General features: G+C 57.1%; 51 protein-coding genes and 2 tRNA genes (1 of these 53 cut by a window edge). 14 read left to right on the forward strand and 39 right to left on the reverse strand.

Translation table 11 applies throughout. The annotated features are described in order from the left end of the window. The 6 genes from Mag101_RS13615 to Mag101_RS13640 form a co-directional block, all read right to left on the reverse strand. Nucleotides 1-784 carry the 5' portion of a D-hexose-6-phosphate mutarotase gene (locus tag Mag101_RS13615; protein WP_077406089.1) on the reverse strand. Its footprint begins 80 nt before the window's first position, so 784 of the gene's 864 nt are visible here — the first part of the coding sequence; the start codon lies at nt 782-784; its stop codon lies beyond the left edge, outside the window. 84 nt (nt 785-868) lie between these two features. Continuing rightward, complete coding sequence (locus Mag101_RS13620; protein WP_077406092.1) at nt 869-1,702, reverse strand: MBL fold metallo-hydrolase; 834 nt, start codon at nt 1,700-1,702, stop codon at nt 869-871. Nucleotides 1,703-1,718: 16 nt separating this feature from the next. After that, complete coding sequence (gene bamC, locus Mag101_RS13625; protein WP_077406095.1) at nt 1,719-2,882, reverse strand: outer membrane protein assembly factor BamC; 1,164 nt, start codon at nt 2,880-2,882, stop codon at nt 1,719-1,721. A gap of 101 nt (nt 2,883-2,983) precedes the next feature. Beyond that, a complete protein-coding gene (gene dapA, locus Mag101_RS13630; protein ID WP_077406098.1) occupies nt 2,984-3,859 on the reverse strand; it encodes a 4-hydroxy-tetrahydrodipicolinate synthase in 876 nt (291 codons plus the stop codon). 137 nt (nt 3,860-3,996) lie between these two features. Beyond that, complete coding sequence (gene lpxL, locus Mag101_RS13635; protein WP_077406101.1) at nt 3,997-4,953, reverse strand: LpxL/LpxP family Kdo(2)-lipid IV(A) lauroyl/palmitoleoyl acyltransferase; 957 nt, start codon at nt 4,951-4,953, stop codon at nt 3,997-3,999. Nucleotides 4,954-5,176: 223 nt separating this feature from the next. Beyond that, nucleotides 5,177-5,410 carry a DUF2789 domain-containing protein gene (locus Mag101_RS13640; RefSeq protein WP_077406104.1) on the reverse strand — a complete coding sequence of 78 codons (234 nt, stop codon included), beginning with the start codon at nt 5,408-5,410 and terminating at the stop codon, nt 5,177-5,179. Between the two features lie 278 nt (nt 5,411-5,688). Here Mag101_RS13640 and Mag101_RS13645 point away from each other — a divergent pair, with 278 nt between their 5' ends. Beyond that, a complete protein-coding gene (locus tag Mag101_RS13645) occupies nt 5,689-8,325 on the forward strand; it encodes a TonB-dependent receptor plug domain-containing protein (RefSeq protein ID WP_077406107.1) in 2,637 nt (878 codons plus the stop codon). 92 nt (nt 8,326-8,417) lie between these two features. On the opposite strand, the gene Mag101_RS13650 is transcribed toward Mag101_RS13645, so the two are convergent. Both Mag101_RS13650 and fabV read right to left on the reverse strand, forming a co-directional pair. Then, nucleotides 8,418-9,461 carry an NADP(H)-dependent aldo-keto reductase gene (locus tag Mag101_RS13650; RefSeq protein WP_077406110.1) on the reverse strand — a complete coding sequence of 348 codons (1,044 nt, stop codon included), beginning with the start codon at nt 9,459-9,461 and terminating at the stop codon, nt 8,418-8,420. A gap of 90 nt (nt 9,462-9,551) precedes the next feature. Continuing rightward, complete coding sequence (gene fabV, locus Mag101_RS13655) at nt 9,552-10,730, reverse strand: enoyl-ACP reductase FabV (protein ID WP_077406113.1); 1,179 nt, start codon at nt 10,728-10,730, stop codon at nt 9,552-9,554. A 438-nt stretch (nt 10,731-11,168) separates the two neighbouring features. Between fabV and Mag101_RS13660 the strand changes: the two genes are divergently transcribed. Then, nucleotides 11,169-11,582: an acyl-CoA thioesterase gene (locus Mag101_RS13660; RefSeq protein WP_077406116.1), complete on the forward strand. Its 414-nt coding sequence runs from the start codon at nt 11,169-11,171 to the stop codon at nt 11,580-11,582. 122 nt (nt 11,583-11,704) lie between these two features. Here Mag101_RS13660 and Mag101_RS13665 read toward each other — a convergent pair whose 3' ends face one another. Then, a complete protein-coding gene (locus tag Mag101_RS13665; RefSeq protein WP_077406119.1) occupies nt 11,705-12,562 on the reverse strand; it encodes a universal stress protein in 858 nt (285 codons plus the stop codon). A 233-nt stretch (nt 12,563-12,795) separates the two neighbouring features. Continuing rightward, nucleotides 12,796-14,304, reverse strand: a complete 1,509-nt coding sequence (locus tag Mag101_RS13670) for a SulP family inorganic anion transporter (RefSeq protein ID WP_077406122.1) — start codon at nt 14,302-14,304, stop codon at nt 12,796-12,798. Nucleotides 14,305-14,782: 478 nt separating this feature from the next. Between Mag101_RS13670 and Mag101_RS13675 the strand changes: the two genes are divergently transcribed. The 6 genes from Mag101_RS13675 to Mag101_RS13700 all read left to right on the forward strand — a co-directional run bounded on the left by Mag101_RS13675 (nt 14,783) and on the right by Mag101_RS13700 (nt 22,291). Beyond that, nucleotides 14,783-16,063 (forward strand): efflux RND transporter periplasmic adaptor subunit, encoded by a 1,281-nt coding sequence (locus Mag101_RS13675; protein ID WP_077406125.1) that lies wholly within the window; start codon nt 14,783-14,785, stop codon nt 16,061-16,063. A 70-nt stretch (nt 16,064-16,133) separates the two neighbouring features. Then, the gene (locus Mag101_RS13680) at nt 16,134-16,835 is read left to right on the forward strand and encodes an ABC transporter ATP-binding protein (protein WP_077406128.1); all 702 of its coding nucleotides are present in this window, start codon (nt 16,134-16,136) and stop codon (nt 16,833-16,835) included. Nucleotides 16,836-16,861: 26 nt separating this feature from the next. Continuing rightward, a complete protein-coding gene (locus Mag101_RS13685) occupies nt 16,862-18,193 on the forward strand; it encodes an ABC transporter permease (protein ID WP_077406131.1) in 1,332 nt (443 codons plus the stop codon). A 20-nt stretch (nt 18,194-18,213) separates the two neighbouring features. Then, nucleotides 18,214-19,422 carry an ABC transporter permease gene (locus Mag101_RS13690; protein WP_077406134.1) on the forward strand — a complete coding sequence of 403 codons (1,209 nt, stop codon included), beginning with the start codon at nt 18,214-18,216 and terminating at the stop codon, nt 19,420-19,422. Nucleotides 19,423-19,613: 191 nt separating this feature from the next. Next, nucleotides 19,614-20,960 carry a sigma-54-dependent transcriptional regulator gene (locus Mag101_RS13695; protein WP_077406137.1) on the forward strand — a complete coding sequence of 449 codons (1,347 nt, stop codon included), beginning with the start codon at nt 19,614-19,616 and terminating at the stop codon, nt 20,958-20,960. Beyond that, the gene (locus Mag101_RS13700) at nt 20,960-22,291 is read left to right on the forward strand and encodes a sensor histidine kinase (protein ID WP_077406140.1); all 1,332 of its coding nucleotides are present in this window, start codon (nt 20,960-20,962) and stop codon (nt 22,289-22,291) included. The genes Mag101_RS13695 and Mag101_RS13700 overlap by 1 nt, the downstream gene beginning before the upstream one ends. Before the next feature lie 25 nt (nt 22,292-22,316). Here the strand turns inward: Mag101_RS13700 and Mag101_RS13705 are convergent, their stop codons facing one another. The 10 genes from Mag101_RS13705 to Mag101_RS13755 all read right to left on the reverse strand — a co-directional run bounded on the left by Mag101_RS13705 (nt 22,317) and on the right by Mag101_RS13755 (nt 34,732). Then, on the reverse strand, nt 22,317-22,721 hold the full coding sequence (locus Mag101_RS13705) for a hypothetical protein (protein WP_077406145.1): 405 nt from the start codon (nt 22,719-22,721) through the stop codon (nt 22,317-22,319). Between the two features lie 75 nt (nt 22,722-22,796). Further along, a complete protein-coding gene (locus Mag101_RS13710) occupies nt 22,797-23,054 on the reverse strand; it encodes a hypothetical protein (protein WP_077406149.1) in 258 nt (85 codons plus the stop codon). 59 nt (nt 23,055-23,113) lie between these two features. Next, nucleotides 23,114-23,383 (reverse strand): hypothetical protein, encoded by a 270-nt coding sequence (locus Mag101_RS13715; protein WP_077406152.1) that lies wholly within the window; start codon nt 23,381-23,383, stop codon nt 23,114-23,116. Between the two features lie 273 nt (nt 23,384-23,656). Then, nucleotides 23,657-25,321, reverse strand: coding sequence for a dihydrolipoyllysine-residue acetyltransferase (aceF, locus tag Mag101_RS13720; RefSeq protein ID WP_077406155.1), 1,665 nt, complete (start codon nt 25,319-25,321; stop codon nt 23,657-23,659). A gap of 27 nt (nt 25,322-25,348) precedes the next feature. Next, entirely contained in the window at nt 25,349-28,018 is a 2,670-nt protein-coding gene (aceE, locus tag Mag101_RS13725) for a pyruvate dehydrogenase (acetyl-transferring), homodimeric type (protein WP_077406158.1), read from the reverse strand. Nucleotides 28,019-28,719: 701 nt separating this feature from the next. Next, nucleotides 28,720-29,358, reverse strand: a complete 639-nt coding sequence (locus tag Mag101_RS13735) for a class GN sortase (protein ID WP_077406164.1) — start codon at nt 29,356-29,358, stop codon at nt 28,720-28,722. Further along, nucleotides 29,355-31,769, reverse strand: coding sequence for a marine proteobacterial sortase target protein (locus tag Mag101_RS13740; protein WP_077406167.1), 2,415 nt, complete (start codon nt 31,767-31,769; stop codon nt 29,355-29,357). The genes Mag101_RS13735 and Mag101_RS13740 overlap by 4 nt, the downstream gene beginning before the upstream one ends. Nucleotides 31,770-31,947: 178 nt before the next feature. Further along, nucleotides 31,948-33,051, reverse strand: coding sequence for a phosphoribosylaminoimidazolesuccinocarboxamide synthase (locus tag Mag101_RS13745; RefSeq protein WP_077406170.1), 1,104 nt, complete (start codon nt 33,049-33,051; stop codon nt 31,948-31,950). Between the two features lie 165 nt (nt 33,052-33,216). Continuing rightward, entirely contained in the window at nt 33,217-34,317 is a 1,101-nt protein-coding gene (locus Mag101_RS13750; protein WP_077406173.1) for an AI-2E family transporter, read from the reverse strand. Between the two features lie 136 nt (nt 34,318-34,453). Beyond that, nucleotides 34,454-34,732: a sulfurtransferase TusA family protein gene (locus Mag101_RS13755; RefSeq protein ID WP_077406176.1), complete on the reverse strand. Its 279-nt coding sequence runs from the start codon at nt 34,730-34,732 to the stop codon at nt 34,454-34,456. Nucleotides 34,733-34,896: 164 nt separating this feature from the next. Here Mag101_RS13755 and Mag101_RS13760 point away from each other — a divergent pair, with 164 nt between their 5' ends. Further along, nucleotides 34,897-36,414 carry a M48 family metalloprotease gene (locus tag Mag101_RS13760; protein ID WP_232325030.1) on the forward strand — a complete coding sequence of 506 codons (1,518 nt, stop codon included), beginning with the start codon at nt 34,897-34,899 and terminating at the stop codon, nt 36,412-36,414. Between the two features lie 54 nt (nt 36,415-36,468). Here Mag101_RS13760 and nadA read toward each other — a convergent pair whose 3' ends face one another. From nadA to Mag101_RS13850, 18 genes are all read right to left on the reverse strand, one after another. Next, a complete protein-coding gene (gene nadA, locus Mag101_RS13765; protein WP_077406183.1) occupies nt 36,469-37,548 on the reverse strand; it encodes a quinolinate synthase NadA in 1,080 nt (359 codons plus the stop codon). Nucleotides 37,549-37,735: 187 nt separating this feature from the next. Next, nucleotides 37,736-37,811, reverse strand: a tRNA-Lys gene (locus Mag101_RS13770). Between the two features lie 122 nt (nt 37,812-37,933). After that, nucleotides 37,934-38,009: transfer RNA gene (locus Mag101_RS13775), tRNA-Lys, on the reverse strand. Between the two features lie 137 nt (nt 38,010-38,146). Beyond that, nucleotides 38,147-38,821, reverse strand: coding sequence for a 7-cyano-7-deazaguanine synthase QueC (queC, locus tag Mag101_RS13780; protein WP_077406186.1), 675 nt, complete (start codon nt 38,819-38,821; stop codon nt 38,147-38,149). A 66-nt stretch (nt 38,822-38,887) separates the two neighbouring features. Then, nucleotides 38,888-39,574, reverse strand: coding sequence for a 7-carboxy-7-deazaguanine synthase QueE (gene queE, locus Mag101_RS13785; RefSeq protein ID WP_157520383.1), 687 nt, complete (start codon nt 39,572-39,574; stop codon nt 38,888-38,890). A 156-nt stretch (nt 39,575-39,730) separates the two neighbouring features. Further along, the gene (ybgF, locus tag Mag101_RS13790) at nt 39,731-40,558 is read right to left on the reverse strand and encodes a tol-pal system protein YbgF (protein WP_232325031.1); all 828 of its coding nucleotides are present in this window, start codon (nt 40,556-40,558) and stop codon (nt 39,731-39,733) included. Between the two features lie 24 nt (nt 40,559-40,582). Further along, nucleotides 40,583-41,059 carry an OmpA family protein gene (locus tag Mag101_RS13795; protein ID WP_077406192.1) on the reverse strand — a complete coding sequence of 159 codons (477 nt, stop codon included), beginning with the start codon at nt 41,057-41,059 and terminating at the stop codon, nt 40,583-40,585. Nucleotides 41,060-41,195: 136 nt separating this feature from the next. Then, nucleotides 41,196-42,491: a Tol-Pal system beta propeller repeat protein TolB gene (gene tolB / locus Mag101_RS13800; RefSeq protein ID WP_232325214.1), complete on the reverse strand. Its 1,296-nt coding sequence runs from the start codon at nt 42,489-42,491 to the stop codon at nt 41,196-41,198. After that, complete coding sequence (gene tolA / locus Mag101_RS13805; RefSeq protein ID WP_077406198.1) at nt 42,491-43,243, reverse strand: cell envelope integrity protein TolA; 753 nt, start codon at nt 43,241-43,243, stop codon at nt 42,491-42,493. Before tolA ends, tolB begins: the two co-directional genes overlap by 1 nt. Nucleotides 43,244-43,262: 19 nt before the next feature. Then, complete coding sequence (gene tolR / locus Mag101_RS13810; RefSeq protein WP_077406201.1) at nt 43,263-43,694, reverse strand: protein TolR; 432 nt, start codon at nt 43,692-43,694, stop codon at nt 43,263-43,265. Nucleotides 43,695-43,729: 35 nt separating this feature from the next. Beyond that, complete coding sequence (tolQ, locus tag Mag101_RS13815) at nt 43,730-44,422, reverse strand: protein TolQ (RefSeq protein WP_077406204.1); 693 nt, start codon at nt 44,420-44,422, stop codon at nt 43,730-43,732. Beyond that, entirely contained in the window at nt 44,419-44,832 is a 414-nt protein-coding gene (ybgC, locus tag Mag101_RS13820; protein ID WP_198039992.1) for a tol-pal system-associated acyl-CoA thioesterase, read from the reverse strand. Before ybgC ends, tolQ begins: the two co-directional genes overlap by 4 nt. Before the next feature lie 106 nt (nt 44,833-44,938). Beyond that, nucleotides 44,939-45,958, reverse strand: a complete 1,020-nt coding sequence (gene ruvB / locus Mag101_RS13825) for a Holliday junction branch migration DNA helicase RuvB (RefSeq protein ID WP_077406210.1) — start codon at nt 45,956-45,958, stop codon at nt 44,939-44,941. Between the two features lie 42 nt (nt 45,959-46,000). Next, the gene (gene ruvA, locus Mag101_RS13830; protein ID WP_077406213.1) at nt 46,001-46,612 is read right to left on the reverse strand and encodes a Holliday junction branch migration protein RuvA; all 612 of its coding nucleotides are present in this window, start codon (nt 46,610-46,612) and stop codon (nt 46,001-46,003) included. Between the two features lie 43 nt (nt 46,613-46,655). Continuing rightward, entirely contained in the window at nt 46,656-47,186 is a 531-nt protein-coding gene (gene ruvC / locus Mag101_RS13835) for a crossover junction endodeoxyribonuclease RuvC (protein ID WP_077406216.1), read from the reverse strand. 193 nt (nt 47,187-47,379) lie between these two features. Then, entirely contained in the window at nt 47,380-48,123 is a 744-nt protein-coding gene (locus Mag101_RS13840; RefSeq protein ID WP_077406219.1) for a YebC/PmpR family DNA-binding transcriptional regulator, read from the reverse strand. An 82-nt stretch (nt 48,124-48,205) separates the two neighbouring features. After that, the gene (gene aspS, locus Mag101_RS13845) at nt 48,206-49,984 is read right to left on the reverse strand and encodes an aspartate--tRNA ligase (protein WP_077406222.1); all 1,779 of its coding nucleotides are present in this window, start codon (nt 49,982-49,984) and stop codon (nt 48,206-48,208) included. A gap of 42 nt (nt 49,985-50,026) precedes the next feature. After that, nucleotides 50,027-50,284 (reverse strand): FmdB family zinc ribbon protein, encoded by a 258-nt coding sequence (locus Mag101_RS13850; protein ID WP_077406225.1) that lies wholly within the window; start codon nt 50,282-50,284, stop codon nt 50,027-50,029. A 298-nt stretch (nt 50,285-50,582) separates the two neighbouring features. Here Mag101_RS13850 and Mag101_RS13855 point away from each other — a divergent pair, with 298 nt between their 5' ends. The 4 genes from Mag101_RS13855 to Mag101_RS13870 all read left to right on the forward strand — a co-directional run bounded on the left by Mag101_RS13855 (nt 50,583) and on the right by Mag101_RS13870 (nt 54,536). Further along, nucleotides 50,583-51,011 (forward strand): HU family DNA-binding protein, encoded by a 429-nt coding sequence (locus Mag101_RS13855; protein WP_010131025.1) that lies wholly within the window; start codon nt 50,583-50,585, stop codon nt 51,009-51,011. A 133-nt stretch (nt 51,012-51,144) separates the two neighbouring features. Beyond that, entirely contained in the window at nt 51,145-52,875 is a 1,731-nt protein-coding gene (locus tag Mag101_RS13860) for a proline--tRNA ligase (protein ID WP_077406228.1), read from the forward strand. Then, nucleotides 52,875-53,441, forward strand: a complete 567-nt coding sequence (locus tag Mag101_RS13865; RefSeq protein ID WP_077406231.1) for a lytic transglycosylase domain-containing protein — start codon at nt 52,875-52,877, stop codon at nt 53,439-53,441. The genes Mag101_RS13860 and Mag101_RS13865 overlap by 1 nt, the downstream gene beginning before the upstream one ends. A 60-nt stretch (nt 53,442-53,501) precedes the next feature. Next, a complete protein-coding gene (locus Mag101_RS13870) occupies nt 53,502-54,536 on the forward strand; it encodes a helix-turn-helix transcriptional regulator (RefSeq protein WP_077406234.1) in 1,035 nt (344 codons plus the stop codon). A gap of 245 nt (nt 54,537-54,781) precedes the next feature. Here the strand turns inward: Mag101_RS13870 and Mag101_RS13875 are convergent, their stop codons facing one another. Then, nucleotides 54,782-55,093, reverse strand: coding sequence for a c-type cytochrome (locus tag Mag101_RS13875; protein WP_077408340.1), 312 nt, complete (start codon nt 55,091-55,093; stop codon nt 54,782-54,784). Nucleotides 55,094-55,354: 261 nt separating this feature from the next. On the opposite strand from Mag101_RS13875, the gene Mag101_RS13880 reads away from it, so the two are divergent. Next, entirely contained in the window at nt 55,355-57,424 is a 2,070-nt protein-coding gene (locus Mag101_RS13880) for a S9 family peptidase (protein WP_077406237.1), read from the forward strand. The last annotated feature ends 247 nt before the right edge of the window (nt 57,425-57,671 follow it).

Genomic DNA, 57,671 nt, shown 5'->3' on the forward strand with positions numbered 1-57,671 from the left:
CCACACACACAAACCCCGCGTAATGAGGACCCACGTCAGCCATGGTGGCAGCCAGCTCAGCCCCTGGATTCCAGGTGATAACGGTGTGACAGTTTTCGCTGCGCGTATGAATAGGGCTCTGTGTAAGGATGGTCTGCTCAGCGGGCGCCTGTTCGAAAACCCGATCGACTTCGCCGGAGAAGTTCAGGTTGCCCTCCAGGCGGTCGCGTGAGAAACCCGTTGTCTTGTCCAGATATTCAACCCCAGACAACCCCTCGACCTGCACGGTATCGACGTTATCCACAGCGAAATAACTGTGCAGTGCCCAACTGTACTCCGCGGCAACGTCAGCGGTATTGGTCAGCTCAAGGTCGAACGTCAACGCCGCACCGAGCCCGATGGTGAGTGAACAGTGAAAGCTCGGCGCAAAGACTTCATCGCCAGGGTGGGAGAAAGACAGCCGTAACAGCACGCGGCCATCCTCGTGTTGCTCGTCGCTCTCCAGCGTCCAGGACTGGCCGCGCACTAGCCCGTGTTTGGGTTTGGAGGGGTCCGCGCGATTTTCGCCAAACCACGGCAGGCACACTGGCACACCACCGCGCACGGAGCTGCCGGGCGCAAACCGTGCCGCCGGGCTCAACCATAACAACGGCGCGCAATCACGGGCGGTAAACTCAAGAACCTGAGCGCCCTGCAGCGCAATCACTGCCCGGCATAACGCAGTCTCCACCAACAACAGGTCCAGGCCGGGCTTGCCGTAAAGTGCACCGCTATCGGTATAACTCAGGTAATTGGTTGCAACCACAGGGAAACTCCATCTTCAATTCGTTGCTGGCAATTTATTGCGGGACAAGCGCGGCGGGAATGCGCGGGATCTTGGCCGGGTGCCTTAGTCTATCGCTTCCGCGGGGGCGTTTGCCATTTGCAGGGAGTCCTGCGGTGCCGGTGCAACATCCGCCGAGCTGACCTGGAGCCAGTCGAACCCTTCCTGCTGACAGGCAAAAATACAGTTGGCCGCCTTGGCAGCAGCATCAGACAGCGCCTCACGCGCGAGCTCAAGGCTGTTGTTCTTTTCACTGATATGCGCCACGACGAGATGCTGCAGGTGATCGCTGCCGACCCGCTGCAGAAAACCTGCCGCCTGTTGATTACTCAGATGGCCGTAGGCACCGCCCACGCGACGCTTCAGCGAGGGAGGATAAGGCCCCTGCGCCAGCATTTGTGGGTCGTGGTTGGCTTCCAGCACCAGTGCGTCGCAGTCGCCAAAGTGGGACTCTACATGGGGGGTAATGGTGCCCAGGTCGGTGAGCAGGCCGAGACTGCTGCCACGGCTGCGAAACACAAACTGTGCGGCCTCGCGGGCATCGTGGGGGACCGCAACCGGAGTAACCTGAATATCCCCGATAACGAATGGCTGGTGCCCTTCGATCAGGTGTACCTGCGGCAAGCTGCCGATATCCCGTGCACGCAGGGTGCCCGGAGTCAGATATACCGGCAGGCGATACTTGCGTGCCAGCGGACCGACACCACCCATATGGTCGCTGTGTTCATGGGTTACGAGAATTGCGGAGAGGTCCGCGGGAGAGGCCCCGAGCCGCGCCATGCGCCGCTCGGTTTCCTTGATGGTGAAACCGCAGTCCACCAACAGGCAGTGATCACCACAGGCGACCAGAGTGCCATTGCCCTTACTACCACTACCTAGGGAGGCAAATCGGATCGCCATGTCGTTACCGTTTCCGTCAGATCAGGTTCTGGCGGATCGCCATCAGCAGCTCAGAAGCTTTAGCGCGAGACAACGGCTGGCCGCGGGTCGAACGCACGCGCACTTGCACGGATTCACCTACTTGGCGCATCACCACCAGGTACCCCGGGATATCTGACGCCGGCGCACCACCAACACCGGGGATGCCGGCAAACAATTGGGTGCTCGGGTCAACATTCGCCAATACCTGCTCCAGGCTGTAGCCATCGGCAGCCTGCGCGATCTTGTCTTCCCCTCTGCCGGAACGCCAGCTGGAGAACCAGCCTTCGTCTTCATCGGAAAGCTCACGGTCCGGGTCGAAGGTCACGTAGTAAACGCCCTGATCGGCATCTTCTTTGTGCAGGCGATAGGCACCGGTATTCAGCGCATGGGCAACGGTGGCGCGTGCACGGTTCATCGCCAGATCAAGAGCCACAAACGGCTCCTGACCAGCAGGCTCCATCACCTGAACCTTCACCTTGCCACCGCCGACGGCCTGCGCCACCAGGGAAGCGGAAGTGCCGGCAGCATCGGTGGCCAGCGCAGTGGACATCTCGTCGATCATCCAGCCCTCGCGCTCCGCGCTGCTGGACTGTGCCGGCCAAGCAACCGCCTCACTAGCGGGAGCGGACATCGGCGCGGACAGGTGACGCACGTGAATTTCTGTAGTGTCCGGTTGCACGCCAGACTCGACCTGCAAACGGTACTTGTCTTTGGTGTCCGGGCTTTCACCAAAGGTCAGCCAGGTGGTTTCCATGGTGCCGGAGCCCGCGTCGGACATCGCCAGCTGCAGGCCGGTAGTACGCAGGAAGTAATGCAGTTGCGGCCAGACTTCATCCGGCGGTTGATTCACCAGTACCCAGCGGCGGCTGCCCAGCTTCTGGATCTTCACCCGGTCCAGGCCCACATTGACGTTCAGGGCCTGAGGACGCGGGACGACAAATTCTCCGCGATCCACATCACCGGCGATGGTCGGCACTTCGTAAAGCTCTTCCTGGGGCTTCTCGGTGATGCCGGCGGGCATGCGTAGCGGGGGTAGGCTGTTGGCCATCTGGTAGTCGTCTCCGCGGTCGCGGAAATACCCATCATTGCCGAAAATACCACAGCCACTGAGAGTAGAAACCACAGCGCATAACAGCGCTCCGGTGGTCAATTTTGTCATTATTCGTACCTTGTCGAATCAGTCGCGATCGCGTTTTATCCAGTTACGCTGGCCTTGCGTAAATCCGATGCCTCGGGTCTCAGCCAACCGTTTTGTCGCTGTCAGAGTACGCCCGCACTGCGCAGTGCATCGCGCACCACTCCGTGATGCTCGGCGGACAGCTCGGTCAAAGGCAGACGGATTCCGCTATCGATACGGCCCATTTCTTTCAAAGCCCATTTAACCGGTATCGGGTTGGACTCCACAAACAGCGTTTTGTGCAATTGTTCGATACGTTGATTGATTGCGCGGGCGGTTTCGGCGTCTCCAGCCAGGGCAGCTTCGCACATTTGCGCAACAGCAGCAGGGGCGACGTTGGCGGTGACACTGATATTGCCGTGGCCACCCATCAAGATCAGTTCCGCAGCGGTGGCATCGTCACCAGAGTAGACAGCAAAGTCTTCCGGCACCAGATCAATCACCGCGCGAGCCCGCTCCAGGTCGCCTGTCGCTTCTTTGATACCCACAATATTGGCCACCGAGCTCAGACGCGCGACGGTTTCCGGCAGCATGTCCACCGCGGTGCGTCCGGGCACATTGTAGAGAATCTGGGGAATATTGACGGCCTTCGCCACTGCCTTAAAGTGCAGGTACAGGCCTTCCTGAGTGGGCTTATTGTAGTAAGGGGTCACCAGCAGACAGGCATCGGCACCACATTTTGCCGCAGTGGCCGTCAGCTCGATGGCTTCGGTGGTGGAGTTGGCGCCCGTACCGGCGATAACCGGAATACGCCCCGCAACCTGATCCACAACCCGGCGAATAACTTCCAGGTGCTCGTGTACATCGAGAGTTGCAGACTCGCCTGTGGTTCCTACGGCCACCAGGGCGCGGGTGCCCTGCTCTACGTGCCACTCCACCAAGTCATGCAGTTTGTCCCAATCCAGGCTGCCGTCTGCATACATAGGTGTGGCAAGTGCCACCATACTGCCGGAAATCATTGCAACTCCTTCTCTAACCGGCCGCCAGCCGGTTAATACCACCAAAAATAGAATGCGGTATGTTACTTAGCGTGCAGGTTCGATACCAGCGCAAAAAAGTCATCCCGCGTAACAGAGGCCGACACCGACCAAACTGGTTATTTTTTGCGCTTTTTGCGGCGTTTTTTACGCGGCGGGTAGAAGCTTTCCTCCCCTTCCGGACGCGTCTTGAAGCGACGGTGCACCCACATGTACTGCGAGGGGTTTTCGCGCATGCGGGCCTCCACGAACTGATTCACCTGCACCGCGTCCTGGTATTCATCGCCGGAAGGGATCTCGTCAATCGCCGGGAAGACCTTGACCTGATAGATGCCTTTATCCTCCAGACGGGTCACCGTATAGGGTACGACCTTGGCGCGGCCAACCCGGGCAAACCGGGAGGTACCGGTTACCGTTGCCGCCGGGACGCCGAAAAGCGGCGCAAACACGCCCTGCTTGATGCCGTAGTCCTGGTCCGGTGCATACCAGACCGCGCGACCACGCTGCAGCGCCCGCAGCATGCCACGCACATCCTTGCGCTGCAGCACATTGGATTCTTCGCTGTGGCGCTCGCGGCCTTTACGCTGCATATAGTCGTATACCGGGTTCTTGTGCGGGCGGTACATGCCATCCACCGAATGGCTCATGCTCATAAAAGCCGCACCCATCTCCAGAGTGGTGAAATGCATGGCCATCAATACCACGCCCTGCCCCTGACTCTGAGGCTCCTGCAGGTGCTCCAGGCCCTCAATGGTGAAGCGGCGACGCAGCCAGCGCGGGGAGCGGAACCAGGCCATGCCCGCCTCCATCAGCGCAATACCGTTGGAGGCAAAGTTGCGCTGCAGCAGCTGCACGCGCTCGACTGGGGAGAGCTCGGGAAAACACAGGGCCAGATTGCGCTCGGCAATCTGGCGGCGGTCATCGGCAAAGCGCAGCATCAGGCCACCAAGGGTGCGCCCCATGGCGATTTGCCAGCGATAGGGCAGCTGGGCGACCAGGTACCAGATTCCAAAGAGGGTCCAGGTGAACCAGTAACGCGGGTGCAGCAGGGCGGCGCGAAAATGGGGTTTTTCCATAAAACGGGTAATTGCGATCAGGGAATGGAGTCCCGGCCACCGCAGCGGCAGGAGGAATGCGGCGCATTATAGCTCCGCACCCCGCCAGCGGATATACCCGTTGAACGAACCCTTATGTTGAGTCACAAAGTCAAGTTCGCGGCAACCAAACCCGCCCCAAACACGCAATGCGCCCTAGGCCGAGCCGGCAGAAAGGATAAGGGAAGGCAAAGTGCCAGACCGCTTAATGGCGCAGCATCACATCAAGCTCGTCGACCACCTCGCACCAGTCACTGTCCTCATCCAGCGCGTCACTCAAGAATTTGCGCTGGCTATCACTCCAGAAGGTTGCCAGGGTGAGCTTTTCCTCTCCCGCTAGATGGTGACTGTTAAGGAAGTCCTCAATCGCGTCATTGTCGGACCCCAGTCCCAGTTGGGCAAAGAGATCGTTCAGGGTGTGGTGCCCTCTTGTATCCATCGTCTTCTCCTGCTGATTTGAGTGGCCTGTTCTGAGTATAGGCGCGGGCACACGGCACCCAATCTGTCCTCAACCGTCAGCCAGTAAAGAGCGGCACCAAAAACTAAAAAAACAGAAATTAACGCCAAAACATTTCGAATTAAGCGCCACTACAGAGATGGCCATCACACTTCTGTCATCACCAGATTCGAGCCAGTCCACTAGTTGTTACAGTGCCGGCGCGGCACCCAAAAAAATAAACGCATCGATAGAACCAAAAAACAACGAGGAAAATTTCAATGAAAAAGGGATTTTTGAAAAAAACACCTATCGCGCTTGCTATTACTGCAACACTGGCCTCCGCCCAGATTTTCGCACAGAGCGCGCAGAGTGACACCCAGGAGGGGGAAATGGAGCTGGTAGAAGTGACCGGCTCGCACATCAAGCGCGCGGCAATGGACGGCCCCTCACCAGTGGCCAGCCTGACTGCGGAAGATATCGCCAATACCGGAGTCACCGACCTGATCGGCCTGTTTGCCCGGCTGCCCATTTCTGGCCAGGGCACCTTCTCCACTCAGGCCAATAGCAGCGACGACACCGCCAATGGGGGCTCCTCGGTTTCCCTGCGCGGACTGGGGGCGGACTCGACTCTGATTCTGGTGAATGGCCGCCGCGTGTCTGTGAGCCCGTTCGCCAAGAATATCGATACCGCCTTCGTGGACATCAATAATATTCCCCTCGCCGCAATCAAGCGGGTGGACATCCTTAAAGACGGCGCCTCCGCCACTTACGGCTCCGATGCCATCGCAGGGGTCATCAACGTGATTCTGCGCGACGATTTCGACGGTCTCGAAATCTCCGGCAAAATTGGCGGTACCAGCGCCGGTGGCGGCGAGGAAAGCAATATCAGCATGGTATGGGGCAATACCACCGACAACAGCAGCCATACCTTTATCGTCGATTACTTTAATCGCGAAGAGCTGCTCTACGCGGATCGCCGCTATTCCAGAACGGCCAACCAGGCAGCGGCGCGCCCGAACGATCCCTTCGCCACCGATTTCCGCAGTTCCTCGGGTATTCCGGGAACCATTGCCCTCGCATCGGACCCCACCAACCGCCTACCGGATACCTTCGGCAATGACGTTTGTGCAGCCGAGGACATAGACACCGCCAACAACCTATGCCGCTATGACTACGCGCCACACATGACCATGGTGCCCTCCACCGAACGACTCAGCTACAACTATCTGGGCACATACACCCTGTCGGACAATCTGGAAGCCTTTGTGGAACTGAGCGGGCAGAACGCCAAGACCACAGTAAAAGGCGCCGGCAGCCCCAGCTTCAACGAACTGTTTATGGCGGGCGACAATCCCAACCACCCTTTCGCCGGCGACCCCACGCACCCCTTCTTCGGCCAGGATTTGACCATGCGCCGGCGTACCGTGGATATCGGCAATCGCCAGAAAGAAGTGGACTCGGATTACTTCCGCAGCGTACTGGGCCTGGAAGGCGAGCTGGGCGGCTGGAACTGGGAAGCCGCCTACAGCTACATCAAGAGCGACGCGGTTGAGCGCGGCGTGGACGGTTTCCCCAATTCGCGTCGAATCCAGGAGGCGATCGACAGCGGGCTTTGGAACCCCTTTGAGCCCTCCACTAATACCGCCGAGGCACTGGCCTACATCGAGACCACGACTACCCGTGTAGGCAAGTCCACCACCCGCTCTTACGATGCACAAATTTCTGGACCGGTGTTGGCCATGCCCAGTGGCGACATGATGCTGGCGCTGGGGGTTGAGCACCGCAGAGACAGCATCAGCGACAACCCGGATGACCAGTTCGTGCGTGGCGATATTTTTGGCACCGAGGCCACCCAGGCAAACGGCAGCCGCGATAACACTGCGCTATTTGCAGAGCTGGCAGCACCGCTTGGCGACAACTTTGAAATGCAGCTCGCGGTGCGCCACGAAGACTACAGCGATTTCGGCACCACCACAGACCCGAAGTTATCCTTCCTGTGGTCCCCCCTCGACAGCCTTAGCCTGCGCGGCTCCTGGGGCACAGCCTTCCGCGCGCCGTCCCTTTCCCAACTTGGTTTGGGCCGCACAGATGAATCGCCAAACCTTGTCGACACCATCCGCTGCGACGCAGTGGGCAACGTCAACAAGGCCTGTGAGCCCCAGGAATACACCGCGGTGTTCGAAGGCAACCCGGATCTGGGCCCGGAAGAATCCGAGAGCTATAACCTCGGCGTCATCGTAAACCTGAGCGATAGCTTTACCGCCTCGCTGGATTACTACCACTACGAAATCGAAAATATCATCGATTCGGATACCCAGTTTGTATTCAGCAACTTTGGTGATGATCCGAATGTCGTTGTTCGACTCCCATCGTCGGATCCCAACGACCCGGGCGAGGTGGTAACCATCAACGACTCCTTCCAGAACCTTGGCGACCTCAACACCTCCGGCCTGGACCTGGACCTGCGTTATAACCTGGACAGCAACCTCGGCAGTTTCACCCTGTCCTACGTAATGAACTACGTACTGGACTACGAGGACCTGCGCCCGGACGTAGACGGAGGCCTGCGCGTCAACCTCACAGAAGGGGATTATGAGCAGCCAGAATGGCGCTGGACCGGAGCAGTAGACTGGAGCCGCGGCGACCTGGGTGCACGGCTCGCGGTGAACTATATCGACAGCTTTGCGCAAGACGCGTCGGTGCAGCAGCCGGGCATGAGCGACATCGATTCCATGACCACTGTAGACACCACGGTAAATTACTTCGGTTTTGAAAAAATCACGGTAACCCTCGGTGTCACCAACCTGTTCGACGAGGAACCACCATTCGACTACTCCGACTTTATGGGCTTTACCCCAACAGTCCACAGTGGTCAGGGGCGTTTTGCCTACCTCTCTTCAACCTACCAGTTTTAACCGCTAATCACGGATTGCAGGTAAGCTAAACCCAAAGAGGGCTGCCAGAAATGGCAGCCCTCTTTTTATCACCCGCATCAAAAAATTAAATTCTATGGCGCTGGGTTTGGGTTCCCGTTGTGCACTTCATTAATTGCCGCTAGCAACTCGTCGCCCAACACCAGCTCCGCACTGGCAATATTGCTTTGCAACTGGGCGAGGGTAGTTACGCCGATAATATTGCTGGTAACAAATGGCTGCTGAGTAACAAACGCGAGAGCCATTTGCGCTGGGTCCAGACCAAATTCCCGCGCCAGTGCTACATAGGCCTCGGTGGCCGCGACCGCGCGCTCGCCGGTATAGCGCTGGAAGCGTTCGAACAAGGTAAGGCGCGCACCTTCGGGATGGGCGCCATTCAGGTATTTGCCGCTCAAGGTGCCGAAGCCGAGGGGGGAATAGGCGAGTAACCCACACTGCTCGCGGATGGCCATTTCCGCCAAGCCCACTTCAAAGGTGCGATTCAACAAACTGTATGGGTTCTGGATCGAGGCCACCCGGGGTTTGTTACCGTGGGCAGCGAGGCGCAGATACCGGTGCATGCCCCAGGGCGTTTCATTGGACAGGCCGATGTGGCGCACCTTGCCCGCGGCAACCAGCTCCTGCAGAGCGGACAACGTCTCCGAGATCGCCACCCCGTCATCATCGCCGTGCTGATACCCGAGCTTGCCGAAGAAGTTGGCCTGCCGCTCTGGCCAGTGCACCTGATACAGATCGATGTAATCCGTCTTCAGCCGCGCCAGCGAATCATCACACGCCTTGAGTATTTGGGTGCGGTCCAGACGTGGACCGCCGCGCACATGACCGACACCCGAGTTCGCCGCCCCGCGCCCAGTCACCTTGGTCGCCAGCACTACCTGGTCCCGATTGCCGCGCTGCTGTAGCCAGTTGCCGATAAATTCTTCGGTGCGGCCACAGGTTTCCGGGCGCGGTGGTACCGGGTACATTTCCGCACAGTCGATAAAGTTCACGCCGTGTTCTGTCGCGTAATCCAGCTGTGCAAATGCATCGTCCTGGGAGTTCTGCTCACCAAACGTCATGGTTCCGAGACAGATCTTGCTCACCTCGAGGTCGGTTTTTCCGAGCTTGCGAGTTTCCATGCAATTTCTCCTGCGCAATCAAAAGTACGCGAGTATAAAACGAAAACGCCGGGCAATTGCCCGGCGCTTTTTCAATGCGGTTGAACGTGCTTACTTGAAGTCCGCTTCCACCACCGGGCTGGTTTCGGCTGCGTAATCAACACCGTTTACACCAAACCCAAACAGCTTCAGGAAATCATCGCTATAGCCCTTGTAATCGGTCAGCTGGAACAGGTTTTCCTCGGTCACTTCCGGCCACAGTTTCTCGATTTTCGCCTGAGTTTCCGCACGCAGTTCTTTGTCATCCATGCGGAAACGATTCACGTTATCGAGACGTGGCGTATCGGTATACAGGCCCTCGGTGTAGAGGCGGTACAACTGCTCGATACAACCTTCGTGGGTACCCTCTTCCTTCATCACCTTGTAGACCAGCGAGATATATAGCGGCATAACCGGAATTGCGGAGCTGGACTGAGTAACCAGAGCCTTCAGCACGGCAACATTCGCACTGGCGTTACCACTGTCACTGATGGCCTTGGCGGCGCGATCGAGATCTTCCTTCGCCTTGCCAATGGTGGCGTGACCGTAGATCGGCCAGGTGAGTTTCTCGCCGATATAGGTGTAGGCAACGGTTTTGCAATCGTCCGTCAGAACACCGGCTTCACCCAGGGCTTGCATCCACAGTTCCCAGTCTTCACCGCCCATCACCTTAACGGTCGCGGCAATTTCTTCTTCGTTCGCCGGATCAACACTGATATCGGAAATTTCCAACTTGTCGGTGTTGAGGTTCTTAGCGGTGTAGGACTCGCCAATCGGCTTCAGTACAGAACTGTACAGCTCGCCGGTTTTCGGATCCGTGCGGCGCGGTGACGCAAGGCTGTATATAACCAGGTCAATCTTGCCCAGGTCCTGCTTGATCATGTCGATCGCCTGCGCCTTTATCTCGTCGGAGAAGGCATCGCCATTAATGCTCTTTGCGTACAAGCCGGCCTTGTGCGCTTCATCTTCAAACGCGGCAGAATTGTAGTAGCCGGCAGAGCCTGTACGCTTTTCGGTAGGTGGTTTCTCGAAGAACACCCCCAGGGTGTTGGCGCCACAACCAAAGGCTGAGGTAATGCGCGAAGCGAGACCGTAGCCAGTGGATGCACCAACCACGAGGACGTTTTTCGGGCCGCCTTCGACAGCGGGCTGGGACTTGATGTATTCGATCTGCTCGCGCACGTTGGCGGCACAGCCCTGCGGGTGGGCGTTGGTACAGATGAATCCGCGAACTTTCGGCTGGATAATCATGCCGGGCTCTCCGTTGGGTAATTCTTCGAACGTCTGTTCTTGCGTAGCTAGCCGACCGGTCGGCCATAAAGCGGGACATTCTAAAGCGTGTCGCCGGCAACGCCCATAGTGCGAAGTCACGGATCGGGAATTTCATGGCCAATATTTCGGGTATCGCGGCCAATTTAGCCAATATCGATCCGCGGCGTTCGCCCCACCCGAGTGCGGACTGCACAACTTTTGAACACAAATGACCGATTTAGACGCCCGAGTATCGCCTCATTTCACCCAAATATTTCCGCAAATCCTAGGCCCCGGTCCATTCCGAGCCACCACCGAATAAACAGAACCTTTGGCACAGTTAATGCAGATCCCCGGATGGAGCAGCCGAGTGAGGCCGCAATGGGGCGCTGCTCACTTCCCGCCCCGACCAAGTGGTAACCAAAGAGGTAACAGCACATGAAGTACTACTCACGTCATTTCGTAAAACCCGGCGACCTGAACCCCGCACAACGTCTGTTTGGCGGCCAGGCACTGGCGTGGATAGATGAGGAAGCGGCGATTTTCGCCGGGTGCCAGATGGGCACCGCCAATATTGTGACCAAGCTGATGTCGGAAATAGACTTCGTCAGCTCGGCGGTCTGTGGGGATATTGTGGAATTCGGCTTCGAGGTGACCGGCATCGGGCGCACTTCCCTGACCGTGCACTGTGAGATGCGCAACAAGCAGACCCGCGAGCTGATCGTGCGTGTCGACCGAATCGTGTTTGTGGCACTGGATGCGGACGGCAAACCGACCCCGCACAAGAAAGCTCGCCTGAGCATGCCGAACCCGGCGAGTGCTGCCGCCGCGACTACCAGGCTCGCCGGCTAACTTTTCCTGCATAAACAAAAAAAGCCTGTGGGGCTAACCCACAGGCTTTTTATTTTCTGCGACACAGCGAACTGGCGCAGCGGTATTCTTCGCGAAGTTACAGGCTTAACGAAGCAGCAACTCTAACGAAGCAACAGTAAAGGCTGATTAGTACCGAGCAACATTTTCGCGGTCACACTGCCCAACAACAGATCGCGCAGCTTGCTGTGGCTGAACGCACCCATCACCGTCAGGTCAATATCGTATTCCTGTTGATACGCAATCAGCGCATCAACCGTCTTGCCCTGCAAGTTTGCACTGGTCACGCGAATACCGGCGTGCCCCAGAGTCTCGGCACCCTGCGCCAACACCGACTCGGCGCCATCACCGACATATACCAGGTGACAGTCGACACCCTTAAACACCGGACTGGTAGCGACCATATCCAGCGCCTTGCGCGCCGACTCACTGCCGTCATACGCCAGCATGATTGAGCGGGGCTCTGAAAATTCCCGGTTCACCACAAGAATCGGCTTGTGCAGCGCACGCACCACCGTTTCCAGTTGCGCCCCCAGGCCTTTATCCGACTCGCCGTGCTCCTCACCGCGAATGCCCAGCACCAGTACCCGAATGTGGTCTTCCAACTCCACCAGAGATTCAACCAAAGACCCGTGACGCTGACAGGTCACCACCTGCTCGGCACCTGCCTGCTCCGCGCGCGTACGCGCACCGTCCAGCATTTGCCGGCCCTGCTCCAGTAACAGCTTCGAGCGCTGCTGCTCCAGAGCAGTCAGCTCTTCCAGCAGTTCTTCCTGGCTGCCCAGGCCAATACTGCCGGACAGGTCGGCAACCGCCGGGGTGGTTACCCGTTCGATGTTGTGCAGGAGTTTGACCGGCGCCTTGGCGCGGCTAGATATCCAGGCGGAGTAATCGCAGACGGCGCCACTGTAGCGAGAGCCATCAATGCAGGAAAGTACGATGGGGTCTTTGTGTTCGGTCATTTATTATTTTCCCTCTATCACTTACCACTATACGTGTTCGTGTAGGTGCCGGCTTACAAAGTGTTTCGCCGCGTATGAAGCCGAAATACTGGATGGAAGTTTTTGAAACCGTCGGCGACATGGACGTCGCCGACGGAGCATACAGGGATGTACTTGTGCGCTTTCAAAAACTTCCATTCAGTGTTTCGGCGCTACGGGGGTAATACAGAGCTCCCGAACGAAGCTCGCAGGCCTTAGTGCCCGCCCAGCACCTTCTCAATCTCTTCCGGCTTGTCGTGCACACCAAAGCGGTCAACGATAGTAGAACTCGCCTCGTTCAGGCCGATCAGCTCCACCTCAGCACCCTCACGGCGGAACTTCACCACCGACTTATCCAGAGAGTACACCGCCGACACATCCCAGAAGTGCGCACGGCTCAGATCAATCACTACTTTATCCAGCGCCTCTTTAAAATCAAACGCCGCAACAAACTTATCCGAGGAATTGAAGAACACCTGCCCCACTACCTTGTAGGTACGGCAATTCTTCTCTTCATCCAGTTCCGAGCTCACATACATAAAGTGGCTCACCTTGTTAGCGAAGAACAGCGATGCCAGCAGTACACCCACAAACACGCCGAACGCCAGATTATGAGTAAACACTACCACAATCACCGTGGACAGCATCACCAGATTGGTGGACAGCGGCAATTTGTTCAGATTGCGGATGGAGCCCCAGTCGAAGGTACCGATGGACACCATGATCATCACCGCCACCAGCGCCGCCATCGGGATCACCGCCACCCAGTCGCTCAGGAACACCACCAAAGTCAGCAGGCCAACACCGGCCACCAGGGTAGACAGACGGCCACGGCCACCGGATTTCACGTTGATCACAGACTGACCGATCATCGCACAGCCCGCCATACCGCCCAGCATGCCGGCACCGATATTGGCGATACCCTGGCCCTTACACTCGCGGTTCTTGTCACTATTGGTGTCCGTCAGATCATCAACGATGGTCGCCGTCATCAGGGATTCCAACAGGCCCACCACCGCCAGGCCGGCGGAGTACGGGAAGATGATCTTCAGAGTTTCAAAATTCAGCGGTACATCCGGCCACAGGAAAATTGGCAGGGTATCCGGCAACTCACCCATATCGCCCACGGTACGGATGTCCATTCCCATAGTCACCGCCACCGCAGTCAGCACCAGGATACACACCAGCGGCGATGGCAGGATCTTGCCCACCACCGGCACATAGGGGAACAGGTAGATAATACCGAGGCCCGCCGCCGTCATGGCATACACATGCCAGGTCACATCGGTGAGTTCCGGCAACTGCGCCATAAAGATCAGAATGGCCAGGGCGTTCACAAACCCCGTGACCACCGCCCTCGACACAAAGCTCATCAAGCTTCCCAGCTTGAGATAGCCGGCAATGATCTGCAGCACCCCCGTCAATAACGTAGCCGCAAGCAGGTACTGCAACCCGTGCTCTTTCACCAGCGTCACCATCAGCAGGGCCATGGCGCCGGTGGCGGCAGAAATCATGCCCGGGCGGCCGCCCACAAATGCGATGACCACGGCAATACAGAAGGACGCGTAGAGACCAACACGCGGGTCAACCCCAGCAATGATGGAAAAGGCAATGGCTTCCGGGATGAGGGCCAGCGCGACCACGAGGCCGGCGAGCACGTCACGGCGGATGTTGCCAAACCAGTCATTTCTGGTGGACGACAACAGGGTATTGGAGAACTGCATAATCAGAAGAGCCTGTCTGGGGAGTCTTGTTCGATGCCCTACGTCCTGCCGCCAGGAGCTTTTGTCAGCCGCCTTAGCCAGAAACGTCTTAGCTAGAAAATAGGGGCGCGGATTCTAGCATCTTGGGGTTGCTGGCTAAAGAACACTCAAATGTTTTTACGGCTTCCAACAGCCCGTCGACAGCCTTCCGGCGGACATCTGCGCTCTATCACAGCGGATGTCACCTAAATCTACGCCTGTCCGGTGCTACGGACACAGCCTGTCCGGACACATTTTCCGGACACCCCGGCAAACACTCCTCAACCGACAAAAATTTATTTTTGTATATATATCAATAAGTTAACCACGAATAAGACTTTGGCACGGCAATTGCGATAAGGGCAACGCATCCAAAAAATTTACCGTGCATCCGCGGCGCCAAAACCCCGCGTCACAGTGGCAGAACAAAACAAACCGATTCAAAGCACTTGGGAACAACATGATCAGAGATACCTCAGGGCAGGACGTCCAGCTCGCACCACAAAGTCCGTGGAAGAACCCACGCCTGCTCAAGCAAGTCGGTCTTGGCATTGTGGCATCCGCATTCGTGGTATGGGGACTGATGAGCTGGCAGAGCACCACCGCGGTGGATGCACGCCTGTCCCTGTCGCGAATCAATATCGCCGCGGTAGAGCGCGGTGATCTGGTCCGCGACCTGGTGGTTCAGGGCAAAGTGGTTGCCGCCAATAGCCCTACTCTGTTCAGCCCGGCCCAGGGCATCGTCAAGTTCGCGGTCAAGGCCGGCGACACCGTCAGCGCCGGGCAATTGCTTGCACAGGTAGACAGCCCACAGCTGCAAAACCAGCTCGCTCAGGAAAGTGCGCTGTACAGCAAGCTCAGCGTGGAACTGGCGCGACAGAAAATTCAGGCAAAGCGCCAGCGTCTCGAAAACACACAGAAGGCAGATCTCGCCAAGGTGGACCTCGCCGCAGCTCGCCGCGAACTGAAGCGCGCGAAGATCTCCCTGGAAAAACAGATCATCCCCCAGCTGGATTTCGAAAAGGCCAGCGACGATATGGCGCGCGCAGAGCTGGAACACGCGCAGGCGGTACAGAATGCGGCGCTGGAAAATGAGGCCCTGTCGTTTGAAACCCAGACCCTCGAGTTGCAGGTATCCCAACAAAAGCTGCAAATGGAAGAGTTGCAGCGCAAGGTCAATGAGCTGCATATCGTATCCCCGGTAGACGGCACCATCGGCAGTCTCGCCACCACCCAGCGCGCAGCCGTCGCCGCCAATACGCCACTACTCACCGTAGTAGATCTCACCAGCTTCGAGCTGGAAGCGGCAGTACCGGAAAACTACGCCGATGACCTGGGCCTAACCATGGCCGTGGAGGTCACTATGGGATTCGAAAAATTGCCAGGCGAGATCACTGCCATCGCTCCCGAAGTGATTAACAACCAGGTTATCGCCCGCGTACGTTTCACCGATGGACAGCCCGCGAACCTGCGCCAGAACCTGCGCCTTACCGCCCGCGTCCTTCTAGAAAGCCGCGAAAACGTCATGCTGGTTAAGCGCGGTGGCTTCCTGGATCAAACCGGCGGTCGCTTCGCCTGGAAACTGAATGACCAGCAGCAGGCTGTAAAGGTACCGATCACCATCGGCGCATGGGGACTCAACCAGGTTGAAATTGTTTCCGGCCTGGAGGTGGGCGACCAGATCATTACCTCCGCCGCAGACGAGCTGGACAAAGCGCAGCTGGTTGCGCTGAAAGATTAATGCCGAAACACAATAACAAACTCAGAACAGACTTAAAGAACTCGCAACTTCGAAGACAAGGAAATTTACCATGCTAAAAATGCAAAACATTCGTAAAAGTTATCGCACCGACACCATCGAGACCCACGCTTTGCGTGACTTCAGTCTGGAAGTGAACGAGGGAGAGTTCGTTTCCGTTACCGGACCCAGTGGCTCCGGCAAAACGACATTCCTGAATATCGCCGGCCTGCTGGAAACACCGACCGGTGGACAGTACCTGCTGGATGGCCAGGAAGTTGGCAACCTTTCCGATAGCGAGCGCTCACGTCTACGCAACGAAAAAATCGGCTTTATCTTTCAGGGCTTCAACCTGATTCCCGATCTGAACCTGTTCGACAACATCGACGTACCGCTGCGCTACCGTGGGTTCAATGCCAAAGAGCGTCGTCGCCGCATTGAAAAATCCCTGGAACAAGTCGGTCTTTCCGCCCGCGCCAAGCATCTGCCCGCACAGCTCTCCGGTGGACAGCAACAGCGTGTAGCAATCGCCCGTGCCCTCGCCGGTGAACCGCGCTTCCTACTTGCGGATGAACCAACCGGCAATCTGGACTCACTGATGGCACGCCAGGTAATGGAACTGCTGGAGTTCATTAACGAATGGGGTACCACCATTGTCATGGTGACCCATGACCCGGACCTGGCGCGCCGTGCTCAACGCAATATCCAAATCGTCGACGGCCAGGTATCCGACCTGCGCCAGACCATCGCGCAGCCTGAAGTCGCCATCGCCTAAGCTGAATCCGAGAAAAGGAAACCGAAATGATCGGCTATTACATCAGCCTCGCCATGCGTAGTTTGCGAGGCACTCCTATTCTAAGTGCGCTTATGATCGCTGCAATTGCGGTGGGCGTCGGCGCATCCATGACCGTACTCACGGTCAACTACATGACGTCAAAGAATCCGCTCGAGCACAAGGACAATGTTCTCTACTCGGTACAGCTTGATAGCTGGGATCCAAACGAGGCCTACAACCGAGGCGGACGGGGCAATCAAATGCCCTGGCAGCTGACCTATCAAGATGCAGTGGCCCTGCTGCGTTCAGATATTCCCGCGCGCCAGGTTGCCATGCACAGATTTGGTTTCACCGTCACCACTGAAGATACCCAGGTGCGCCCTTTTGTGGCTAACGCCCGGGTAACCACACGGGATTTCTTCGGCCTGTTCGACGTACCTTTCCAGTACGGCGGTACCTGGGAGAAGAGCGCGGACGAAACCCCCACGCTCAGTGTGGTTCTGTCCAGCGCAACCAACACGAAAATTTTTGGTGAGAAAAACAGCGTCGGCGAAATAATTCAACTGAATGGCGAACCCTTTACCGTCATCGGTGTACTAGAAGAGTGGAATCCATCGCCGAAGGTGCACGATCTCAACAACGGCGCATTCAATGACTCGGAAGAGATCTACATCCCATTTGGCCTGCATCGCAAATTTGAAATCCATAGCTGGGGCAATAATAACGGCTGGAACAGTGGTGGAAACGACGGCGTCACCGGCTATGAGGCGCACCTGCAGAGCGAATCTGTGTGGATCCAGTACTGGGTAGAACTGGAAAGTGCCGCGCAAAAGCGTGATTACGAAGAGTTCATTTCCAACTATATCCGCCAGCAGAAAGAGCAAGGACGTTTCCAGCGCCCATTGAAATTCGCCCTCAGCCAACCTTCCGAATGGCTGGTACTGAATGAAGTACTGGACCAGGACAGTCGAGTATTGGCCTGGTGCGCCCTGGCGTTCTTGCTGGTGTGTGTCGTCAATGCAGTAGCGTTGCTTCTTGCAAAATTCCTGCGCAAGGCACCAGAAGCCGGTGTACGTCGAGCGCTTGGTGCTGGGCGCGGTTCGATATTTACACAGCACTTGATTGAAAGCAGCTGCATTGGACTGTTGGGTGGGCTGGCCGGCATCGTACTTACCCTCGTGGGTTTAGCTGGAGTTCGCTTACTCACTGACGACGGCTTTGATCGGGTCGCACAAATGGACTGGGCCATGGTGTTTTCCGCAATCGCACTGGCGGTTTTCGCGAGCCTGCTGGCCGGCCTGTACCCCGCGTGGCGCATCAGCCGTACCAACCCCTCTGTTTACCTGAAAACGCAATAAGCCAGAAAAAGGAAACTATCGTGTTTGAAATCAAACCCATGCTATCCGCCCTCTGGCGAAACAAGATATCCGCGTTGCTTATCGCAGTGCAGATCGCACTCACACTCGCGATTGTGAGTAACTCGGTAACGATTATCCAAGAGCGGCAGCACATGATCGATCGCCCCACCGGGATCGATGTGGAAAACCTGATCGGTATTACTTTTATGCCGGTACCGACAGATTACGACATGGCCGGCGCCGTGGTCGCCGACCTTGATCTGCTGCGCTCAATGCCTGGGGTAATCGATGCCAGCGTTACCAATCAATTGCCGCTTTCCGGTTCCGGTTCTGCCAGCGGTTACTTTCTCGAACCAAATCAGGAGATCGGTGACTTCACCGCGAACTACTACCACACAGACCCGCACTTCATTAACACGCTGGGCATGAAGCTGGTTGCGGGACGTAACTTCCGCGAAGATGAAATGAAAATTGTCGGCGCGCACGATATCCACAATGCCGATGTTGCAATCGTTACGCAGGAATTTGCAGAGCGCGCCTTCCCTGAGGAGAGCGCGCTGGGCAAGTATCTCTACTCCGGTCGCGATGACCACCCGACCAAGATTATCGGCATCGTAGAGCGCCATCTCGGTGCCTGGCCAAGCTGGAACCTGGCCGGTAACGTGGTATTTAACCCGGCATTGATCACCGGCAATCACAAACGCTATCTGGTACGAACAGAACCGGGGCAGCGGGACGCCATATTCAAGCAGCTGGAAGACAAGCTGGCGGAGCGCGACCCACAGCGTGTAATCCATGTCGAAACCACGGAAGAAAACAAAAGACAGAGCTATTCCGGCGACAACCTGATGATCAAAATGCTGTCCGTGGTTGTAGGCCTGCTCACTTTTATCGTGGCACTGGGTATTGTGGGGCTTACCACCTTCTGGATTAACCAGCGCACCAAGCAAATCGGTATTCGCCGTGCTCTGGGCGCCAGCCGCAGCAATATCAGCCGTTACTTCCTGGTGGAAAACAGTATTATCGCGGTTACTGGCCTCACTCTGGGCGGCACTGCTGCACTAATTATCAATGAGGCTATCGCAAATAATTTCTCGCAACCACCGCTGTCGCTTTCTCTGCTCATCGGCTGTGCGATAGTATTGCTGGTAGTCAGCCTTACCGCGGCGCTGATGCCAGCGCTACGCGCTGCGAATATTTCGCCGGCAACGGCAACACGGAGTGTGTAAAAGCTCGGCTATCCGATACAGAGGTCCTGCGCACACTAAGAGTGGTTCGCGGGACCGTCTAAAACATGGATGTTTTAGACCAGTCCCCATGGATGGGTTAAGGTGGGCGTCTAGCTCGTGTTTCACAAGCAGCCCGCGGTTACTGGGCCGCCACCGAACAGGTTAAAGACCACCGCAACAGGAAGCGCGCGTTGGACAAAGTACTTATCATCGACGACAACACCAGTATTATTTCTGCCCTGTCACTGCTGTTGTCTCTGCACGACATTCAAACCCTTGCCGCCATTACCCCCCAGGCCGGCCTGCAACTGTTGCGGGAAAACCCCGATATCAGCCTGGTTATCCAGGACATGAACTTCACCGCCGACACCACCTCCGGAGAAGAAGGACGTGCGCTGTTTTTTGCCCTGCGTGAGATTCAGCCCGATATTCCGGTTATCCTGCTCACCGCATGGACCCAGCTGGAAATGGCGGTAGAGCTGGTAAAAGCCGGCGCGGCCGACTATGTGGGTAAACCCTGGGATGACAACAAGCTCATCGCCACCATCAAAAACCTGCTCGAACTATATGACCTGCAGCAACAACAGCGGCAATCCCAGAGTCGTGCACAGCAAGCACGAGAGCAGCTGCAACAGCAATTTGAATTACAGGGTATCGTTTACCGCAGCCAGGGTGTGCAGACCCTGTTGGAAATGGCAACGCAAGTCGCCCACTCCGATGTACCCGTGTTGATTACCGGGCCGAACGGTGCCGGCAAGGAAAAAATTGCCGATATTGTGCAGGCGAACTCCAGCGTAAAAGATGGCCCTTACATCAAGGTCAATGTGGGCGCGCTGCCCGAAGAACTGATGGAGGCGGAGCTGTTTGGTGCAGAAGCGGGCGCCTATACCGGTGCAGGTAATAAGGTGCGTCAGGGACGGTTTGAAGCCGCCGACGGCGGCACCCTGTTTCTCGACGAGATCGGCGAGCTCTCCGCCAGCGGCCAGGTAAAGCTGCTGCGGGTACTACAGACCGGCGAATTTCAACGGCTCGGTAGCAGCCAGACGCGCAAGGTACGGGTCCGGGTTATTAGTGCCACCAATAGCAACCTGCAGGAAATGATTGCCGACGGCAGCTTTCGTCAGGACTTGTTTTACCGCCTGAATGTGATTGAACTGAAGCTCCCGGCCCTGTGTGATCGGCCGGAAGATATCCTGCCGTTGGCCCGTGGTTTCCTGGCCAAAACCGGCAAGCAACTGAGTGCCCCGGCGCAACAATGTCTGATGCGCTACCGCTGGCCGGGGAATGTGCGCGAGCTACAGAACGTGATGCAGCGGGCCGCAGTGCTAACACAGGGGGAAATCGTTGAAGAGACCACCCTTGCACTTCCCGAAGACAGCCCGCTCAAGGCACCTGAACACAGCTTTGAACCCAGCCGGGATCTTTTGGAGCAGACCCTTGCCAATTGCAACGGCGTGATTGCCCAGGCCGCGCGCGAGCTTGGTCTTAGCCGTCAGGCACTGTATCGGCGTTTGGATAAGTATGGTATTCCTTACTGATGCAAACACCGTCCACGCCCAAAACTTCTATCGAAGGGAAACTCTTCGCCACCGTGCTGCTGTCGGTCGCCATCGCTACCGGCATTCCCTTTGGACTCAGTCACTTTGGTGCGCCACCAGTTCTGGCCTGGAGTGGGGGGCTGCTGCTTGGACTCACCGCCGCCTTCCTGTTAATGCGCCCGATCACTCACAAGATCAACCAGTCACTGCAAAGCCTTGAAGGCGGGCTGTTGAATTTTCGCGATGGTGATTTCTCTATTTCACTGGCACTGGATAGCCATGACCAGTTTGGTGAGCTTGCGACCCTCTACAATGAGGTAGGGGAAATTTTGCGCAGGGAACGGGCGCACATCCATCAGCGCGAATTGCTGCTGGACACGGTGATTCAGAGTTCGCCGCTGGCCTTGTTGCTGATCGATCAAAGCCAGCATGTGATTTATGCCAACACCAGCGCCCGCCACCTGCTGCACCAGGGACGGCCACTGCAGGGGCATTTACTTTCCCATATCTTGCCACACAGCCCCAGAGAACTGGCGCAGGCGATTGAACATGAACAGGATGGGTTGATTAGTTATCTCGACGGCGAAGCCACCCATACCATGCATATCAGTAACAGTACTTTTGTGCTGAATGCACAAAAGCACCGCCTGGTCCTGTTGCGCGAGATGACACGCGAGCTAACCCGCGCGGAAGTTCAGGTGTGGAAGAAAGTCATTCGCCTGATCAGCCACGAGTTGAACAACTCGCTCGCACCAATATCCTCGATGGCCCACAGCGGAAAATTACTTTCCGAGAAGATCGATTCGCAACAGCTCGCAGGGGTATTCGATGTCATCGCCGAGCGCTGCAAGCATCTCACCGAGTTTACCCAGGGCTATGCACGCTTCGCCAAGCTGCCGCCGCCGGTGTGCGAGGAGGTGCCCTGGGATACGCTAATTTCTCGCTTACAACCACTGCAGCCATTCACCCTTAGGGATACTCTGCCGAGCAGACCAGGTTACTTCGATCCCACACAGCTGGAACAGGCGCTGCTTAACCTGCTGAAAAATGCCGCGGAATCCGGCAGCACACATGAAGATATTTCAGTGCGTATTCAGACAGATAGTCACGGACAGCTGCTGACGGTAGCGGATCGTGGCACAGGGATGAGTGATCAGGTTTTGCAGCAAGCACTGCTGCCGTTCTATTCGACCAAGCCCGGTGGCGTCGGACTCGGGCTGGCGCTGTGCCGGGAGATTGCCGATGCCCATGGCGGCCAGGTGCAATTACACAATCGAGCCGAGGGCGGCCTCAGGGTAACCATATGGCTCCCCTGGGCAGAGACAAATTGAGCCACACGTATATTGCCCGGGTCGTTTAGCCCGCCTGTGTTTCCATGGAATAGCAGCGCAAACCTTCACTGTACAACCAGCAGCGACCGCCTTCCGGACACGGAGCCTCCAGCTCCATAGGCGAGGTGCCCGCAGGACACAACTGCGCCTGTCCGGCGTTACACCAGGCACCGGTGTCCAACTGATAGCAAATCGAATCATTCACCAGACAGGCGTCTGCAGTGTGCGTCTCGACATGTCCCTTAAAACAATTGCGCGGAAAGGCGGGCATCAAGTTGGCAGGTTGCGAGCGCTGATAAAAGGCCCCGGGTGTACCGCTGAGGTCACACCAAAATCCATCCAGACTGGCCGCGTTTTCCACCCCATCCCCGGTAGTGGCGCAACCAATGCTCAATAAAGTGAATAGCAGGCAAATCAGCCGCAGCTTCATGATCACATCCTCTGTGATTTTTCAGGTCGTCCTAGATGACCCTAATTCCAGTCAGCGGTACCCGCGTAGTTCGGCTTACTTTTCGTAGACGATACAGCGACGGCCGCCAGAAACTTCATAACACTGAGCCGTTGCCGGGCAAATCGAACCCGGCGCCAGCTCTTCCGCATCACCGGGACAGCCATCGTAGTTGGTCTTCTGCTCAGCAACGGGCTCCCGCGGGATTGGCGCACTGTTAGGGTAGACCACCTGATCACGCACGCTGCTCGTCCCGCAGGCCGATACCAGCGTTACCGCCGCCAACAAAGAAAATAAGGTCGTTCGCTTGTACATGAGGTCTCCTTACAAAGATGTGTGACGGCGGTACGTGTCAGTGCAAACTCAGTAACACATCAATACACGCGCATCACCGGGAAAAACCAGCAGGCGGAACCCACACGACTATCTCCCGAGTCGGTCGCACACTGTTGATTGGCCGCCTGCGGCGCTGCAGAATTCGGCAGGTAATTTCCTACCTCAACAAAATTTGCACGCTGGCTCTTACTTTCAGGGCTAAAGAAAAATGGATCGTGACTGATGTCGTCCTCGTAGGGAAGGAAGATACAACCCTGTATGCACACGGTGGCGCCTAACACCACTCCTGCAATCCCTTTGCGACTCATGGCGCTACTACCTCACAACTGAAATTATCAGAACTGTTTGCCGGGAAACCGAGGTTTCCGCTTCCAATACTTTTAGTCTAGCCGGCGGGTGGGGTTCGACGCCGCTGTATACTTTTTAACCGCAATTAAATGCGCGAATTTCAACCTCAGGATAGCCCCGCCGCCACCCAGCGGGGACTGGCGCGCGCCCCATCTAAAAAACACGAAATTTCGCACAAAAAAAAGCCGGTGGAGTTACCCACCGGCTTTCATTTCGCAAGTCTGTAATCGAAATTACAGCAGCAGTCGGCGTACGTCCGCCAATACACCGGCGAGGTACGTCAGGAAGCGACCGGCGTCGCCACCGTTGACTGCGCGGTGGTCGTAAGACAGCGCCAGCGGCAGCATCTTGCGCGGCACAAACTCCTTGCCATTCCACTCGGGACGCACGGACAACTTGGAAACACCCAGGATACCAACTTCCGGCGCATTCACGATCGGGGTAAAACCGCTACCACCGATAGCGCCCAGGCTGGAGATGGTGAAGCAGGCGCCTTGCATATCGCGCGGCTTCAGCTTGCCATCACGGGCGGCGATCGCCAGTGCGGTGGCTTCTTCCGCCAGATCGTACAGGCCCTTTTTATCCACATCGCGAATAACCGGAACCATCAGGCCTTTCGGTGTATCCACCGCCATGCCGATATGTACGTAGTCCTTCTTAACAATGTGCTCGCCATCGTTATGCAGGGATACGTTGAAGCTAGGTACTTCGCGCAGAGCAGCCGCCGCGGCTTTCAGCAGGAAAGGCACCGGAGTGAGTTTCACGCCACGCTTCTCTGCTTCCGCTTTCATCGCCTTGCGGAAATCTTCCAGCTCGGTGATGTCTGCGTCGTCAAACTGGGTAACGTGTGGAACGTTCAACCAGTTGCGCGACATATTCGCGGCAGTGATCTTGTGGATCTTGCTCATCGGCTCAGTGGTAACCGGGCCAAACTGGCTGAAGTCGATTTCCGGCATCGGTGCTATGCCAATACCGCCACCAACACCACCGGCAGCACCACTTTCCGCTTTCTTCACCTGCTCCTTGATGTAAGCGTGCAGATCATCTTTGGTCACACGGTTACGCGGGCCAGTAGGCTTCACCTTGTTCAGGGTCACACCCAGTTCACGGGCTAGCTTGCGCACAGCCGGACCAGCGTAAACTTCCGCCGAAGGGGTGTGATCGCGCTCAACATGCGGGTCGCGCTTGGGAGGCGCTGATGGCTCATGCGCTGCGGCTGGTGCCTGTGGCGCAGCAGCGGCTGCCGGCGCCGGTGCTGCGGCCCCAGAAACTGGAGCTGGAGCCGCACCACCAGCAACAGTCTTGATCAAGCCAATCACGTCACCGGTAGAAACCTTGTCGCCTTCCTTAACGGAGAGGGAAACAATGGTGCCGGAAGCGGAAGATGGCACGTCCATGGACGCCTTGTCGCCTTCCACCACGATCAGGGCATCGCCCTCTTCTACCGAATCACCCGCGGCAACGGAGATTTCAATCACGTCCACCGCATCGGCGCCACCGAGGTCGGGAACCTTGAGTTCCTCTTCCTTCTCTTCACCCGCAGCAGCGGCGGGTGCTGGAGCCGCTTCTGCGGCGGGTGCCGGGGCAGGCGGCTCTTCTGATGCTACTGCCGGTGCAGGTGAGGCTTCTTCCGCTACCTCTTCTGCAACCTCGCCACCAGCTTCGCTTTCCATTTCACCGATCACGTCGCCTTCGGAAACCTTGTCACCTTCCTTTACGGAGATGCTCAGGATCTTGCCGGCAACGGGCGCCGGAATGTCCATGGAGGCCTTGTCGCCCTCCACTACAATCAGCGCATCCTCTTCCGCCACGGTGTCACCCACCGCAACGGCAATTTCAATTACGTCTACCTGATCGGCGCCGCCGAGATCAGGCACTTTAATGACTTGTTTTGCCATGTCTTGCCTTCCTTAATTCAGCGGGCCTTAAACCAGACGCGGGTTTACTTTTTCCGGGTCGATGTTCAGCTTCTTGATGGCGTCGGCCACCACTTTCGCTTCGATCACACCCTGGTTCGCCAGGCCGGTCAGCGCAGCGATTACCACGTAGTTACGGTTCACTTCGAAGAAGCGGCGCAACTGTTCGCGGCTGTCGGAACGACCGAAACCGTCAGTACCCAGTGCAATTACATCGCCGTCGATAAACTCACGCAGCGGCTCAACGTAGGAGCGGATGTAATCGGTTGAGATGATAACCGGAGTCTCATTACCCTCGAACTGTTCGCCAATCCAGGATTTACGTGCTTCTTCGGTCGGGTGCAGCATGTTCCAGCGCGCCACGTCCTGCGCTTCGCGGGAAGCTTCGGTGGCAGAAGTCAGGTTCCACACGTCGGAGGTCACACCGAACTGGTCAGCGAGAATATCCGCAGCGGCCAATACTTCGCGCAGAATTGAACCAGCGCCCACCAGCTGAACGTGCTTCTTCGCCGCCTTGCCTTTGCCAACCTTGCGAGAGTTGTTGTCCAGCTTGTAGATACCGCGAATGATGCCTTCTTCAACGCCCTGAGGCATTTCTGGCTGCAGGTAGTTTTCGTTCTCGATGGTGATGTAGTAGAACAGGTTCTGCTGCTCTTCGTACATTTCCTTCAAGCCCTGACGCATGATGACAGCGAGGTCGTAGCCGTAAGCCGGGTCGTAGCTCTTACAGTTCGGGATGGTGGCAGACAGTACGTGGCTGTGGCCATCCTGGTGCTGCAGACCTTCACCGTTCAGCGTGGTACGACCGGCGGTAGCGCCCACGAGGAAGCCGCGCGCCTGCATGTCACCCGCCGCCCAGGCCAGGTCGCCGATACGCTGGAAGCCGAACATGGAGTAGTAGATGTAGAACGGCACCATCGGTACGCCGTGGTTGCTGTAGGCGGTGGCGAGAGCCATCCACGCAGACATAGCACCGGCTTCGTTGATGCCTTCTTCCAGCACCTGGCCTTTCTTGTCTTCCTTGTAATACATGATCTGGCCGTGGTCGACCGGAGTGTATTTCTGACCCTGGGAAGAGTAGATACCCAGCTGACGGAACAGACCTTCCATACCGAAGGTACGCGCTTCGTCGGGAACGATCGGCGCAACGTTTTGGCCCATCTTCTTGTCTTTCACCAGTACAGACAGTGCACGCACAAACGCCATAGTGGTGGAGATTTCGCGGTCGCCGGAGCCTTTGGTCAGCGCACTGAAGGCATCCAGTTCCGGAATTTCCAGTTTGGCGACTTCGGTGCTGCGGGACGGTACCGGGCCACCCAGGGCCTTGCGGCGCTCGTCCATGTACTTCATTTCCGGGCTGTCCGGAGACGGGCGGTAATAAGGTACTTCTTCGATTTCTTTATCGGTGATCGGGATCGCAAAGCGGTCACGGAAGCGCTTCAGGGCTTCGGTGTCCATTTTCTTCACGTTGTGGGTATCCATCGCCGCTTCACCGGCGGCACCCAGGCCGTAGCCTTTTACGGTTTGCGCCAGGATCACGGTGGGCTTGCCCTTGCTCGCCATGGCTTCGGCGTAAGCCGCGTACACTTTGTACGGGTCGTGGCCACCGCGGTTGAGCTTCATAATTTCCTCATCGGAGAAGTCTTTAACCATCTCCTTGAGCTCCGGGTATTTACCGAAGAAGTGCTCACGGGTGTAGGCGCCACCGTTCGCCTTGAAGTTCTGCATTTCACCATCGACGGTTTCGTCCATGACCTTCTGCAGCAGGCCTTTGTCGTCTTTCTCGAACAGCGGATCCCACAGACGGCCCCACAGAACCTTGATTACGTTCCAACCGGCACCGCGGAATACACCTTCCAATTCCTGAACGATCTTGCCGTTGCCCCGTACAGGGCCGTCGAGGCGCTGCAGGTTACAGTTGACCACGAATACCAGGTTTTCCAGCTTCTCGCGGCCCGCCAGGGCGATTGCGCCCAGGGATTCCGGCTCATCACACTCACCGTCACCCAGGAATGCCCAAACCTTGCGATCACCGCGCGGAGACAGGCCACGGGCAGACAGATAACGCATGATGTGCGCCTGATAGATCGCCTGAATCGGGCCCAGGCCCATAGATACAGTGGGGAACTGCCAGTATTCCGGCATCAGCCAGGGGTGCGGGTAAGACGAGAGGCCATTGCCGTTTACTTCACGACGGAAGTTGTCCAGCTGCTCTTCATCGAAGCGGCCTTCCAGATAAGAACGGGCATAAATACCCGGTGCACTGTGGCCCTGGAAGAAGATCAGGTCGCCACGCTCTTCACCTTCATTACCGCGGAAGAAATAGTTGAAGGCGACATCGTACAGGGTCGCTGCCGATGAGAAGCTCGCGATGTGGCCACCGAGGCTATCGCTGTTGGAGTTGGCACGCACCACCATAGCTAGTGCGTTCCAACGGATCAGGGAGCGGATTCGACGCTCCATAAACAGGTCCCCGGGCATACGCTTTTCCGCTTCCGACGGAATGGTATTGCGGTACGGGGTGGTAATGGCCGCCGGCAGCTGTACGCCGGTGTTGGTCGCGCGATCAGACAGCTGCTTAATCAGGAACGCTGCGCGCTCCTTGCCGCTGTGGCGGATGACCGCCTGCAGCGCGTCCAGCCATTCCTGCGTTTCCTGAATGTCAGTTTCTTCGTGCATCAAATGCTCCTCGGCGAATATACGACGTCGAGTCGGTGTTTTTTTATGGTCAGAATTTTTTGCCGCGCAACAGTACCGCAAATGCGGGGAATTCCCCCGAATCAGGCACCTTCCTCGCCAATTCACCACCATAAATGGCCGGAAAAGCGATTTTCACTAATCAGCAGTTCGGTGCTGACGAGCGATGGGATGCTGAAAAGGGCTGTGCGACGGAATACCGCCGGCTGGGAACCAGAAGTTCCGCTTACCGGCTCGACTTTGAATTCGGCGTTGAATTCACGACCTGCTAAATGTAGGGCCAGCGCCTTGCAGCGCACAGACATCACCACATAAAAACAGGCGGTAAGTGCTCAAGCGGGGGCGATTGTAGTATTACTACAAAAGTTTTTCCAGATAGGACAATTAGTAACAAATAAAACCAAATTGCAAAACAAATAGTTTTCACAAAGCGGTATTGGCGGATGATTTTGTCGCGAATACGAGAAATTCTATTACAAAATAGAGTCCAAAAATCACTTTTTGGTCACGCATGTACCAACTAAAGCGGGATTGGCGGGATGGTGACTTCCCACGCCAGCCTGTATTGCGCCAATCCGTCAATAACCAAAAGCGCCGATTGACCTGCAACATTTAGCGTACTTGACGGCCATATGCCCGCCCAATTTCGACGGGCCAGGGCAGAATCAGGTGGTCTTTTACGCTTACAACTGTATCACCGGAGCCTCCGGCACCGGCTCGGCGTAGACCAGATAGCGCAGCGGCCCGCCTGCCTCCAGTGCGCCAAAGGGGTAGCAGGTAACCAGTAGCAAACCGGGCCGGTCGCTGATTGGCAGTGTCTCGCGTGAACTGTCCACCACCCTGGTACCCAGCACCCGATAGCGCTGCCAGCGTCCATCTCGCGCCTGCAGCTGCACCCCCATTCCCGCTCGCAATTTTTCCAGACCGCGGAAATGGGTATCGCGGTGCGCGGCAATAACCGTGGTGCGTACGGGTATACCACTGTTTTGTACCTGCGCTTCCCCGCCAGAAACTTGTGTAAACGGCAGTGTTGAAGCCTCGTGCAGCCCGGGCCCAAAGGCGAGCGCTTCACCCGTGGTCCCCTGCAACACCACCATAGGTTTTTGCTGGTCCAGCTTGAGCCGCGCCACCGGCCAGGTGTCCGCCCAAGGCCACGGCTTGTGAATCTCCCCCGCGTGCAACTGCCGCTCCCAGGCACTGCTGATCAGGTATTGGGACAATTCCGCTTTCACCAGTATCCAGCTTGCACTCGCTAGCTGCCATACACCGGCAACAATCAGTAGCAATGGAACCAAGCGTGTAGATATCCACTTGCGGCTCATTTTTGCGCCCCTGGAATACGCGCACCAATAACGTGCGGTGGCAACTCCCCCGACTTTATTGTTGCCGGAGAAAGGCGTCGCGCCAGGAGGTGCTCCAGACACGTTTGACAGCGACGCACATCGGGCATGAAACCGCACAACAGCACACGCACACTTCGCGTGATTGTCGCGCGTGCGCGCAGCCCCCAGCCGCCGAGGAGCAGCAGTAAAGCGGCAAGAAACTGTCCGTAAACACCGGTGGCGGTGGACGGATAGGTGAAGCGCTGTAGATTCTGGCCGCTAGCAACCGCATTGGGCACGGAATTGGACTTCAACGCCTCCGCCAGAGGACGCACCGGGGTCTCTTCGACCGCAACAAAGCTGGTGTAGGGGCTGGCCAACTGGTGACGAAGCGCCAGCGTGAGGATTTGCTGTTTGAGCGGATCGGCAACCTCTTCGCCTTCACCTGTGGTTCTTGCCAGAGGGCCGCGCTGTCGTTGCATATTCCGTAGCCCGGCAATCTTTGCGCGCGCCCACACACTGCCTATTTCATCGCCCCGCTGATCCACCGCCAATTGCGCGAGGGAAATACTGCGGGAAAATCTCTTGCCTGCAAGACGGCCACTGACAACCAGCTCGCCACTCGATGGCAACCCCAAGGGCTGGCCTTCGATCCGCGCAACCAACCGCACTGGTTCCCCCAGATACAGATCGGGCAACTGTTTTGGATAACCTTCGAGTTTGATTCCCTGCGGAAAATCTACGCGCAGATCCGTCACTAGTGGGTTCTCCAGCTTCTCGAACAGGCGCCCCATTTGCGTCTGCACTTCACCCAGGTCACCGATATGTACCGCACTGCCACGGCCTATTTGCGCCGCCTTGGTCATGAAGTGACTGTTGGGCGCAGAGCCAATCCCCACGGTAAACAAACGCACCTGGCCGAGTCGTTGCTGGATAATTTCAAACAGTGCCCGCTCATTGCCAACCGCACCATCGGTAATAAACACCACCTGCCGCACCAGCTCACCAGCCTGTTCATCCAACTGCTGGGATAAGGCTTCTTTCAACGCAGGCGCCATCTCTGTGCCGCCGGTGGCACTCAGCGATTCCACCCAGTCGCGCGCGCGGTGGATATTCTCCTGATTGGCAATGACGGGACGCGGATAAAAAGATCGATGGTGGCTGTTAAATTCAATAATGTTGAATCGGTCCTGCGCATCGAGCCGCGATAATGCAAGCAGCAGACTTTCCTTGGCCTGACGAATCGAGTTACCCCCCATGGAGCCGGATGTATCGACTACATACACTACTTCCCGGGGCAACTTGCGAGTTGCGCCAGATTCCCGCGGAGGCAACAGCAACAATTGCAGGTATTGTGCGCTGTCATTTTGTGATTGCTCTGCAAACACCGCGGCGGAAGGCATGGAGGAAATCTGCGGCCGCCAGTGCAACACAAAGTCGCGGTCCATTGGTGCCGAGCCCCCTTTCAATTGCACCTGATACCGATTCCCGTCCTGACGACGAAAATCCACCTCGTGATAGGGGCTATAAATGTCTGCCAGCGGCAACCCCATGCCGAGGTCGATATGAATCGACATCTGGTGGCTGCCACGGTTTGCCAGTTCCGCCATCGGCACCATAAAAGGGGTAATGTGCTGCGCATCCGGGACCTGGTCCGTAGGCAGCGACCAGCCGTGGGGATTCAGCGCGATTTCTTGAGCAGACTCTTGAGAGTGCTCGCCCGGCACTCCGGGAATATAGCGAGGCGTAAGAGTACTCGGCAGGCGCAGACTGAACTGATCGCGATCAAATTTAAGCGTTTGCAGATAGCGCACCTCAACGGCAATTTTTTCACCCGGTGCAATATTGGCGACACGGCTGGTAAACATGTTCGGCCGCTGCTGTTCCAGCAACGCCGCGCGCTTGCCGGCCGCGCGCGCCTCGGCGTATACCTTCTTTGCCTCTTCACGTTCGCGCACCTTGCCGACAATTCTGCGCTCGCCAATGACAATCTCCATGCCGCGTACCGCGGCATTTTCCGGCAGCGGCAGTACGTACACAGCCTCCCGCCAGTGATTGCTGGTGTTGGTAAATGTCTGCGCAATTTGCACCTCTGCCACCAACCCACGCACCCGCATATCGACCGCAGTCGACAGGTGTAATGCTGGCTCAAAGGCCCCCGCCTCCCTGCCTACAAACAGTAAGTCGCCGCTACCGGCATCTTCTAGCGCCACCTGTTCGTAAGCCAGTGCTTGCGATGCGTCTTCCGCTCTCGCCCCGACGGCAGCAAGGAGCACGGCGAGCGTGGTCACGGTGAACAGCAGCCAGCTGCCAACGCGACTTTTGCGGTAGCGGCGGCGGTAATATTCGCTGGTAGGAAGAATCAACAAGTCGCGCTCGATGCGCGGTGATGAAAAAAGCGGTCGGTTCACGAGAGCCTCCAAATCAATGAGTGGAGGTATTACACACAGGCAATCGGGCACCGCCGGGGAATCAATCGGGCGAACTGCAGGTCAATTGTGGCGAAATATGGCAAGGCACAAAATACAATGCCAAAAACGCAAAAACCGGCACGGGGCCGGTTTCTGAGAGCATGGGATAAACGCAGGCCTAATCGACCAGGCCGTAGGTATCCCGCAACACATCGATGATTTCCGCCTTGGGGTTGTCCGAAATCACCAGTTTTTCGCCGATGATCTTTTCAGCGATACCCACATAGGTATTGGAAACCGCCATTAGCATGGACTCCGGTAACTCGTTGTCGCGGGCGAGCGCCAGGCGCTCATCCATACGGTCTTTATTCAACAGAATGTCCGGGTCCGGAAAATGATTCAGCAGTGCCTGGCGGAAACCTTCTTTTGAGTTTTCTACAACTACGCCATTGCGGTACTGAGAGCCATCCCAGATGCGGGACGAGTCCGGGGTGCCCACTTCATCCATGTAGATCAGCTTTTCACGGCCTTCTGCGTCACTGACGTAGCCGAACTCAAACTTGGTGTCGACAAATACCTGATCCAGCTTTTCCAGCTCTGCGGAAATAACATCAAACCCTTCTTTCAGAAGCTGTTCGTAGCCATCGATATCCTCGGCGCCCTGGAAGTTAAACGCAGCGAAATTCTCCAGAATGTTCTGACGGGTAATATTTACATCATCCGCTTCGGGTACCCCCGGAATGCCCTTGAGGATTCCCTTGGTGGAAGGAGTAATCAGCAGTTCGGGAAGCTTCTGGTCCTTTTGCAGGCCATCCGGTAGCTCGATGCCACAAAACTCCCGCTCACCCTTGCTGTAGGCACGCCACATGGAACCGGTAATGTACTGTCGGGCAATGGCCTCAATCATCACCGGACGGGCCTTCTGCACAATCCACACCGCCGGGTGAGGAATATCCAGAATATGGCTGTCCGCCAAGCCCTGCTCCTTGAAACGCTTGAACCAGTGATTGGCCACAGCATTCAGTGCCGCACCCTTGCCAGGAACACCACGCAGGCCATTCTCGCCCTTCCAGATACAATCGAACGCCGACATGCGATCGGAAATCACCATCACTGCCAGCGGCGCATCCGCTGCCACCGGATAGCCCTTTTCCTTGATCAGGCGGGCGCTGTCTGCCTCGGTCAGCCAGTAAACCGAGCGCACCTTGCCACTGTGGACGGGCTTATCGGTGCGAATCGGAAGATCGTTGTTCACCGCGAGGACTTTGTCTGCGAGGCTCATGGAGTTTCCTGTGCCGTTAGAAAGACGGGTATAGATAATAGATAGACAGAAGCCCCGCGACAGCGGGGCTGAAAATTCAGGCGCGGGATTCTAGCAAACCCCCAACCGCCGAAAAAGCGACAGTCTAAATCAGCGCCGACGCTCAATCAGAGCCAATCGCGGCACTCAGGCGTCACTGTCGGCGCTGACCGCTGCTTCCCTGGCCCACTCCGCCTGGTGCTCACTGGTGGGCCAGGCATTGAGAATGGCCTTGGCGAGCGTAGCCAGAGGAATGGCAAAGAAAACGCCCCAGAAGCCCCAGATACCGCCAAACACCAGTACCGCGAGAATAATGGCCACAGGATGCAGATTGACTGCCTCGGAAAACAGGACCGGTACCAGCACGTTGCCATCGAGCAGCTGGATCATGCCGTAGGCGAACATCAACCAGAAGAACTCACTGCTCCAACCCCACTGGAACAGGCCGATCATCGCCACAGGAATGGTGACCACCGCCGCACCGATATAGGGAATCAACACCGACAGGCCCACCGCGGCTGCCAGCAGCAGCGCGTAATTTACACCCAGCAACAGGAAGGCCACGTAACTCACCACACCGACGATGGCAATCTCGATAACCTTGCCGCGGACATAATTCGCCACTTGGTCATTCATTTCGTACCAGATCTGACGCAGCATCGGGCGTTGATGGGGCAGAAAAGAAGCGCACCAGCGCAACAGCTGCTTGGAGTCCTTGAGAAAGAAAAACACCAGAATGGGAACTACCACCAGATAAATCAGCGCCGCCGCCAGAATCGGCAAATTGGCCAGCGAAAAGGTAACCAGGGTCTGGCCGAAGCCACCCAACTCACTGCCGACGGTATTGAAGATTTCATCAATTTGTTGCGCTGTGATCAGACGCGGGTATTGCTCTGGCAATAGCACCAGCAGATCCTTGCCGCTGGCAATCATATTTGGCAGCTCGGAGAACAGACGCACCGCCTGCCGCCAGATAATTGGCAATACAACAAACAGCAGGGCCGCGATGATGCCCACCAGTACCAGGCAGGCAATACTCACCGACAGCCAGTGCGGCACCTTCCAGGATTCCAGGCGCTGCACCATGCCCTGCATCAAAAAGGCAATCACCAGCGCCGCCAATACCGGCGTCAACACGCCGCCCAATGTGGCGAGCACAATCAGCCCGGCCAACAGCAGCAGTACCAGCAGTACTACCTCTTCCTGGCCGAAATAGCGATTTACCCACCCCTTAACAATCGCATACATAAATGCTGTTCTCTCGAAACTCTTTAGGATCTAACTCAGATCGAACTCAAAACAATCGCGTGTCTATTACGCATTTATCCTGCGCATTTATCGCGCTCGGACGTACTTTCCATTGCCGCGACCTGTGGACACCTGGTCACTGGTCGATCTGCTGCAGCCAATAATGGAAGAATTCGCCGTCAATTTCAGCACGTAATAAGGGTACGCCACTCAATTCGCTAAAGCTGCGGATATCCCGCTGCGACGCGGGGTCGGTTGCAATCAAATGCAGAATCTCACCCGGCGCCATCTGTTTGAGCGCGCGCCGCATGGCGAGCAGTGGTTGCGGGCACGGCTGCCCGCTGGCATCTACCCTTACAGCAGAAGCCCAGACAATATCCGGTGCCAAACTGGCCTGTTTTGCGGAACTGGTCATAAAAATGCGGTTAAGAACCGTAAATGCGATGAATTATACCGGTGCCCATGGGTCAATGGGCCATGGAGCTGAACCTTTTACCCTGGAGCTGTTCAAAACCTCGACAGTCTCACAGGGTTACGTATAGTGTTAGCGGCAGGAAACCCGGCAGGCGCAGTAAAATTATGACCGAGAACCCGACATCATTCAGAAACCGACTACGCCGCAGCTGCATGCGCCTGCGTCAGCGCGCCGCCGGCTTCATTTCGGGTCTCACCGCTGGAATACTGCTGACCGCAGCGCCACTGGCGGCAACCGCCCAGGGCGACCATCACATCCAGCTCCCCATGCTGGGTGACACCAGTAGCGGCCTGGTTTCCCGTGCACGGGAAAAAGAACTGGGCAGCATGTGGCTGCGCATGTTTCGCAGCCAAGTACGTACATCCAGTGACGCTCTGCTGCAGCAATATGTCGAGAATTCACTGCAGGCACTGGCGGAATATAGCCCTCTGGAAGACAAGAGCATCGACGTCGTTGTGGTGAACAACGACACCATGAATGCCTTTGCCGTACCCGGCGGCGTGGTCGGCGTCCATACCGGGCTGTTTCTGTTTGCCGAAAACGAAGACCAGTTTGCCTCAGTTCTGGCGCACGAACTCGCGCACCTAAGCCAGCGCCACTACGCCCGCTCGCTGGAAGCACAGCGTAACAGCACCCTACCCACCCTCGCCGGTATGCTCGGCGCCCTGGTGCTGGCGGCGACCGCCGGCGGCGATGCAGGCCTCGCAGCCATGACCGCGACTCAGGCAGCCGCACTGGACAACCAACTGCGCTTTTCCCGCCAAAATGAGCAGGAAGCCGACCGCGTTGGTATCGAAACCCTGGCCAAGGCCGGTATGGACCCACAGGCCGCGGGCGAAATGTTCGAGCAAATGCTGAAAGCGACTCGCTATTACCGCCGCCCACCAGAATTTCTGCTCACGCACCCGGTTACCGAAAAGCGTATCGCTGACGCCAAGTTGCGGGCCAACCGCATGGACAAGGTACCCCTGCGCAACAGCCGCGAGTATCACCTGATGCGTGCGCGTATTCGCGTGGCTGCGGAGGCTACCCCGCAACAGGCGGTGAAGCGCTTCCAGGCGGAACTGCGCGGTATCAATGACAGTGAAGATGCCGCCCGCTACGGCCTCGCGCTGGCGCAAACTTCCGCCGGCAAACCCGATACCGCCATCGACACACTGCAACCACTGCTGGACAAGGAGCCTGACAAAGACGCCTTTGTGCTGGCGCGCGCAGATATTGACCTTGCCCGCCAGGACTACACCAGCGCAACCAATCGACTGCAAAAAGCGGTAAACAAGAGCCCTAAAAACCACGCCCTGACCATGGGGCTGGCGAATGCCCACTTTAAGGCGGGCAACTACCTGGCCGCAGAACGCATTCTCAAGAAGCACAGCCGCGTGCGCCGCAAAGATCCGGCAGTGTGGTACCTGCTGGCGGAAACCCACGGTTTGGCCGGGGATATTGTCGGCGTGCACGAGGCGCGCGCTGAGTACTACATCTTAAACGGTGTATTCGACAAAGCCCTGCAACACCTGCGTCACGGCGTTCGCCTGGCGAAGAACGATTACCAGACCCATGCGATCCTGGAACAGCGCATGAAAGATGTGATCAAGATGCAGGAGCGGGCTAAAGAGCTCTAATTCCAGCGAATCCAGGGTAAAAAAAGAGCGGCAAGTTGCCGCTCTTTTTTATTTTCAGTCCAGAGGTTTGCGGAAATCCAGCATCCGCTGCAGTGGCATCATCGCCCGCTTGCCGAGCGCCTCATCCACAAGGATTTCATTGTCACCGCGCTCCAGAACCCCGCACAGGTTCTCTAGCGAGTTCATCGCCATCCACGGGCAATTCGCACAGCTGCGACAGGTAGCCCCCGAACCCGCGGTGGGAGCGATAATCAGCTCTTTATCCGGGCACTGCTGCTGCATCTTGTAGAAGATGCCTTGGTCGGTGGCGACAATAAATTGCTTGTTCGGGTGGGTTTTTGCCGCATTAATAATTTGCGAAGTGGAGCCCACCACGTCGGCCAGCTCCACAACCGCCGCGGGCGATTCCGGGTGCACCAGAACCAGAGCTTCCGGATACATGGCCTTCAAATCAGCCACGCCCTTCGCCTTGAATTCTTCATGCACGATACAGGCCGCATCCCACAGCAAGACATCTGCACCGGTCTGCTTCTGCACGTAACTGCCGAGGTGTTTGTCCGGCGCCCACAAAATTTTCTCACCCTGCGAATCCAGGTAGTCGACCACATCCAGAGCGATGCTAGAGGTAACCACCCAGTCGGCACGCGCCTTAACCGCGGCCGATGTATTCGCGTACACCACCACGGTACGATCAGGGTGTTGATCACAGAACGCGGAAAATTCGTCAATCGGACAGCCCAGATCCAAAGAGCAGGTCGCCTCGAGGGTTGGCATAAGAACACGCTTGTGGGGCGTCAGAATTTTGGCCGTCTCCCCCATAAATTTCACGCCGGCCACGATCAGGGTATCGGCTTCGTGCTGCGCACCAAAGCGCGCCATTTCCAGGGAATCGGAGACACAACCACCAGTTTCCTCGGCCAGTGCCTGGATAAGCGGGTCGGTGTAGTAGTGCGCGACCAGTACGGCATTCTGCTCTTTCAGCAGGCGCTTGATACGCTCGCGCCACTGGTTCAATTCTTCCTCGCTGTACGCATGGGCACCGGGATGCGCCAGGTGATCCTGTACGAAGTCACGGGCATCGATCGCGTTGGGTGCGGGCGCGTTGGAAGCAAGTTTTTCGCTGCTGTCTGTCATAGCTGTTTGCGTAAGTTCTCTGCGTACTGACGGAAAAGGCCGGCATTATACCGATACCGGCGCAATTCGCCGATGTTCAATCGGGAATCCCTGCAAACAGACGCATTTTAAGGTGGTACGGCAACAGAAACGATGACGCGGAAGCAATCGGATTAGGCTGTTAAGCAAGGGGAAGATCTTAAGGAAATGGTGGGTCGTGCTGGATTCGAACCAGCGACCAATTGGTTAAAAGCCAACTGCTCTACCAACTGAGCTAACGACCCTTAAGACTGTCACATCCATGGAGATAATGACAAAACTACTTGTATAACCCGTACTTGCTACGAGTTCTTTAATACATAACCGCACGACTAAGGTGTCGAAATGCGGTTACAGGGGGGGAAGATGGTGGGTCGTGCTGGATTCGAACCAGCGACCAATTGGTTAAAAGCCAACTGCTCTACCAACTGAGCTAACGACCCTTGACCCCTCTACCTGAGGAGCTGCGTATCTTACGGATCTAATCCGGAAACGCAAGTCCCGGTTACAAAAAAATTGCTAACAAATTTAAGGGCTTAGACAGCCATTTTACACCCTGCGGAATACTCCTGCGGGGCGTTCACGCATACACGGTGGGGTCGGCGAGTCCCGCTTCGGCAAAGCCCGCCGCACGTAGGCGGCAGCTATCGCAACGCCCGCAGGCCGCGCCACTCGGCAGGGCCTGATAGCAGCTAACCGTCAGGCTGTAATCGACACCCAACCCGGTGCCACGCTCGACGATATCCGCCTTGCTCATCTTCATCAGCGGCGCATGAATGGTCAGCTTATTCCCCTCTACCCCCGCACGGGTTGCGAGGTTGGCCATTTTTTCGTACGCCTCGATATACTCGGGGCGACAGTCCGGGTAACCAGAATAGTCAACGGCGTTTACACCCACAAAAATATCCTGCGCTCCCAGCACTTCTGCCCAACCCAGTGCGATCGACAGGAACACAGTATTGCGCGCCGGCACATAGGTGACCGGGATGCCGGAGGTCTCCTCCTCGGGGACATCGATGCTGTCATCGGTGAGCGCAGAGCCGCCGATGACGCGCAGGTCGAGCTTAACCACCTTGTGCTCACTGGCACCCAGATCGGCGGCAACCCGTTGCGCAGCCATCAATTCGGCACTGTGGCGCTGGCCGTAATCAAAGCCCAAGGCATAACACTCGTAGCCCTCGGCCCGCGCCATAGCCAGAACGGTGGCGGAATCCAGACCACCGGAGAGTAAAACGACGGCTTTCTTGCTACTCATAAAACTGCCAATTGCTTGCTGATTACTTCGTAAAAATGGAATTATCGGGGGTGCTTAAACACCGGACTAGACACCGGGAATGTCGCCCCAGAGCAGCTTGTGCAGCTGCATCTGCATACGTACCGGCAGACCGTCTTCCAGTATCCACTCTGCCAGCTGGCGTGGCGCCAGCTGTTCATAGCTGGGGGAGAACAACACCTCGCCGACCCGTTCAGACAGACGGTATTGATCCAAGGTAAAGCGCGCCCAGTCGTAGTCACCACGATCACAGATCACGAATTTGACCTGATCTTTTTCAGTCAGCAGCGGGATGTTTTCCATGCGATTGCGCGCCTGCTCACCAGACGCCGGCGTTTTAAGGTCAACCACTCGGGATACCCGCGCATCCACCGCGTCAACCGGCATGGCGCCGCTGGTTTCCAGCGAAACCTGGTAACCGGCGTCACACAGGGCCCTTAGCAGCGGAATGCAATTTGGCTGGGCCAGTGGCTCACCGCCAGTGACGCACACGTGGCGCGCCGGGTAGCTCTGAACCTTCTGCAAGATCGCGGCCAGCGACATCCGCTCGCCACCATAGAAGGCATATTCGGAGTCGCAGTAGGTACAGCGCAGCGGGCAACCGGTCAGACGTACGAATACCGTCGGCAAGCCCGCGTCGCGCGCTTCCCCCTGCAGAGAGTAAAAAAGCTCACTGATGCGGAGAGACTCTTCGGTCAAACTCACCGCTCCCAGCTCAGTTTCAAATTCGGCCATACACCACTCTGTATCGTGAAATCCTGCTGTCGGTTCAGCACATACAAAAACGCCCGGAGGGTAGGTACCCCCCGGGCGCGGGATCATAGAGTTTTTCTGATCACAAAACCAGCAATCCTTACTCAAGGAGTCATTGCTGATAGTGACCGGAGATCTCTACTGGAAGTTTTCCTTCAGATACTGCTTGGCCAGACCGGAGGCGCGCTGGTCGCTTGAGGCGACCTGCTCCAGCAGGTCCTTGGCTTTCGCGTTGTCACCCAGCTGGTGATACACGGTGCCGAGCTTATAGCGGCCATCCCAAACTTTATTGGAGTTGGGGTAGCCGTCCAGCAGCGCGACAAACCAGGTACGGGCCTCTTCGATATTGCCCTGAACCAGCGCGATCTCACCCAGCCAGTAATTGGCATTCGGTGCGTACTGACCGTCGGGATAGTCTTCCAGCAGGCTCTTGAATGCCTTGCTGGCACCGGCGTAATCACCTTTACGCGCCAGGCCAAAGCTTGCCTGATAACGGTCGCGCTCACTCTCGCTGGCTTGCGGGGCCGCGCCACCGCCACTGGTGGCTGGTGCCTGAGGTTGTTTTGCGTCGGCAGCATTGGTGCCGACTGCTGCTCCCGCGGGCGCACCTTCAGCCGGTGCAGCGCCATCCAGTTTCGAAATGCGGCGGTCGAGATTCATGTAGTCTTCGGTGCGCTGCTGGCGCAACCGCTTGATCTCATGTCGCAACTCTTCCACGGCACCGCGCAGCTCTTGTACTTCCTGCTGGAGTACCTGCATCTGGTAATACGCATCCGCTTGCGGATTCGCCTGCATGCCAGCAGAAGTGTTGGTGCGAGCCGCCAGCTGTGGATAACTGGGGGGAGGCGGGGTTGCAGTACCCTGATTGACCGAACTGCCACTGGACAGATCAACCACCGGGGCCTGCGCGAATACGAACGAAGCCGCAGCCATGGAGGCTGCGGCTATCGCGATACTTCTAATCAAAAAAGACAATTGCATGCTTCTAGATTAGTTGATCACCACGCGACGGTTCATAGAACGCGCGCTCTCGCTGGAGCCTTCCTGGGCAGGACGCTCTTCGCCGTAGCTGATCACTTCCAGGTTCGCAGCATTTACGCCCTGAAGTACCAGGAAGTCGCGAACCGCGTTGGCGCGACGCTCACCCAGTGCCAGGTTGTATTCGCGAGTACCCAGTTCGTCAGCGTGGCCTTCCAAGCGAACGGTGCCAGCGGCGCCGCGCATACGGTCAGCGTGCTTGATCAGCAGCTCACGAGTAGAAGGCTTCAGCAGGCTCTGGTCAAAGTCGAAGTACACGACGTTATCCAGCGCAACTGCAGTTTCGGTTGCAGTGGTATCTTCAACCACCGGAGGTGGGGTCTGAGCCATCTGCTGATTTGCGCTGTCATCGGTGTCGGTGCTGGAACAACCGGCAGTTACTGCCAGTACACATACCAGACCCAAACCGGTTTTTACTGATTTGAACATAAACAACTCCGCTTAGTGTTATCGAGAAATCCTGTAAGACGTTTTAAAACCGTGGATTTAATCAGGGTTTCGTTTTTTCTTAGTTGTTTGATCTCACACTTACGGCAAATAAACAAGCTTTGCCGCAGTCACAGCATCAATCAAAGTAAGGCGACCACGCCGGCTCGCGGACATTTCCCTGCTGAGAAGGCAGGCTGTACTTCACCCCGGCATCTAGCGATACCGCGGCCAGAATACCTTTATTCCCCCGCTTGGTGGCGTACATCAGCATCGCACCATTAGGTGCAATACTCGGGGATTCGTCCAGGCGCGTCTCCGTTAGGACACGCATGCGTCCGGATACGATGTCCATCGTAGCGATCGTAAACACCCCCCTGCTACGATGCACCATAACCAGCGTTTTACCGTCGGGGGATACCCGCGGACGTGCGTTATAGTCGCCGTCGAAGGTTAAGCGGTCTACTTGACCCGTGGCAAGAGTCAATTGATAAATTTGTGGCTTACCTCCCCTATCGGAAGTGAAAACCAGCGATTTCCCATCCGGCATCCAGTTCGGCTCGGTATCAATGGAGAAGTGACGGGTCATACGGGTGAAGCGGCCGGTGTTCAAATCGAGCACATAAATCTCGGGGTTGCCGTCTTTCGACAGCACCATCGCCAGCTTGCTGCCATCCGGAGAGAAGGTGGGGGAGCTGTTCAGCCCCTTGAAGTTGGTCAGCTGCTGGCGTGCACCGGTGCGCAGGTTCTCGCGGAAGATCGCCGGGCGACCTGTCTCAAATGACACATAGGCCACTTCCTGGCCATTTGGCGACCAGCTCGGCGACATCACCGGCGCACTGAAACGGCGAATCTGGCGAGCGCGGGCGCCGTCGATATCCGACAGCATCAGGGCATAGCTGGGCTGGCCACCGCGCCGGGTTTCCTGCACGTACACCATCTGGGTACCAAACGCACCGCGGATCCCGGTGATTGCCTCAAAAATCTCATCGGCCGCGCGGTGCGCGATATCGCGCAGCTGGTTGGCCCCACCCGTCACCTGCTTGGTGAACATTTTGCGCTGCCCGAAGATATTCACCAGATCAAAGCTCAGCAAATAGCCGTTGGCCTGGGGCTGCATACGCCCGGTCACCACGTATTCGGTGCCGAGCATGCGCCAGTCGCGGAAGCTGACCTGCTCCGGGGTTTTCGGGAAAGACAGCATGTCGTCCCGCGGCACCGGCGCAATCAGGCCGCTGCGGCGTAAATCCGCGGAAATAATCGCGGACACATCCTCCGCAAGCACTCCGCTACCGGACCACTCGAATGGCACTACCGCCACCGGGGTCGGGTTGTCGTTTCCATCATCGATTTCCACCACCAGCTGGGCGTGGGCGGAGACCGCCAGCACACAGCCCAACAGGGCGGCAAACATAAGTGAGACTGTTTTCTTCATCATTGGCGCAGGCCTTCGACTCTAAATATCAGTTTGGTGGTTCTAATCTGGCGCTCGAACAGTGACGGCTCCTCGCGAGCCACTTTTTCCACTTCCGGGAACACTTCGACTTTCTTGACAGCGGTTAGCACGGATCTATCCACAGCCGCATTGCCGCTGCCTTTGGTGATGGTGGAGGCCACGACGCGGCCAGTAGGTACAAAGTTGATCTCAACCTCTACCACCATGCCGTTCCGGGCACTCGGAGGGCGACTCCACACCTGCACAATACGCTGGCGAATGGCCTGGGCCACCGACATGACCGCCGCAGAGTCGTCGCTCGCCTCCTGCAGAAACTCTTCATCTTCCAGCGCATCCTCGAATGCACTCTGGCGTTCCTGCTCAAGGCGCTCTTTCTCTTTGCGCGCTTTCTCTTCTGCCTCGCGCTTCTTGCGGGCCTCGTCCGCTTTGCGCTTTTTCTCGGCGTCCTGCCGCTTCTTGCGCTCGGCAGCGGCCTTGCGCTTCTTCTCTGCCTCCGCGCGACGCTGGCGCTCGAGCTCCTGCTGGCGACGCTTCTCGCGAAGGTCAACCTTAGGAGGCGCCTTAGGCTTGTCGGACTTGGATTCGAGCTGTACCAGCTTGGCCTCGACGAACTTGGGCATCGGCTTCAGCTCGCGATGGGGCTTCGCTTCCCAACCAAAGGTCATCACTGCGATCAAAAGCGCGTGCAGTGCAACACTGATTACGATGGCCGGGCCGTAAGAGCTATTCATGCTTGGGTTCAGCTCCAGCTCACTGCGACGGCGGCTCTGTGACCAGGCCCACGCTGGGCGCGCCAGCCTGCTGCAGATGGGTCATTGCGCCCACGATCAGACCGTATTTTGCGTCCGTGTCGCCCCACACCAGTACCGGAGTCTTGGGCTTCTGGCGCAACACCTTGGCCACGGTATCCTTGATTTCCTCCAGCGGCTTGGCCACCTGCTCGTCGTCACCAAGGTTCAGATAGTAGGTGCCGTCCGCCTTGACCGAGATAATCAACGGTTCGTCATCGGTGTCATCAATCGGCGCAGAAGGTGCGTCGGGCAGGTCGACCTTTACACCCTGCATCAACAGCGGCGCGGTCACCATAAACACAATCAGCAGTACCAACATCACGTCGATGTAAGGCACCACGTTGATCTCGGAGACCAGCTTGCGTTTGGCGGGTTTGCGAAAGTTGCTCATGATTTGGCTCTTTGCACAGCGTTGCGACCGGCGCCTCAGCCGGCAGCATGCACCCTGCGGTGCAGGATAGAGGAGAATTCTTCGGCAAAGGTTTCATAGCTCGAAAGCAGCCACTCCGCCTTGGCGGAGTAACGGTTAAATGCCATTACCGCCGGAATCGCCGCAAACAGCCCCATCGCCGTCGCAATCAGGGCTTCGGAGATCCCCGGCGCCACCGTGGCAATGGTGGCCTGGTGCATGGTGGCGAGGCCGCGGAAGGAGTTCATGATGCCCCATACAGTGCCGAACAGGCCGATATACGGGCTCACCGAGCCGACGGTGGCGAGGAACGGCAGGTTCATCTCGACCTTTTCCTGCTCCCGGGACATGGCCACGCGCATGGCGCGCTCGGTCCCTTCCATCACCGCCGCCGGGCTACTTTTGCCCTGTTGGCGCAGACGGGTGAATTCGGTGAAACCGGCGCGAAACAGGGATTCTACCCCGTCAATTTTGCCCTTCTCCGCCGCGGCATTGCCGTCGCGGAACAGCTGGTTCAGGTCCGAACCGGACCAGAACTTACGTTCGAAGTTGATCATGGACTTGCGCGCCCGCGACAGGTAGGTACCGCGCTGAATGATCATTACCCAGGAAATGACCGAGGCCAGCAGTAGCATCAGCATTACCAACTGCACCAATAGACTGGCGCTGGAAATCAGCCCCCACAGAGAAAGTTGTTCACCGGCGTTCATGAATTTTGACTCGCTGCCTTCAATGCTTGATGGATGTTCTCGGGAAGAGCGCAGGGTTTGCGGCTTGCATCGTCCACACAAGCCACTTTGACCACACCCTCACAAATAATTTCATTACCGCGCCAAATTTTTTGCTCGAAAGTCACGGCGGCGCGACCGACCTTGCCCACAGCGGCACTGGCCCGGAGTTCATCGTCGAGCAGAGCCGAGCGACGGTATTGGATCTCCGCAGAGTGGACCACCAGTAACAACCCCTGTTGTGGCATGGCGGGCTTATCATAGCCGAGCGCACGGACCAATTCTGTGCGCGCGCGCTCCATATACTTTAAATAATTGACGTAATAGACGATTCCGCCAGCGTCCGTATCCTCGATATAGACGCGAATGGGAATATTGAAAGGTTCTGACACGCACCATCCTTTTCTTGCCGACCGCGCACGCATTCTTTTTGTTGAGCGCGGTTTGAGAGACATGCTACAGGATGTAGACCGGTTCGTCAGGTATGGTCAGACCCGATTAGGCCCGGTCTGGTTTGGGGATGCCGAAATGTTCATAGGCCAGGGCCGTCACCACGCGACCGCGGGGGGTGCGAGTCAGGTAGCCCTGCTGGATCAGGTAGGGTTCGAGCACATCTTCGATGGTGTCGCGCTCTTCACTGACCGCGGCTGCCAGGCTGTCGACGCCCACCGGGCCACCATCGAACTTTTCGATCATGGTCAGCAGCATGCGGCGGTCCAGCTGGTCAAAGCCGCGCACATCCACGTTCAACATATTCAGCGCAAGATCGGCGATATCGGCATTCACATGGCCATCGCTCTTTACCTCGGCATAATCGCGCACCCGGCGCAGCAGGCGATTGGCAATACGCGGGGTGCCGCGGGCACGCCGCGCCACCTCGTGGGCACCGCCCTCGTCCATATCCACGCCCATCAGGCCCGCGGAGCGCGCCACAATACTGGTGAGGTCTTCCACGCTGTAGAACTCGAGGCGCTGCACAATACCAAAGCGGTCGCGCAGCGGTGAGGTAAGCAGGCCCGCGCGAGTGGTGGCGCCGACCAGGGTAAACGGCGGCAAGTCCAGCTTGATGGAGCGCGCTGCCGGCCCCTCACCTATCATGATATCCAGCTGGTAATCCTCCATCGCTGGATACAGCACCTCCTCCACATGGGGGCTCAGGCGGTGAATCTCGTCGATAAACAGCACATCACCCGGCTCGAGATTGGTCATGATTGCCGCGAGATCACCGGCTTTTTCCAGCACCGGTCCGGATGTGGTCTTGATCGCCACTCCCATTTCCGCGGCAATGATATTGGCGAGCGTGGTCTTACCAAGCCCCGGAGGACCGAATACCAGAGTGTGGTCTAGCGCCTCTTTACGCAGCTTGGCGGCCTGAATAAAGATCTCCATCTGCTCCCGCACCACCGGCTGACCGACATAATCAGACAGGGTTTTGGGGCGCACCGCACGGTCATACTGCTCTTCCTGGCCGGAAGGGCCCTGCGGTTCGGGGGCGATAAGACGATCGGCTTCAATCACTGGAAATTCTCTTCAAAAAATCCGGGCTACAACGCTTCAGGCTCAAGCGGGCGCCATGCTCTTCAGAGCGAGACGAATCAGGGTGGCGCTATCGGCCTCCGGCTGCTCTTTCAGCGCCCGGGCCACCATTTTGCTGGCGTCTGTGGGCTTGTAGCCCAGCGCCGCCAGCGCACTTTCCGCCTCACCAGAATGGTCCACCTTGGGTTCATTATTGGTGGACATCAACGGAATATCGCCCAGGTCACCGGTTTGCGGGGCAAGCTTGCCGCGCAATTCAATAATCAAGCGCTCGGCGGTTTTCTTACCGACGCCCGGCACCTTCACCAGCGCACCGACATTATCGTCCGCCACACAGCGCGCCAGCGCCGCGCCGTCCAGCCCGGACAGGATTGCCAGCGCCATTTTGGGCCCCACGCCGTTCACCTTGATCAGGATGCGGAACAGCTGGCGGTCGGATTCACGGATAAAACCGAACAGTTGCTGGGAAGTCTCCGACACCGCCAGATGGGTGTGCAACTGCACGCTGCCACCGAGCTGCGGCAATTCAAAAATGGTAGTCATGGGTGCGAGCACCTCATAACCGACGCCCTGCACATCGACCAGCAGTTGCGGCGGCTGAACCGCGGCCAGTGTTCCGGTGAGTCTTCCTATCATCTGTTTTCCAATTTCAAATTATCGACTGATCGGCTTCGACCGATTAATTCACACTCAGACGGCCGCGACGGAAACGCGCCCGCGACCCGGCCGATGACTGGATCAACGTCTGCATGGTGTGCATATGACACAGCGCCACCGCCAGCGCATCCGCCGCATCCTCCTGGGGGGAGGCAGGTAACTTCAGTAACGTCTTGACCATATGCTGGACCTGCAGCTTGTCCGCAGCACCGTTACCTACCACCGCCTGTTTGACCTTGCGCGCTTCGTACTCGGCCACTGGCAGGTCTGCGTGGGTTGCCGCAACGATGGCGGCACCTCGCGCCTGACCCAGTTTCAGGGCAGAACCGGCACTTTTGGACATAAACACGTTCTCGATGGCCATCTGTTGCGGCTGGTACTGCTGGGCAATCTGGCTAACCGCGTCAAAGATGAGCTTCAGGCGCTCGGGCAGCGGGCCGTCGGGCAGCTTGATCACGCCACTGGCCACATAGCGGGCATTGGAGCGCTCCACATCGATGACTCCGTAACCAGTCTTGCGCGAGCCGGGATCGATCCCCAGGATTCGAGTCACCTCAGGCCACCCCTGTACATTTATACATTGTTGGAGGGAAGTGTCCCAAGGTGAGCCCGAGGCGTCAAGGCTAGGCGGAAATATGGTGGGGCAGAAACAAAAACGCCCCGGCAAGCGGGGCATTCATACGATATTCAAAAAGCGTAGCGAGCGGGTGGCCGCCGGACGTCGCTAGGCGCACGCACAGTAGCTTTTAGGCGAGTTCCGCCATCACGGCTTCCGGGATATCCGCATTGGTGTAGACGTTTTGCACATCGTCCAGGTCTTCCAGCATATCCACCAGCGCCAGCACCTTCTCAGCACCATCTTTGTCCATGGGGACCGTGGTGGAAGGGATCATGGCGATGTCCGCATTGTCAGGGGCGAAGCCCGCCTCGGTCAGCGCATCCTTTACAGACAGGTAATCGGTAAACTCGGTGGTTACCTCGATACTGCCATCGTCATTGGTTTCGATGTCTTCGGCACCCGCTTCCAGGGCCGCCTCCATCAGCGCATCTTCGTCGGCGCCAGCCTCGTAAAACATCTGGCCTTTGCGTGTAAACAGGTAAGCAACGGAACCGTCGGTACCCAGGTTACCACCGCGCTTGGTGAAGGAATGACGCACTTCCGCCACGGTGCGTTTGCGGTTGTCGGTCAGGCATTCCACCAGCACCGCCACGCCACCAACGCCGTAACCTTCGTAGGTGACCGCTTCGTAGTTTTCACCATCAGCATTGCCAGCACCGCGGGCGATGGCCTTATCGATGGTATCGCGCTTCATGTTTGCGCCCAGCGCCTTATCAATGGTGGCACGCAGCGCGGGGTTGTCATCCGGGTTACCGCCAGCCTTCGCCGCTACGGTCAGCTCGCGAATGATCTTGGTGAAAACCTTGCCCCGCTTGGCATCCTGGGCAGCTTTGCGGTGCTTGATGTTGGCCCATTTACTATGTCCCGCCATCGAACTCTCTCCGGTCTACTTCGTTATGAGGCGCATACAAACCTGATTTGCCCCAGCGAAAACCGAGGCAGCACAGAATACGTTAGCCTACCTGCTCTTCTTTCTGACGCAGGCGAATGCTCAGCTCACGCAGCTGCTTGGCATCCACCGCACCCGGAGCGTCGGTCATAACACAGGCCGCGCTCTGGGTTTTCGGGAAGGCAATCACGTCGCGAATCGACTCGCTGTCGGTCATCAGCATCACCAGGCGGTCGAGACCAAAGGCCAGACCACCGTGGGGCGGCGCACCGTACTTCAGCGCGTCCAGCAGGAAGCCGAACTTCTCGCGCTGCTCCTGCTCGTCGATACCCAGCACACGGAATACCATCTCCTGCATGGACTGGTCGTGGATACGGATGGAACCACCACCCAGTTCGGTACCGTTCAGCACCATATCGTAAGCGCGGGACAGAGATTCCAGCGGGTTCTTCTCCAGCTCTTCCGGCGCACAGGACGGCGCGGTGAAGGGGTGGTGCAATGCGGTCAGACTGCCGTCATCGTTCTCTTCGAACATCGGGAAGTCCACAACCCACAGCGGCGCCCATTCGGCCACGTACAGGTCGAGATCTTCGCCCAGCTTGCAGCGCAGAGCGCCCAGCGCTTCGGAAACGATCTTACCCTTATCGGCGCCGAAGAAGATCAGGTCGCCGTTTTCGGCGTTCAGACGTTCGAGGATTGCACCGCGCACGTCGTTCGGCAGGAACTTTACGATCGGAGACTGCAAGCCGCCTTCCAGGTCCGACTTGTCGTTGACCTTGATGTACGCCAAACCTTTTGCACCGTAGATACCGACAAACTTGGTGTAGTCGTCAATCTGTTTGCGGGTCAGTTTGTCATTGCCACCGGGAACCTTCAGTGCGGTCACCCGGCCTTTCGGATCATTGGCCGGACCGGAGAACACTTTGAAGTCCACTTCGGTCATCAGGTCTTTGATGTCGACCAGTTCCAGCGGGATACGCAGGTCTGGCTTGTCGGAACCGAATTTCGCCATCGCCTCACTGAACGGCATACGCGGGAACTCGCCCAGCTCGATACCCTTAAGCTCTTTGAACAGCTTGCGGATCATGTTTTCAGTGATCGACATGATCGCGTTTTCATCCAGGAACGCGGTCTCGATATCAATCTGGGTGAATTCCGGCTGACGGTCCGCGCGCAGGTCTTCATCGCGGAAGCACTTGGCAATCTGGTAGTAGCGGTCGAAACCGGACACCATCAGCAACTGTTTGAACAGCTGCGGCGACTGCGGCAGGGCGAAGAACTTGCCGCCGTGGGTACGGCTGGGCACCAGGTAATCGCGAGCACCTTCCGGGGTGGCACGGGTCAGAATCGGGGTTTCGATATCCAGGAAACCCTCGTCATCCAGGTAATTGCGGATGGCGTTGGTAATCTTGGAGCGGAAACGCAGGTTGTGCTGCATTTCGTTGCGACGCAGGTCGAGGTAGCGGTACTTAAGGCGTACATCCTCACCCACCGCGGTGTGCTCATCCAGCTGGAAGGGCGGGGTTTCTGCGCTGTTGAGAATTTCCAGCTGCAGACCGTACACCTCGATCTCACCGGTGACCATATTCGGGTTCACCGCTTCCGGGGCACGCGCACGCACACGGCCGGTAACCTTGAGGACATATTCGCTGCGCACACGGTCGGCGAGTTCGAAATGCTCTGCCGCATCGGGATCGAAGACCACCTGGGCAATACCATCGCGGTCGCGCAGGTCGATAAAGATCACCCCACCGTGATCGCGGCGGCGGTCTACCCAGCCACACAGGGTTACTTCGCGGTCAATATCGGCGGATCGCAGGGCGCCACAATAGTCGGTGCGCATGGAGTCTTATTCCCTTAGTAGTATCGTCTTGTATTCGCTTTCTTAGCTTGCTTTGGCTTCCGAGCTACCGGATTTCCCGGCAGGCTTGGCGGCATCACCGGCAAGGTTCTTCTTGCTGCCGGTTTTGAAGTCGGTTTCGTACCAGCCACCACCCTTGAGGCGGAATCCGGCGGCACTGATCTTTTTACTCAATTCCGCCTTGTTACATTCTGGGCAATCGGTCAGCGGAGCATCGCTCATACGCTGCAGGGCTTCCATCTGGTGCCCACAGGCCTTGCACTGGTATTCGTAGATCGGCATGGCTCTAATCCGGATCTCACTGGATATAAAGGGGCGCAGATTATACATGAGCACCTGCATAGGAAGAAGCTGCCAACAGGCGGGAAAGCGCAATCCAGTCCAAAGAGGGCGATCGGTACCGCGCACTGACAATTTACGGGCCATTTTTCAGCCAAAACCCTAAAAAAAAGCACTTTTTTTCTGATTTAACCCGGTGCGCGCAGAAAAAAACTGGATATACTTCAGCTCAGTACTTCGGTTATGCCTGTTGTACACACACTTTCACTGGAATAAACACCTATATAGAAGGAAGCTAACGATGGCCGCGAAGAAAAAAGCAGCAGCTAAGAAAGCCCCCGCCAAGAAGGCAGCAGCCAAGAAGGCTCCAGCCAAGAAAGCAGCAGCCAAGGCCGCTCCGGCCAAGAAAGTGACTGCGATCAAAGACAAGTACACCAAAACTCAGATCCTGAACCAGATCGCCGAGAACACCGAGCTGTCCCGCAAGCAGGTTCAGTCTGTTCTGGACGAGCTGAACGATCTGATCCACGGCCACATCAAGAAGCGCGCAGTTGGCGAATTCGCACTGCCGGGCCTGATGAAAATCACCACCGTGAAGAAGCCGGCCAAGAAAGCGCGCAAGGGCATCAACCCGTTCACCGGCGAAGAGACCGTGTTCAAGGCCAAGCCTGCGAGCATTCAGGTGAAAATTCGCCCGCTGAAGAAGATGAAGGAAATGGCCGAGTCCTAATCCTCGCGTTTCTCAGCCACGAAAACCCCGCTTCTGCGGGGTTTTCTGTTTATGACTCCCCCTACCAATAAGGGCATCCTGCAGCGTAAAATGTCCGCCCTTACAATTTCACACACAGAACTAAGAAAGCACTATGCGCGCATCCCGCTATCTGATCGCCACCCAGAAAGAAACTCCGAATGACGCAGTAGTCATCAGCCATCAGTTGATGTTGCGTGCCGGCATGATCCGCCGCCTTTCCTCTGGGCTTTACACCTGGCTGCCCACTGGCCTGCGCGTACTGCGCAAGGTGGAGCGCATCGTACGCGAGGAAATGAACGGCGCAGGTGCACTGGAAGTGTTGATGCCGGTGGTGCAACCGTCGGAACTGTGGGAAGAGTCCGGCCGCTGGCAGCAGTACGGCCCGGAACTGCTGCGTATTCAGGATCGCCACGACAACGCCTTCTGCCTGGGCCCGACCCACGAGGAAGTGATCACCGACCTGATCCGCACCGAGGTAAACAGCTACAAACAGCTGCCGGCAAACTTTTACCAGATCCAGACCAAATTCCGCGATGAAATCCGCCCGCGCTTCGGGGTAATGCGCGCGCGTGAATTCACCATGAAGGACGCCTACTCCTTCCACCTCGGCGCCGAGTCGCTGCAGGAAACTTACGATGTGATGCACGGTGCCTACTGCCGTATCTTCGACCGCATCGGCCTGGATTACCGTCCGGTACTGGCGGACACCGGTTCCATCGGTGGTTCCCACTCCCATGAATTCCACGTTCTGGCGCAGAGCGGCGAAGACGACATCGCCTTCTCCTCTGAAAGCCGCTACGCCGCCAACGTTGAGCTGGCAGAAGCCGTAGCTCCCGCCGGCGAGCGCCCCGCGCCGAGCAAGACCATGGAAGAACTGCACACCCCGGGACACAAGACCATCGCCGCACTGGAAGAGGCCTACGGCATTGCCGCGAATACTTCCGTGAAAACCCTGATCGTTCTGGGTGAAACCGAAGAAGAAGGCGGCAAAGCGCCGCTGGTCGCGCTGGTACTGCGCGGCGACCACGACCTGAATGAACTGAAAGCCGAGAAACTGGCCGGTGTTGCCAGCCCGCTGGAGTTCGCCCCGGAAGCGCGCATTGCCGCGGAACTGGGTTGCGGCATCGGCTCGCTTGGCCCGGTGGGCATGCAGATTGACGTCATCGTCGACCGTGCCGCGGCACACCTGGCGGACTTTGTTTGCGGTGCCAACAAGGACGACTACCACCTGACCGGAGTGAACTGGGAGCGCGACGCAGCGCTGGGCCGTGTGGAAGACCTGCGCAATGTGGTTCCCGGTGATGCCAGCCCCGACGGCCAGGGCACCCTGGAAATCAAGCGCGGTATCGAGGTGGGCCACATCTTCCAACTGGGCACCAAGTACAGTGAAGCCATGAATGCGGCGGTACTGGATGAAAACGGCAAGGAGCAGGTCATGACCATGGGCTGCTACGGCATTGGTGTTTCCCGGGTGGTTGCCGCCGCGATTGAGCAGAACCACGACGATGCCGGCATTATCTGGCCCGAAGCCATTGCGCCTTTCCAGCTGGCAATTGTGCCGATCAACATGCACAAGAGCGAAACCGTGCAGCAGAAATGCGAGCACATTTACGAGACCCTGACCGCGAAAGGTATCGATGTATTGCTGATGGACGAGCCAAAGGCACGCCTGGGCGGCATGCTCGCGGATGTGGAACTGATGGGTATTCCCCACCGCATCGTGATTGGCGACCGCGGTCTGGAAAAAGGTAATATCGAGTACAAAGGTCGCCGGGACTCCGAGAATCAGGAGTTCTCTGCAGACCAGATCCTGGATATTTTGCTCGAGAAAATCCCGCACTAATGAGACTTGCCCTCGCCACACTCAAGCTTTGTCTGCTGTGCCTGCTGAGCAGCACGGTTTCCGCCCAATCCAAGGAGGCGGACCCGCAGCTGCTCGCGGCCCTGAAAGGCGCAGTGACCGAAGCTGACTCGTTTGTCGATCGCTTCGATGCGGAAGTGTGGCTGATGGCAAAATCGCAACCGCTGGCGCGCTACATCAAAAATCCCGAGCGGCGCATGCACGTATTGAAGGCCATCCACCGGGAAGCCACCCGCGCGGGCCTGCAGCCGGAAATTGTGCTGGCGGTTATTCAGATAGAAAGTGCGTTTGACCCCTACGCCGTGTCGCGAGTAGGAGCACAGGGAATGATGCAGGTAATGCCGTTCTGGAAAAATGAAATTGGCCGCCCGGAAGATAACCTGATCGATATGGACACCAACCTTCGCTACGGTTGCACCATCCTCAAGCACTACATCAAAAAAGCCAAAGGCAATATGCCTAACGCACTGGCCTACTACAACGGCAGCTACGGTCGCCACACCTACAGCCGCAAGGTCCTGGACGCCTGGGTAGATCGCTGGCGCTGACACGCGGCGGCATCCAGGAATCGAGAAAAATAAAAGCACACGGGAAGAGGTACCTGATCCATGGCGTACAGCTTTTTTACCGGCGCAGCCTGCGGTTTGCTGCTGCTGGCCGCGGTCAGGATTTCCATAGGCCACAAACGCAGAGATAGCCGCTGGCTGGTTGTATTGTTGCTGGGTATTTTTTGCTACCTGCTCGCACCGCTGCTCAGTAATCAGGACTTCCACGTCCGCTTGCTGGTGTCTCTCCCCACTATTTTGATTCCCGGTGCCTTCTGGCTCTTTACCCACCAGTTATGCAGTGATCAGGAGACGTTTCCCAAGTGGGGCTGGGGAATCATTGCCGCGGGGCTCGCAATCGATTTTGCCAGCCAGCTCAACCTGCACCATTTCTTTTACCTGTCCGCACAACCCTTCAAGCTCGGCCTGATCGGCGCGGGACTGGCGACGCTACTGCAGCAATTACAGTCCGACCTGGTCGCCGAGCGCCGTCAGCTACGTATCGCACTGTTGATTGCCATTGGCGGTTACATGCTCATCGTGGTGTGCGCGGAATTTTTGTTTTCCTTCTTGCCAACACCTGCGGGGATTCCCACCCTGCACGCAGTGACTGCGACCCTGCTGGCGTTTGGGGCCTGCTTTTGGCTGCTATCCCTTTCACCAAAAGCACTTGAAGACTCCTTGCCACCGGCAAGTACCGGGCCCGAAGTTGATGAGACACCGCAGAAAACGCCAGAGCCACTGGACGAGCACCAACGCGAACTGCTGGCGCGTCTACAGGAGCATATGGCAGCGGGAGGTTACCGCCACACCGGGTTGACCATTCGGGAGTTGGCGGAACAGCTAGACGCAAAAGAGCACGTGCTGCGTGCACTAATCAACAAACACCTGGGGTTTCGGAATTTTAACGAGTACCTGAACCAGTACCGTATTGACGAGGCGAGCCAGCGGCTCGCTGACCCGGATGAGGCGCACCTGCCGGTGCTGAGTATTGCGCTGGATATCGGCTACCGTTCGCTCAGTCCGTTTAACGCAGCATTCAAGCGCCGGCACGAGAAGACACCAACGGAATTCCGGCGAGACGCCCTGCCCACCTGACGGCTGCGTCGCTGAACCGATCCGACCCTGTTCAAAAAACCGTCATAATTTTGCTTAGGCTTACGCCAACTGACGCCGGATAGGCCACACTGAATCCTGCAGGACCTGCTCTACAGGCAATTAGCCCAGTCACCACTTCGCCTGTAGTTCAGGCTCCTGCAAACCCTCTCTATTTCCACCCCGGTCGAATCCCGGCGTGGAAAAAAACGCAGCCGGCAGGCTACGCAAAATACCCACCAACCGGCTTACCGTTTCGGTTTGGACATAAACTCGATCAGCGCCTTATAGTCTTCATCGCTGCAATCGGCACACATACCACCCGGCGGCATAGCGTTAAGCCCATTTTTAATCGAACTGACCAGGGTGTCCATGCCTTTGTCCAGGCGTGGCTTCCACGCTTCAACATCGTGTACCTTGGGCGCATTGGCCACCCCGGTATCGTGGCAGATGTGACAGGACTTCTTGTACTTTTCCTCCACACTATCCGCCATTGCTTGACTACACAGAGCCGCTCCACAGGCGAATAAAGTAACGGAACAGATTGTCGCAAGCTTCATCACCATAACCTTTTGTTGCTGTTGATACTGCGCCAAAAACCACTTCAGCGTTCAGTGTAGTTTCACCATCCCGCCATTTACTACATTTGCGGCAGATTTCATCCGCCGACAGCACATGTCTCCATGTATGACCGATCATCCAGCCAAATTGAGCGAGTAGGCAGTACCCCCCGCTGCCTATCTATCTGAGGCTCTCCGACCTGAGGTATTCTACGCCCCGTAACTCTTACGATTTAGATTTCAGAACTTGGGCCAGACTCCATGAACCGATTCGCACAGTTTATTTCGGCGGCGCTACTTGCTACGCCAGCTCTCGCCACGGAGGAAACAGCTAAATTTTCCTACGACGACGTATTCAACCTGGAATACGCCAGCTCGCCACAGTTCAGTAACGACAGCGAGACCATTTTCTATGTCCGAAACTTTATGGATAAGATGGCGGACAAGAAACGCTCCAACCTCTGGCGCATTGGCGCGGATGGCAGCGACCACCGACCTCTGACCGCAGGGAAATATAGCGACAGTTCACCCCAGCTTTCTCCAGACGGCAAAGTACTCGCATTTGTCAGCGATCGTAGCGGGTCCGCACAGATCCATTTGCTATGGCTGGATAATGGTCACTTCCTGCAGATTTCGCATCTCCCGCATTACCCTGCCGGACTCACCTGGTCACCAGACGGGTCGATGCTGGCCTTCTCCATGTTTGTGCCAGAGAGCAAGCCGCTTCCCGTCAAACTCCCAACTCCGCCCAAGGGGGCAACCTGGGCAGACAAACCCGTATTTATCGACCGTGCAACCTATCGCGCCGACGGCAGGGGCTACTTGAAACAGGGGCACTCCCAGATATTCGTGCTGCCGCGGGAAGGCGGCACTCCGCGACAGATCACCAGCGGTGAATTTAATCATTCAGGCACTCTCAGCTGGGCCCCTGATGGCAACGCCATTTACTTTTCAGCCAATCGCAACCCTGACCATGAATTGGAGCCAGGGAACTCCGAACTCTATAAAGCCAACCTCACTTCCGGTGATATCCAGCCGGTGACCGAACGCTACGGCCCCGACTACGAACCGCGCCTTTCTCCAGACGGCAAATATCTCGCCTATCTCGGATACGATGACGAACACCTGGGGTACCACAATGTTGCACTCAACGTGCTCGATCTCAGCCAGGGAACAACACGCGTAATCGAAACCGCTACTGATCGCAGTGTGAACCAGTTCAGATGGCTCAGTGACAGCAAGCGTATCGCCTACGCCTACGATGATTACGGCAGTACCAAGATTGCGATCACGCGTTTAAACGGTAGTGAGAAGCTTGTGGCAAAAGATGCTGGCGGGCTTTCATTGGGAAGACCTTATGGCGGCGCGCACTTCGATGTTTCAGCATCTGGCAAAGTAATTTACACCCACACCGATGGCATGCAACCTGCGGAACTCGCAATCACTTCCGGGCGTCAGCCTCAGGTCCTGACCAGTTTGAATAGCGACTTGCTGCCGTTCAGAGATATGGCTCAGGTGGAGGAAATTACCTACAAGTCGAGTTACGACGGCCGGGAAATTCAGGGTTGGGTCGCCTACCCACCGAATTTTGATCCGGAGAAAAAATATCCCCTACTTTTGGAAATTCACGGTGGCCCCTTCGCCAACTATGGGCCGCGTTTTGCCGCCGAAATTCAATTATTTGCAGCAGCCGGTTACGTCACGCTGTATACCAACCCGCGCGGTTCTACCAGTTACGGCCACGAATTCGCCAACTTGATTCATCACAATTATCCCAGTCAGGACTACGACGATCTGATTTCAGGGGTCGATGCGCTTATTAGCCAAGGCTATATCAATGAAGACCAGCTGTACGTTACCGGCGGTAGCGGCGGCGGCACTTTGACCGCCTGGATAATCAGCAAGACTGACCGCTTCCGCGCAGCAGTGGTTGCCAAGCCGGTGATCAACTGGGAAAGCTTCGTGCTCACTGCTGACTACTCGCGCTTTTTCACCAAGTACTGGTTCTCAGGCATGCCCTGGGAAAAACCGGAAGAGTATCGACGCCGCTCTCCACTGACGTACGTGGGCAACGTGGAAACCCCTACGCTACTGCTGACCGGCGAACAGGACTACCGCACTCCCATATCCGAGACGGAACAGTTCTACCAGGCATTAAAATTGCGCCAGGTGCCCACGGCAATGGTACGCATTCCCGGTGCGTCCCACGGCATCGCCGCGCGGCCAAGTCAATTGATCGCGAAGGTAGCATCCATTCTGTACTGGTTTGACGAGTACAAAAATGAAGCTGACGAGGCGGAAAAGCCTGCCGTGGCGGTAAGTGACCAATAACGAAACCCACTGATTACGTGCGCGGAAAAGTTGTCGCAACAGCTTTTCCGCGTAGGTTCCACCGCCAACAAAAACAACCCGCTGGCGGCCAATTCTTCCAATTACCTCTCGCTGTCCATCTCACCCTGTGCCTTCAGCAGGCGACGCCAATCCCCCTCCGCGATTTTCCCAGCCGAATACGCAAACCTGCACTATCCTCTACTTTGTGAGAATTTTCTCTCAATTAGTTTTATCTGTTGCCACGCCA

The organism is Microbulbifer agarilyticus, assembly GCF_001999945.1.
Classification (GTDB): Bacteria; Pseudomonadota; Gammaproteobacteria; order Pseudomonadales; family Cellvibrionaceae; genus Microbulbifer; species Microbulbifer agarilyticus_A.

Excerpts from the sequence above, each read along its gene's own strand:
- Mag101_RS13620 (WP_077406092.1), bottom strand. The coding sequence starts at position 1,702 with ATGGCGATCCGATTTGCCTCCCTAGGTAGTGGTAGTAAGGGCAATGGC.
- bamC (WP_077406095.1), bottom strand. The coding sequence starts at position 2,882 with ATGACAAAATTGACCACCGGAGCGCTGTTATGCGCTGTGGTTTCTACT.
- dapA (WP_077406098.1), bottom strand. The coding sequence starts at position 3,859 with ATGATTTCCGGCAGTATGGTGGCACTTGCCACACCTATGTATGCAGAC.
- lpxL (WP_077406101.1), bottom strand. The coding sequence starts at position 4,953 with ATGGAAAAACCCCATTTTCGCGCCGCCCTGCTGCACCCGCGTTACTGG.
- Mag101_RS13640 (WP_077406104.1), bottom strand. The coding sequence starts at position 5,410 with ATGGATACAAGAGGGCACCACACCCTGAACGATCTCTTTGCCCAACTG.
- Mag101_RS13645 (WP_077406107.1), top strand. The coding sequence starts at position 5,689 with ATGAAAAAGGGATTTTTGAAAAAAACACCTATCGCGCTTGCTATTACT.
- Mag101_RS13650 (WP_077406110.1), bottom strand. The coding sequence starts at position 9,461 with ATGGAAACTCGCAAGCTCGGAAAAACCGACCTCGAGGTGAGCAAGATC.
- fabV (WP_077406113.1), bottom strand. The coding sequence starts at position 10,730 with ATGATTATCCAGCCGAAAGTTCGCGGATTCATCTGTACCAACGCCCAC.
- Mag101_RS13660 (WP_077406116.1), top strand. The coding sequence starts at position 11,169 with ATGAAGTACTACTCACGTCATTTCGTAAAACCCGGCGACCTGAACCCC.
- Mag101_RS13665 (WP_077406119.1), bottom strand. The coding sequence starts at position 12,562 with ATGACCGAACACAAAGACCCCATCGTACTTTCCTGCATTGATGGCTCT.
- Mag101_RS13670 (WP_077406122.1), bottom strand. The coding sequence starts at position 14,304 with ATGCAGTTCTCCAATACCCTGTTGTCGTCCACCAGAAATGACTGGTTT.
- Mag101_RS13675 (WP_077406125.1), top strand. The coding sequence starts at position 14,783 with ATGATCAGAGATACCTCAGGGCAGGACGTCCAGCTCGCACCACAAAGT.
- Mag101_RS13680 (WP_077406128.1), top strand. The coding sequence starts at position 16,134 with ATGCTAAAAATGCAAAACATTCGTAAAAGTTATCGCACCGACACCATC.
- Mag101_RS13685 (WP_077406131.1), top strand. The coding sequence starts at position 16,862 with ATGATCGGCTATTACATCAGCCTCGCCATGCGTAGTTTGCGAGGCACT.
- Mag101_RS13700 (WP_077406140.1), top strand. The coding sequence starts at position 20,960 with ATGCAAACACCGTCCACGCCCAAAACTTCTATCGAAGGGAAACTCTTC.
- Mag101_RS13705 (WP_077406145.1), bottom strand. The coding sequence starts at position 22,721 with ATGAAGCTGCGGCTGATTTGCCTGCTATTCACTTTATTGAGCATTGGT.
- Mag101_RS13710 (WP_077406149.1), bottom strand. The coding sequence starts at position 23,054 with ATGTACAAGCGAACGACCTTATTTTCTTTGTTGGCGGCGGTAACGCTG.
- Mag101_RS13715 (WP_077406152.1), bottom strand. The coding sequence starts at position 23,383 with ATGAGTCGCAAAGGGATTGCAGGAGTGGTGTTAGGCGCCACCGTGTGC.
- aceF (WP_077406155.1), bottom strand. The coding sequence starts at position 25,321 with ATGGCAAAACAAGTCATTAAAGTGCCTGATCTCGGCGGCGCCGATCAG.
- aceE (WP_077406158.1), bottom strand. The coding sequence starts at position 28,018 with ATGCACGAAGAAACTGACATTCAGGAAACGCAGGAATGGCTGGACGCG.
- Mag101_RS13735 (WP_077406164.1), bottom strand. The coding sequence starts at position 29,358 with ATGAGCCGCAAGTGGATATCTACACGCTTGGTTCCATTGCTACTGATT.
- Mag101_RS13745 (WP_077406170.1), bottom strand. The coding sequence starts at position 33,051 with ATGAGCCTCGCAGACAAAGTCCTCGCGGTGAACAACGATCTTCCGATT.
- Mag101_RS13750 (WP_077406173.1), bottom strand. The coding sequence starts at position 34,317 with ATGTATGCGATTGTTAAGGGGTGGGTAAATCGCTATTTCGGCCAGGAA.
- Mag101_RS13755 (WP_077406176.1), bottom strand. The coding sequence starts at position 34,732 with ATGACCAGTTCCGCAAAACAGGCCAGTTTGGCACCGGATATTGTCTGG.
- Mag101_RS13760 (WP_232325030.1), top strand. The coding sequence starts at position 34,897 with ATGACCGAGAACCCGACATCATTCAGAAACCGACTACGCCGCAGCTGC.
- nadA (WP_077406183.1), bottom strand. The coding sequence starts at position 37,548 with ATGACAGACAGCAGCGAAAAACTTGCTTCCAACGCGCCCGCACCCAAC.
- queC (WP_077406186.1), bottom strand. The coding sequence starts at position 38,821 with ATGAGTAGCAAGAAAGCCGTCGTTTTACTCTCCGGTGGTCTGGATTCC.
- queE (WP_157520383.1), bottom strand. The coding sequence starts at position 39,574 with ATGGCCGAATTTGAAACTGAGCTGGGAGCGGTGAGTTTGACCGAAGAG.
- Mag101_RS13795 (WP_077406192.1), bottom strand. The coding sequence starts at position 41,059 with ATGTTCAAATCAGTAAAAACCGGTTTGGGTCTGGTATGTGTACTGGCA.
- tolB (WP_232325214.1), bottom strand. The coding sequence starts at position 42,491 with ATGAAGAAAACAGTCTCACTTATGTTTGCCGCCCTGTTGGGCTGTGTG.
- tolA (WP_077406198.1), bottom strand. The coding sequence starts at position 43,243 with ATGAATAGCTCTTACGGCCCGGCCATCGTAATCAGTGTTGCACTGCAC.
- tolR (WP_077406201.1), bottom strand. The coding sequence starts at position 43,694 with ATGAGCAACTTTCGCAAACCCGCCAAACGCAAGCTGGTCTCCGAGATC.
- tolQ (WP_077406204.1), bottom strand. The coding sequence starts at position 44,422 with ATGAACGCCGGTGAACAACTTTCTCTGTGGGGGCTGATTTCCAGCGCC.
- ruvA (WP_077406213.1), bottom strand. The coding sequence starts at position 46,612 with ATGATAGGAAGACTCACCGGAACACTGGCCGCGGTTCAGCCGCCGCAA.
- Mag101_RS13840 (WP_077406219.1), bottom strand. The coding sequence starts at position 48,123 with ATGGCGGGACATAGTAAATGGGCCAACATCAAGCACCGCAAAGCTGCC.
- aspS (WP_077406222.1), bottom strand. The coding sequence starts at position 49,984 with ATGCGCACCGACTATTGTGGCGCCCTGCGATCCGCCGATATTGACCGC.
- Mag101_RS13850 (WP_077406225.1), bottom strand. The coding sequence starts at position 50,284 with ATGCCGATCTACGAATACCAGTGCAAGGCCTGTGGGCACCAGATGGAA.
- Mag101_RS13855 (WP_010131025.1), top strand. The coding sequence starts at position 50,583 with ATGGCCGCGAAGAAAAAAGCAGCAGCTAAGAAAGCCCCCGCCAAGAAG.
- Mag101_RS13860 (WP_077406228.1), top strand. The coding sequence starts at position 51,145 with ATGCGCGCATCCCGCTATCTGATCGCCACCCAGAAAGAAACTCCGAAT.
- Mag101_RS13865 (WP_077406231.1), top strand. The coding sequence starts at position 52,875 with ATGAGACTTGCCCTCGCCACACTCAAGCTTTGTCTGCTGTGCCTGCTG.
- Mag101_RS13870 (WP_077406234.1), top strand. The coding sequence starts at position 53,502 with ATGGCGTACAGCTTTTTTACCGGCGCAGCCTGCGGTTTGCTGCTGCTG.
- Mag101_RS13875 (WP_077408340.1), bottom strand. The coding sequence starts at position 55,093 with ATGAAGCTTGCGACAATCTGTTCCGTTACTTTATTCGCCTGTGGAGCG.
- Mag101_RS13880 (WP_077406237.1), top strand. The coding sequence starts at position 55,355 with ATGAACCGATTCGCACAGTTTATTTCGGCGGCGCTACTTGCTACGCCA.